The sequence below is a fragment of the Fictibacillus nanhaiensis genome (genome assembly GCF_036213205.1).
Taxonomy (GTDB): Bacteria; Bacillota; Bacilli; order Bacillales; family Fictibacillaceae; genus Fictibacillus; species Fictibacillus nanhaiensis_E.
The window spans coordinates 115,344-170,557 of sequence record NZ_JARMFC010000005.1; the positions used below are offsets into that span (position 1 = coordinate 115,344).

The following is a 55,214-nucleotide window of genomic DNA, read 5'->3' on the forward strand; positions in this document are numbered from 1 at the left end:
AGATCAAACATGGACTTGAGACAACTGTTGCAGAACTTAAAGGGCTCACTCCTGTTGAAAGACAAAAAGTCAGAGATCATTTTTGTACACTTTATGAGAATGCTCCTCTTTATCTCCATCTCGATCAAGGTAAGTTAGTCGTAGCTCATGCAGGAATTCGAGAAGACTATGTAGGTCAATTTCATAACAAAGTTAAAACTTTTGTTCTATATGGGGATATAACCGGTGAGTCAAACCCTGATGGAACCCCTGTACGAAGAGATTGGGCAAGAAAACACTCTGGAAAAATCACCATCGTCTATGGACATACCCCTGTTGCAGAAGTGCGTCATATTCAAAACACCTGGAATATTGATACAGGGTGCGTGTTCGGTGGTAAGTTGAGCGCGCTTCGATATCCTGAAATGGAGACGGTAAGTGTACTGTCAATCATGCCATATGTTCCTGAAAAGTTTCGGTCTTTCAACGATTAGAAAAGAGGAGTGCAAAGCCTATAGGCAACACTCCTCTTTTAATATTTTTCGTACGTAATTATCATGAATTCCAAAGATTTTTCATGTCTTGAGGTAAATTAGCTTTTAACATTATGTGCTTCTCTGTAAATGGATGGATGAATGAGGTTTTCTCACTATGTAAAGCTTGTCGTTGAATCATTTCTAATGAACCACCATATAAATCATCTCCGAGTAGTGGATGTCCAATAGAAGACATGTGTACTCTGATTTGGTGTGTTCTACCTGTTTCTAATTGTAATGAGACAACAGTAAAGTTTTTTTCTTCTACATAATCTATCTTTTCGTAATGAGTAATAGAGCGTTGCCCAACTTCACTCACCATTCTTTCTATGATACTCTCTGGATTTCTTGTGATCGGACGATCCACAGTTCCTCTTTCATTCTTCAACTCTCCATGAACAAATGCAATATACTCCCTCTTTATTACTTTATCTTTTTGTTGTTTAGACATTAACGAATGAGCGAATCGGTGTTTAGCAACTAAAACAATACCTGATGTATCTTTGTCTAACCGATTTACCGCATGAAACGTGCCTGGGATACCATGTTGCTGATAATAAAATAAAACGGCTGAAGCAAGGGATCCATTTTGCTGATAAAGTGATGGAATAGTTGGCATCCCAGCAGGTTTATGAACCGCAATAAAATGTTGATCTTCAAAAATAATTCTTAAGGGTATATCTTCCACTTCCATCGAAGAGCTCATTGTTTCTGGAGGAAAGCATACTGTGACTTCATCGCCTTCATTTAAAAAGGTTCTGACAGTTACTTCTTTTTTGTTCACAAAAAGAGCGCCGCCGTGAAACTTAATATCGGTCAGCGCTGCTTTAGAAATCTGTTTCGCTTTTAAATACTCCCTTAAAAGGATGGGAGCCTCCTCATTTTGTACATGCCATGTAATCGTAAAGTTATTCATATTAATCTCCGACAAATGATTCTTTTACTCTTTTCCAGAATGGAAATGGACGAAAACGTGCAAAACGAATTTTTTCTTCAGCTACTCTGTACTGTATCGATTTTACTTTTTTCTGAACTAAGAATCGATGGTCTATCGTAATATGAAAATCCACATCATTTACGGGTTTTAATATACAAGTATGATGTTGTGGAAGAACTAACGGTGAACCAATCGTCCGGAACACTCGATTGTTGATAGAAGCCATCTCTGACAATTGAATGGATGCAAGTGATGGATGGATAATCGCTCCACCGAGTGCTTTGTTGTAAGCTGTACTTCCTGAAGGTGTTGAAATACAAAGACCATCGCCTCTGAACGTTTCAAATTTCTCTCCCTTAATCTCAACATCCATGACGAGAGACCCTTCAACACTTTTGACGGTACATTCGTTAACAGCGAGATATCTTTTCTCATCTAAACCGTCAATATAACGCACTGTAACTTCGAGTAGAGGATATTCAACGATTTGAAAAGGTGTTTTCGCGATATGTATGACGAGCTTTTCCACCTCTTCAGGGAGCCAGTCTGCAAAAAAACCAAGATGTCCTGTATGAACACCAACAAAAGCTGTTTTATCAATCCGATGTACATAATGATGAAATGCATGAAGCAATGTTCCATCACCGCCGACTGTTATTACAATCTCTGGTTCTTTCTCTTCATACACCAATTCAAATTCTTCCAGATATGCACGGATTTTTTCGGTTAAGATATTGGATTTGTTATCTCCTTTTGATACGATGGCAAATTTCATTCTCTCTCCATCCTTTATGACCCTAAGTTGGTTTCATTGGATTTATCATTGCGTTCCAAAAACACAAGCTGAGCTTCTTGAATTTCCCCTTTGATCTGAGACATCTCTTCGTCCAGTCTGTTTGCAGCTTCTGCAGCTCTTTGCAATCTCTGACGGATGTCTTCAGGAATTTGTCCCTGATACTTATAGTTCATAGAGTGTTCGATTGTAGCCCAAAAATTCATAGCTAGTGTTCGGACTTGAACTTCTACAAGTATCTTTTTTTCCCCATCGAGTACTTGAACAGGATATTCAATAACGATATGATACGACCGATATCCACTTGGCTTCTTATGCGTGATATAGTCCCGTTCTTCGACAATAGTAAAATCGTTGCGCTGACGTAACAAGTTGATCACTGTAGTAATATCGTCGGTGAACTGACACATGATTCGAAGTCCCGCTAAATCTTGAATTTCCGTTTCTAGATGTTGATCAGGAATGTTCTTTTGATATGCTTTGTTCACGATTGACTTAATGGGTTTCACTCTTCCAGTAACAAATTCAATCGGACAATGCTGATTTGACTTTTCAAATTGCTCCCGCATTCCCCTGAATTTAATCTTAAGCTCATCAACTGCTTGCTTGTAAGGAATTAATAGTGCTTCCCAGTCCATACTCATTGGGCTTTTTCCTCAGTTCCAAAAATCTTGATCACTTCGTCTTCCATTTGTTGCCCATAGTTTGCATTTCCTTGTATGTTGTCAGTCAAAAATTCCATTTCTCTAGAGAAAGCAGTAAGTTCAAGCTCTTCTCTCTGCTCATTTTGAACAACGAAAATCGCATCTTCTTGGAGTGCACTTTTCACTTCGTTCCAATGATTATTATCAATCGAGATATAAATAAATCCTTCTTCATCCTCAAGAACGTAGATGAATGCTAACCCATCAGAATCTACTAGCATTCTTTCACTATCTTTCCAGTCAGATATTCCATTGTTTGTTTCATTTTGAATAAGCAGAATCAGCTTATTCTCTTTCCATGCAGTTGACTGCACATTCAATCGTCGTGGCATCATGTTAACAACCTCCTGTTTCTTCTTGTTTAGTGTAACACAAAATAGGAGTTTAATAAGAAATTGAGATGCAGTAATCGCTATGAGATAATAAGTATACTTAACTACAGCTACAGGGGGATAAACCAATTGTCTCAAGAAATTGAAATTGAATTTAAGAATTTGCTAACACAGCTTGAATTTTTAAGACTTATCGATGAATTTGATGTTCAGCAAGAAGATTTTCACAAACAGACCAACTATTATTTCGATACACAACAATTCGAACTTAAACACCAAAGAAGTGCTTTACGAGTTCGAACAAAAAATAACGAATATACGCTTACTCTAAAACAAAAATTAGATAAACATATTCTTGAAACACATCAAAATGTTTCTAAGGATATTTTTCGTGATTTATTAAAAGGGCAATCATTACCCTCAGGAGAAGTCACAGATCAGATTAGTAAAATGAATATTGATGTTAAGAAAATTACATATTTAGGAGAGCTCACAACTTTTCGTGCTGAGTTTCCTTACAAAGATGGCCTTCTCGTATTAGATGAAAATCATTATTTAGGTAAAATCGACTATGAAATAGAATACGAATCTGCCGATTATACTAGTGGACTAAATCATTTTAATGAATTGCTTACTATTAAACAGATCTCTATTAGAGATACCGAAAGCAAAATTGCTCGTTTCTTTAATGAAAGCCGCAGAAATAAGTAAACTGATCTTTTAAGTAATTCAGTTTAGGAGGATCTCTCTTGAATATTCAATCGTATAAAGCACTTATGGAAATTCAAGCACTTCAGCAGTTGAATGTAAATGCTCCATCTTCTTCTTATTCAAGTATGCAAAACACAGCTGCAAGTCCCTTTGCAGCCTTGTTACAAGAAGCTTATTCAAATGTTGGAGGCACAAGTGAAATGGAAGCTGGTGTTAACATCAACTTCGGACAAACGTTTCAACCTTTCACTGTAAATACAAGTCCACCTTATTCATTACCCTTAACACCTACTACTCCGACTTCAACTGAAAAGTTAAGCATTCCTTCTAAAAGCCTAGATGAGCTCATTGAAAACACAGCTAGGAAATTTGAAGTTGATCCTAACCTTATTCGTTCAGTCATTAAACACGAATCTAATTTTAAAACGACTGCAGAAAGCCACGCAGGTGCTCAAGGACTTATGCAACTAATGCCTGCAACGGCAAGATCGTTAGGAGTTACTAATTCTTTTGATCCTATACAAAACGTGGAAGCCGGAACAAAATATTTAAAGATGATGCTTGATAAATATGATGGCAATCAAAAGCTTGCTCTTGCCGCTTATAATGCTGGTCCGGGTAACGTCGCAAAATATAATGGTATTCCACCATTTAAGGAAACAATCTCATACGTGAATAAAATTATGAATACGTATCAATCACTCGTATAACCCTCCATTTTTGAGGGTTTTTTTATTGCATTATATACCTCATTTCATAGCTGATTTATTGGCAACTAAAAACGAATCAACATCCTTGTCTATTCATATTGTTTGCTTACCATTCATGAACCTTGCTACAATAAAATTACAAATTGACGCAAGGAGCTTTTGGACCATGTTTGACGAATCAAAAACACCATATGATCTGCTAGGAAAAAAGGAAGGTATTGAAAAACTTGTTACTACTTTTTACAAACTAGTCAGTCAAGATTCATTGCTCTCTCCACTTTTTCCTGATGACTTAACAGAGACTGCCTATAAACAAACGCAATTTTTAAGCCAGTTTTTTGGCGGGCCACCACTATATACTGAGGAACATGGACATCCTATGCTTAGAGCGCGTCACATGCCTTTTCCTATAACAAATGCGCACGCCAAAGCATGGATTGCCTGTATGGAAAAGGCGATGACGATTCAAAAAATAGAACCTGAAATGCAAAACATACTGTTAAGCCGATTAAAAATGACTGCTTTTCATATGGTTAATATAGAGGATTCAGAAAGGAGCGAGAATGCTGACACTGTATAATTCCAATTCCTTTTACGACGAACAAGAGAACAATAATAACCATGCCTGTCAAAAGCCATTGGAAATCTATTCTGTCATCGATCCGCTATGCCCAGAATGCTGGTCATTAGAGCCTGTTCTAAAAAAATTGCAAGTCCAGTACGGACACTATTTCACATTACGCCATTTTGTTAGTGGTAGTCTTGAATCACTCAATACGTACGTACCACGAAAAAAAGGGATTAACACGGCTGAACAAATTGCTGAGAAATGGGAAAAAACAGCTTCCCTTTCTGGTATGAGCTGTGATGGAGATGTATGGTTGGAAAACCCCATTTCTGCCCCACATAAAGCAACACTAGCTATTAAAGCTGCTGAGTTACAAGGAAAGCAGCAAGGAATGCGGTTTTTAAGAAAGCTCAGAGAGAACTTGTTCTTAAACAAACAAAACATTGGAAATGATGATGTATTATTAGAGATAGCTCGCTCTGTTAACTTAGACGAAGATGAATTTTTAAGTGATCTATCATCTGAAGCCACCATTAAAGCTCTACGTTGTGATCTGAAATTTTCACAGGAAATGGATGTAACACAAATCCCAACGCTTATTGTTTTCAATGATAAAACAGATGATGATGGCATTAAAATATCTGGCTGTTATTCTTATGATGTTTATGTAGAGATTCTAAAAGAAATGTCTGGGATCCCTTTAGAGCCTTCACCGCTACCTGAATTAGAAGATTTTCTTTCTTCTTACTCATTTGTAGCTACGAAAGAGGTTTCAGTGGTATATCAGATTAGTTGTGAAGAAGCAGAAAAGAGATTAAAACGGCTTGTTCTACAGCAAAAAGTTGAACGAGTACCGGTGAAGTACGGAACATTTTGGAGATATCTTCCCAACCGCTGATTTTTTTCAGCGGTTTTTTTATTATAAGGGACACGCTTTGCATATCCTTTCCCTACATGAATAAACATGTACAAAGGGAGGGAGAATTTTATGTATTTGATTATGATTTTGGTGAGTTTACTTTCACTTGCAGGGAGTTTTTATTTCTTTGTGCTCTCTCTGCTAAACATGGCACCAAAAATTTTAGCGGTACCTGGACTCTTTATCGCCGTGCTACTAACAACACTCTGCTATAACTATCGATCAAAACTAAGAAGAATAGGTTAGATCAAACATAACAAAATCCTGCCCAGGTATCTGGACAGGATTTTTTGTGTTTATTTCTCAAAAAGTAATTCTTCCATCTCATCAAGAATAGATTCAAAAACTTTAAGAGCATTTTCAATCGGTTCTGGTGTGGTCATGTCAACACCAGCTTTTTTCAATACTTCAATCGGATAATCAGAGCTTCCAGCTTTTAAGAAATCTAGATAACGATCAACTGCTGGTTTTCCTTCTTCTAAAATCTGTTTAGACAAGGAAGCTGCCGCACTGAATCCTGTTGCGTATTGATAAACATAGAAATTGTAATAGAAATGAGGAATTCTAGCCCACTCTAGACCAATCTCTTTATCAATCACTAAATCTTCACCGAAATATTTAACGTTCAGATCATAATAGATCTTCGTTAATAGTTCTGGAGTTAGCGGCTCACCATTTGCTGCACGAACATGAATCTCTTGTTCGAATTCTGCAAACATCGTTTGACGGAAAACAGTTCCTCTAAATCCTTCTAAATGGTGGTTCAACAAGTACAACTTTTCTTTTTTATCAGATGTCTTCTCTAACATATAATGATTTAATAAAGCTTCATTACAAGTCGATGCAACCTCTGCGACAAAGATCGAGTAATCCGCATAAGGGTAAGGTTGATTCTCACGAGTATAGTAGCTATGAACGGAATGTCCGATCTCATGTGTAAGTGTGAACAAGTTGTTTACGTTATCTTGCCAGTTCATAAGGATATATGGCATCGTTCCATATGCACCAGATGAATAAGCACCACTACGTTTCCCTGCGTTCTCATGCACATCGATCCAGCGCTTCTCATAGCCTTCTTTTACGATCTCTTTATACTCATCGCCCATCGGATCTAGACTGTCTAAGACGAGCTGCTGTGCTTCTTTAAAACTCACTTCCATCTTTGCATCTTTAACAAGTGGCGTATAGAGATCATACATATGAAGCTCATCAAGTCCAAGCGCTTTTTTGCGCAAACGAACATAACGATGCAATAATCCAAGATTATCATTTACTGTCTTGACTAAATTATCATAAACCGCTTCAGGGATGTTATTGTTGTTAAGTGCTGCCTCACGAGCTGAACTAAACTTTCTCGTTTTTGCAAAGAAATTATCTCGTTTTACCGTTCCGGCTAGTGTGCTTGCAAATGTATTTTTGTATGAATCATATGTGCCATAAACAGCTTTGAAAGCATCTTCTCTTACTCTACGATCTGAGCTTTCCAAAAAGCGGATATATCGTCCGTGTGTTACTTCGATTTCTTCCCCGTTCTCGTCCTTAATAACCGGGAATTTGAGGTCAGCGTTATTCAGCATACCAAACGTATTGCTAGAAGTGTTGGCTACTTCTCTAACATCTGCTAAGAGTGCTTCTTCTTCTTTCGAAAGTACATGAGGACGCTGACGATTAATCTCATCTAACGCTTGTTTATACAACTTTAATGGTTCATGACTTTGAAGAAATTGGACCAATGCATCCTCAGATAGAGATAGAATCTCTGGTACCGCAAAAGAGACTGTACTGCTTACTTGAGTTGCTAGGTTAGATGCACGGTCATTTAACCCTTGATACATGGAGTTCGTTGTATCTTGATCGTATCTCATATGAGCATATGTATAAAGTTTCCCGAGTTTTTTAGTTACTTCGTCTTGCTTTTGAAGATATGAATAAAGGGTTTCCGCAGATTCTCCTAGTTTTCCTTGAAACGATTTTAATTCAGGCAAGAGATCTTTAGTTTCATTGAATTCTTTTTCCCATACATCGTCCGACGCATATATTGCTTCTAAATCCCACGTGTCTGAAACAGGGACTTCATTACGTTTAGGCAATGATTTCGTTTTAGTTTGAGACATACATACACCTCCAGGTAAATTAAAGAGAATAGTAGGAATACTTTCTCCTTATGTATATCTACATATTACCAGAAAATGCTTATGCAAAGTCAAAAATTACGACTTTTCACTGAAAATTTCGTCTAGTTTAAACGCTTCCTCCAAAGTTTTTGGATAATGAACACGCTGCAGCTTTCTAAATGTTCCTTCTGACACTTTTTCTAGGAGCAGATTGTCGACTAAAAAATCTAGGTAGCCATGGATTGCATCTTTCCAAGATTCATTAAGATAAGGAAAATCTCTTTTTTGCAGAATTCGTTTATGCAGTAATCTTTGAAATTCCTTTTGAATAAAATTTACGGAGAATAATGATGTTGGGAGCTTTTCAATTAAGAACAACATATATGTCTGCCACAAGTAAGGTGAAGTTTCAATGTGATAGTAGTTTTTTGTAGGAGTACCTGCAATAGAGGGAAACAAAGTTAATGAACGGTGATTAAAATACAGAACTTTCTTCATATACATAACCGCTGGAGAGGTATTTTTAAAAGCAGTCATTCTCCACGTGTTTTTTTGCTTTCTCCATAAAGCGTTATGAATTGCGTTATTTTGTTCGGATTTAGTAAACGTTCTTGATAACCATTGGATATCTGAACACTTTTTTGTTGAAAAAGTATTTCCGTTTGCAATAGCTTTCTTTTGTGATAGAGGAATAATATTTCTGAGCAGCAGAAACTGTTCTGTTAGAGGACAATAGTAATTGAGATATAAGTTGCCATCGCTTTCCTTTTTTGCAGCTGATAGATCTGAACTTTGAATATAGTATAAATCTGGTCCTTTCTGCTTTAATCGTTTCATACTAAAAATCCAATCAGATTCCATGCTAAGAGACTGATATCCTTTAATTCTTTTTCTTAGCTCTTCTTGTGTGACTGTTGCACACTGAAACTCAATGGCGTGCTGATGATTTTGTAGAAACAAATCAGGACGCTGCCGAATATCTCTTATGTAATACTCAAGAATTGACTCTTCATTTACATGTCTTAGCCATTTATATAACCCTTTCTTTCCTAAGAGATGATAATCAGTCTCACCTTCATGATATCCATCACATTCTTCAAAAGATTGATGGGCAAAATGCCAAGTCTTTTTGGTTCCACATTTCGGTATCACTCTATTTTGACAGACCGGGCAGCGTAAATTTCCAGACTTATTTTTTTGATGCCATTCTTCCTTAGTTGTTTCTCCAACCATGTCCACAAACTGATTATTAAAAAGAGCGACTAACAATCTGTTTCACCTCCTCATTCATCATAATGAACGATGATCGCAGAAACTTCACTTCTTGCTTTTCTCAATATAGTTATTGAAACGATGGATTCTTAATAAAAACTCTAAGTTAAAAAAACAAAAACCGATTTCAAAATAGCTGAAATCGGTGATCTCTTATAATTTAAAATATTTTTGTACGTGGTCTAATGCCTCTTCTGCAACAATCGTCTTCCCATACTCTTGTATGCGGTAAACAGATAGATCAGAGTCGTTTCCGTATTCCAACAGCTGGGCTAATAAATCGTCTTGTTCTCGATCTGAAGTTTCGACATTAAATGTAACATACAAATAATATTTACCCTCGAAATGGAACAGAGAATTTTCAAAAGACGAAGAGTCAATCGTATGACTTAAGGAGATAACATCTTCAAAGTCTCCAAAAGAAATAAGGAAGGATAAATAGTCTTCTTCTGTTTCTTCTAATTCATCAAAGTCTTCTTCCACTTGAAATTGCTGATCCAATATCTGTTCAATATTTTGATCAACCGGTAAATCCAATTTATCATCGCCTATAGGAAGCTCAATTTTTTTACCGTCTTTGGACATTTGAGCACGAGTCACAATAATTTCAAGACCTTTATCCAGAGCCTGAACTTGAATCCACAGTGGACCTTCTAATGGAAACTGCTCTTGCTGATGTGCTTCGTCCATCATTTCCCAAAAGAGTTCTTCTCCTCTTTCGCGATCAGACCATATTTCTTCACGATCGAAACCGCGATCTTCAATATCTCTGTACGTAATGAAAAATTTAATGGTGAACTCATTCACTCTTTCAATTTCCATCCTGCTTCTCTCCCTTCTCTCCGGTTTGTTCGTGAAGGGATAAATACCCCTAGAAAAAAGCAAATCTTATTTCCAAATGTTCTCCGTTGAAAAATACATCAATCACAATTAAACCTCTTGTACCTTATTCTATGACAAAACGGAAAATATGGAAATAAAAAAGGCCTGTATAAACTGCCCTTTTTTAATCCTGCTCACGCGTTGAATCCCAAGCTCTCAACTTGACGGAGCAGGTCAAGCTGGACTATAATTCAAAGGTCTTTAAGGTTAACATATTGTACCATAACACAAGTGAAATTTCATTATTTACGGGGGGTTTACGTTTGGAAACAGAATTTCTGATATCATTGTTGCAGATTATCGCAATTGATATCCTTCTCGGCGGAGACAACGCTATAGTAATTGCCCTTGCCAGTAGAAACTTACCAGAAGCTCAAAGAAATAAAGCTATATTCTTAGGAACTGGACTTGCTATCGTTGTTCGTGTAGTACTAACCATTGTAGCTGTTTATTTATTAAATATTCCTTACTTATATCTAGCAGGGGGAATTTTACTTCTAATCATTGCTTATAAGTTAATTCTAGAAGAAGACGATGAGCTTGATGTCAAAGCCGGCAAGAACTTATCCGACGCTGTAAAAACCATCATATTTGCTGACATTGCTATGGGGCTTGATAATGTACTAGCTGTAGCTGGTGCTGCACATGGAAATATCGTTTTAGTTGTGATCGGTCTGTTAGTATCAGTTCCTATTATTATATGGGGAAGTAAAATAATATTGCACTTTATGGAAAGATTCCCTGTTTTAATTTATATTGGTGCTGGAGTACTTGCTTTCACATCAGCAGGAATGATCGTTGAAGAGCGCATGATTCATTCGGTATTTGAGGATAACGATGTTCTGAAGTACGGTTTATATGTATTTTTAGTTGTTGGAGTAATTCTTGCGGGTATCTTAACCAATACTTTTAAGAAGAAACGAACAAGTTAGTATAATAAAAAGTTCATGCAGTTATAAGCATGAACTTTTTTATAACTTTTATGACAAGATAATAAAAAAACTTCCGCTATCTACTAGCGGAAGTTTTTCTTTTATTCATTAACAAGACGCTGTGCTTCCATAAGCTGAAATGTACGTACACGTCTTGGTAAGAAACGACGAATTTCGTCTTCGTTATAACCAACTTGCAAACGTTTTTCATCTAAGATGATAGGTCTACGTAATAATCCAGGATGATCTGCAATTAGTTGGTATAAGTCTTGCAATGGCATGGATTCGAGATTAATGTTAAGTTCCTGGAACGTTTTAGAACGAGTTGAAATAATCTCGTCAGTACCGTCCTCTGTCATTCTCAAGATTTGTTTAACTTCTTCTATCGATAAAGGTTCTGAAAAGATATTTCTCTCTTGATAAGGAATGTCATTCTCTTTTAACCATGCTTTTGCTTTACGGCATGATGTACAGCTCGGCGAAGTAAATAGTGTGACCATAGTGGAACTCTCCTTCCCCTCTCTCTGATTTAGGCACTTTAAAAAAGTTATTAAATCATTCATAGTATACTACACATTTTACATTTTCGGTAGCGGTTATACAGACTTTTGTACATTTTTACGAATTTGACATACAAATGTAATACAACTACAAAATATTCTACACAACTTTTCCGGATCTACGTATATATAGACGTATTACCCAAGAATAAGTTTCATAAAACATAAAAAAGAATTTGTTTTTTCGATTTTTTTCAAAAACGAAAAATAAAAAAAGGCTGTTAAAAGAAAGAATCCTTCCTTCCAACAGCCCTAGCTTATGCGATTGTTTTCTTAACTTGTGATGCAGGGCCTTTTCTTGAAATGCTCGGGTTAAATTTCTTAAGGTTTTTCTTAAGCATTTCTTTCCATAGTTCTCGTTTTGTCTTTTTCTTTTTGTCCTTTTGTTTCATAACGCCTCATCCTCCTTCAAAAAGGAAAATCGTATTACTCGGAAGCAGGTTTTCCTGATGTATTTGTTGACTCATCATCAACAATCTCAGGTTTAGGTACTGAATTCTCTGTATCTAAAGTTAACACTTCACTTGCAGGCTGATAGGACTTACCGTACAATTCACTGTCCTTGTACGTGTGTATTTCATTATACGTCTTTTTCATGTTTTCATAAATAGTTTCTTCAGATTCTTCTGTTGGTGACCAATAGAGAATCTCCATCTCGTTTACTTCATTCGTAGCAAGTGAACGTCTTCTATATCCAATACTTGATGCATGTTCAAATCCTTCACGCGTGTAGAAACGTAATCTCTTTTCTGTATCAGTATCTTCATAATCGACTGGCTCGACTTCTAGAATGATTGGTTTTCCCTTTGACTTTAACTTTTCGATAAGCTTATGACCAAGTCCTTGACCTCTAGCGTCTTTGGACACAAACAAATAATCAATAAAAACAAAATCAGAAAGTTCTACATACATTAGTACGTGATACTGACCTTCATCTTTATGATAGATATCACTCTTTTCATCTAGTAATAATTCCATGTGTTCTTTAGATTTCATCTCTTCAATCGGAAAATATTGATTTAATTTCTCATACCAGTTCATTTTTTCCCCATCAGCTCCTTAAATTTTTGGTGATATTATATAGTTTTCCCTCTTTCTTCCTTTGTTATCATGAGATACAATAAAGAAAGAAGTACGTGGTGAACTCGTTGTGAGAAGGAGGAGTCCTCATTTGATTTCATTCTTTACCGATTTAACGTTGCTGGCTCTTTGTGTAGTTGGAATTACAGCATTGATGGGAAGCATCTCCCAATTTATTGCTGTAAAATTGTTCGGCGGTAAAAAAGTTTTTCATTTTGTGGATAAATCGAAGTCTTTTCAAGAAAACTGGAGTCCTGTTAAAAGAAGATAAAATGCGAACAACCCGTGAATTTTGGGTTGTTTTTTACATTTCAAGTCCGAACTACTTTATAATATAAGGGTAGCATACATAATAGAGGTGTTCAAATGCATAAAAACCTTAGAACTTTCATCAACCAGCTAAGATCTGAAAAAGAAATTGTAGAAATTCATACAGAAGTGGATCCTTATTTAGAAATTCCTGAAATTCATAGACGTGTGATCTCTGAAGAAGGACCAGCTCTTCTGTTTACAAATGTTAAAGGCAAGGATATTCCTGTTGTTACGAATCTATTCGGAACAATAAAGCGAGTAGACATGGCTTTTGGACCAAAACCAGAGCAACTAGTAAAAGAGCTCGTAGGATCGATCGATGAGTTAATGCCTCCCTCTCCTTCTGTATTATGGAAGAAAAAAGGCATGATCAAGGATGTATTATCACTTGGCACGAAAACAGTCAATAAAAATAAAGCTCCATTGTTAGAAACTTTTACAACAAATGTTAACATGCAAGACCTGCCTGCATTAACTGGCTGGCATTTAGACAGCAATCCGTTCGTAACTCTGCCACTCGTGTATACCGAACATCCAGATAAACATGAGCATAATCTTGGTATGTACAGAATCGAAATTAAAGAAAAGAACAAGACCGGTATTCACTGGCAGATTCATAAAGGCGGAGGTTTCCATCATTATGCCGCTGAACAAAAAAACGAAGCATTACCTGTGACACTGTTTCTAGGAGGACCACCGTCCCTAATGATTTCAGCCATAGCGCCTCTTCCAGAAGCAGTTCCTGAGCTTATGTTTTCCTCTATGTTAATGGGAAAAAAATTAAGTCTTACACATGTTGATGGTCATCCTCATCCTTTGATCGCAGAAGCAGAATTCGCGTTTGGAGGAATTGTTCCACCGCATGTTCGAGAACCCGAAGGACCTTTCGGAGATCATTATGGCTACTATTCATGGGCACATGACTTCCCAGTATTCAATGTTGATAAGATGTGGAAGCGAAAAGATGCCATCTATCCTGCAACGGTTGTCGGGAAACCAAAACAAGAAGATTATTTTATCGGAGAATATTTGCAAAGGTTAATGAGTCCACTATTCCCTGTTGTTATGAACGGTGTACGAGATCTTTGGACGTATGCAGAAACCGGCTTTCATGCATTAGCAGGAGCAGTTGTGCGCGAATCATACTATAAAGAAGGTTTGGCGCATGCTTTCCGTATAATGGGTGAAGGGCAGCTGACACTTACTAAATTCTTGATGGTAACGAATAAGCCTGTAAACCTTCAAAATTTTGCTGAACTTGCAGAAGGCGTACTTGAGCGGTTTCTTCCTGAACGAGATCTCTTAATTATCCATGATACTTCTATGGATACTCTAGATTACACAGGTCGTAAATTCAATACAGGTTCAAAGGCAATTATGACTGGATTAGGTGAACCTGTCCGGAAACTTAAACGCACTTATGATGGTGGTACCATTTCAGGCATCCATGACGTTGGCGTATTTTGTGGTGGCTGTTTAACGGTAAGTGGCCCATCATTTGAAGAAGCACCTGATTTTGCAGAAAAATTGCTTGTAAACGGTCACGATTCTTTCAAGGATTGGCCATTGGTTTTCCTTGTTGATGATGCATCGATCGCTGCAAAACAAGCTGAGTTCTTATGGACAACCTTTACACGATTTGATCCAGCATATGATGTATACGCAAAAAGCACAATAGACAGAAACCGGATTAAATATGAAGGAACGATCATTATTGATGCAAGAATGAAGCCATTCTATCCGGATGTGGTTGAAACTCGTGAAGATATTGATAAATTAGTTACGGATCGTTGGAATGAGTATTTCAAAAACTAAACGATATTGATTTAGGTTAAAAAAGAAGCGAATTTGATCGCTTCTTTTTTTAATTATTTTGTTGATATATTGTCCAATTGGTGTTAATGTATATAACAATATACATTTTTATAGAAAGGAGAAATCATATGCGAAATATTAGCTTACTTGATTTATATAACCATCCGCATGTACAGAAATATGTAAAGCGATCAGGAATGGTTCATGCCATCTCAACAGCTTATCATGCATACCGTTTGTCTCAAAAATTTGGTGTTGATCCAGATTTAGCTACGAAGGCTGCCTTTCTTCATGATATCGGTCATTATACTTGGTATAAAAATGGTCATTGGGACTATGACATGTATAAAGAGAATGATATTCATGCGATTAAAGGTGCAGAACGTGCGCATCGAATTTTAGTGTCTCTCGGTGAAGATCGTAAAAATGCAAAAGAAATTGCTCTTGCCATTTTACTACACACCGATTCTTATCTCCCTGCTGGCTCGCTTAACCTTAATCCGTTGCAAAAAGTTGTTGCATTAGCTGACGAAGCCGATGAAGAACCAGGCGGAAGCCACCACTATCGTACGATTAGTGATATGAAAGCTATAACCATGATAAAAAAATTAGATGAAATGGTAGATGAATATCATGAAGAAGAAAAAGTAAAACACTCTGTTTCCTAAGAAAAGGAAAAGAGTGTTTTTAACATTCTTACATATTTTTTAATAAGCTACAAATCCAATAGCTTTTTCGCTTGAATACGTTCCAATCGTACTACCAAATCGAGTATAGATCACTTTTGGGAAACTGGATAATGAAAATAGTTCTTCGAATTCTTTTTTTACTTCATCAGTAGAAGGAAAACTATGAATGAGATAAAGTGTTTTCTCAGGATTTTCTTCTTTCCATTCAGAAATATATTCTTTCATCTTAGAAAGACCCTTCTTACTTCCTCTAAACTTTCCAATCGTTTCAACAACACCATCAATGATAGAAATCATCGGTTTAATATTTAACATTCCAGCGATAGCACCTTGAACAGCAGATATTCTTCCGCCTTTTTTCAAGTTTTCTAATGTTTCTAGTAGTACGTAAGCTTTAATGCCTGACTTCGTCTTCTCTAAGTTACTCACGATTTCACTTAGTGCTTTACCTTCACGCGCTAATTCAATCGCTTCATTTAATAAAATTTGTACACCGCCTGAAGCGATTCCTGAATCAACAATGATTACTTTTTCTTGTTCTTCATCATTTAACATACTCTTTCCAATCGTGGCACTTTGAACCGTTCCACTTAAGTTAGATGAGATGCCGATATATAGTACATCATTGCCTTTATCCACTTCTTTTTGAAAAGCTTCATAAAAAGATTGTGGAGATGGCTGACTTGTTTTAGGTAGTTCTGGTTCCATACTCATACGTTTATAAAATTCATCTTCGGAAATGTTCACACCATCTAAATAATGGTCTTCTCCAAATTGTACATTCAATGGTACAACTGTTAACGAGTAATCCAGTTTCTCAAGATCTATTTTAAGGTCACTTGCGCTATCAACTATAAAACTAAGGTTCATATTGTTCTACCCCATTTCTGCTTCTCGATCAATTATTAGGGATGTATAAAGAATTGTATACGCTTTACACACTTCTATTAGTTTAACATAAAAACGACCTCCTGTATTATAGGAGATCGTTTTAAATGTGTTAATTCTGTTGCTTTACAGCTTCTTCATCATAAAGGTGACATGCTACCCAATGACCTTCTCTAGCTTCTTGCCATTTAGGTTTAACTGCTGCACACACATCCATTGCATGTGGGCAACGAGTACGGAAACGGCAGCCACTTGGAGGATTGATCGGACTCGGAACATCTCCCTCTAAGATGATACGTTCACGGCTTCTTTCTAGTTCAGGATCCGGAACTGGAATCGCTGATAATAACGCTTGTGTATAAGGGTGAAGCGGCTCTTCATACAGCTCATCACTTGTTGTAAGCTCTACAATGTTACCTAGGTACATTACACCTACACGATCAGAAATATGTTTAACCATAGATAGATCATGGGCAATAAATAGGTAAGTAAGTCCGCGTTCTTTTTGCAGTTCCATCATCAAGTTAACAACTTGCGCTTGAATGGAAACGTCTAGAGCTGAGATCGGCTCATCGGCAATGATAAAGTCTGGATCTACTGCTAGGGCACGAGCAATCCCGATACGTTGACGCTGTCCACCTGAGAATTCATGCGGGTAACGGTTTGCGTGTTCTTTATTTAATCCTACTGTTTCAAGTAGTTCATAAACTCGATTTTCACGGTCTTTCTTTGTTTTCGCTAATCCATGGATATCAATACCTTCAGCAATAATATCCTTAACCGTCATACGCGGATTAAGAGAAGCGTATGGATCTTGGAAGATCATTTGCATTTTGCGGTTAAATTTCTTTAACTCAGAACGAGACTTTTTATCATGAACGTCATCGCCTTCATAAAGAACTTCACCTTCAGTAGCATCATAGAGACGAATAATTGTACGTCCAGTAGTAGATTTACCACACCCTGACTCACCTACAAGTCCAAGTGTTTCTCCTTTATAAATATCAAAGGAAACATCATCTACAGCTTTTAGTACACCCTTTTTTCCAGCTGGGAAATACTTTTTAAGATTTTTTACTTCTAATAATTTTTCTCTCTCTACTACTGCCATTATCGAGCACCCCCAACTAATGCCTCTTGCGGCGGTTCAACTTTTGGCGCTCGCTCATCTAATAACCAGCAAGCTGCTTTGTGAGAAGAAGATACATCTGTAGCTTCAGGCATATTCTCCAAACAAACTTCCATCGCATATGGACAACGCGCTGCAAACGGACATCCTTTTGGAGGATTCATAAGATCAGGCGGTGTTCCTGGAATCGCTAAAAGTTCTTTTGATTCTGCGTTTAACTTAGGCATTGAAGCCAATAGTCCCCAAGTGTATGGGTGCTTCGGCTTATAAAAAATTTCATCGACTGTACCAGTCTCAACAATCATACCACCGTACATTACAGCTACACGTTGAGCCAAGTTAGCTACAACTCCAAGGTCATGTGTGATCAAGATAATCGCTGTACCTGTTTTATCTTGAAGATCGCGCATCAAGTCAAGAATCTGTGCTTGAATGGTAACGTCAAGCGCTGTTGTCGGTTCATCCGCGATTAGTACTTTTGGATTACATGATAGTGCAATCGCGATAACTACACGTTGTCGCATTCCACCTGAAAATTGGTGAGGATATTCATCCACACGAAGCTCTGGATTCGGAATACCTACAAGTTTTAGTAAGTTTACAGCGCGTTCTTTAGCTTCACTTTTGCTCATGTTTTGGTGCTTACGAAGACCTTCCATGATCTGTTTTCCGATTGTCATCGTTGGATTAAGTGATGTCATCGGATCTTGGAAAATCATTGATATTTCAGCACCACGAATCTTTTCCATCTCGCGTTCTGAAGCTTTTGCAAGATCTTTACCTTGAAACTTAATCGATCCTTGCTTGATCGAACCAATTTTATTTGGTAAAAGTCTCATGATTGATTTAGATGTTACTGATTTACCAGAACCAGACTCACCAACGATGGCAAGTGATTCACCTTTATCTAATGTAAAGCTAACGCCACGAACGGCCTTAACTTCTCCCCCATACGTCTGGAAGGAGACATGTATGTTATCTAACTCTAATAGTTTTTCCATTTATATAATCCCCTTCCTATCTTCTCATTTTAGGATCAAGCGCGTCGCGAAGACCATCACCAAGAAGGTTAAAGCTGATCATTAGAACACACAACACTGAAGCAGGATAAATTGCTAAGTGAGGATAGATTCTTATGGACCTAAAGCCATCGGCAATCAACGATCCTAGCGATGCAACCGGAGGCTGTATTCCTAAACCGATAAAGCTCAAGAAAGATTCAAAGAATATTGCCCCAGGAATAGTGAACGTACTTGTTACGATGATTGCACCTAGTGTATTAGGTAAAAGGTGCTTAGAAATTAATCTGCCGTTAGTTGACCCGAGAGTTCTGGATGCTAAAACGAACTCGCGATTCTTCAATGAAATGATCTGTGCACGTACGATACGTGACATACCTATCCAACCTGTAATTACTAGTGCGAGTGTAATAGAGAGTATCCCTGGATCAAGTATGATGATAAACAAGATAATTACCACCAAGTTAGGAATACCATATAAGATTTCTACGATACGCTGCATCACATCGTCTGTTCTACCACCGTAGAATGCTGAGATTCCACCATAAGCAACACCAATAACCAATTCGATAGCTGAAGCTAGAAAAGCGATATATAAAGAAATTTGAGTACCTTTCCAAACACGAGTCCACTGATCACGTCCAAGGTTGTCGGTTCCAAACCAGAAATATTGATCTTTAGGCACATTCTTCATTTCATATTGATTAACTCCACGAATATCTACACCGTTAACTCCTAGAAATTCCACTTTTTCAAGTCCAGGAACTTTAGGTGGTAAATTTGATCTCATTAGTTCTTGATCATCAATTCCGTAATTAGTAAATGTAGGTGCAATTAAAGAAAATACAATGATAAACGCGATAGCGAACAGTCCGAGCATTGCACCTTTGTTTTGTTTAAGACGTCTAAAGGCATCTTGCCAAAAGCTTAAGCTTGGTTTAGAAATTTCTTCAGCTCTGTTAGAATCAAGATTCGCTGGGCGGAATAAATCAGGTGTTAGTTTACGTTCTGACATGCTCATTATGATTTACCTCCTGCTACACGAATACGTGGATCGATAATTCCGTATAGAATATCTACGATTAAGATAATCGCTACGATTAAGAAACTATAGAAAATTGTTGTACCCATTATTACAGGGTAGTCATTTACCTGTATCGCTTTTACAAATTGCTCACCAATTCCAGGAATCGCGAAAATATTTTCTATAACTAAAGAACCAGTAATCAGTCCAATAGCCATTGGTCCAAGGATAGTAACAATCGGTATTAAGCTATTTCTTACAGAGTGCTTAAATATTACAGATGATTTGCTAACCCCTTTTGATCGTGCCATAAGGATATAATCTGTTCCTAATATTTCAAGCATTTCAGTACGCATAAAACGAGCTACTGTAGCAATAACTCCTACGGATAAAGAGAATGCTGGTAGAATGTGATATTCTGGTCCGTTCCAAAATGCTACTGGAAGCCATTGTAGCTTCACACCTACGTAGTATTGCAAAAGTCCTGCAAATACGAAGGAAGGAATCGCGATACCAAATACAGCGATGACCATAGCACCATAATCCAGAAACGTATTATGCTTTAACGCAGCCATAATACCCAGCAACAAGCCAACTATTGTACCAAAAAGTAAAGCTTCAAAACCAACAGTAGCTGATGGTCCCATACCATTGACAATCAATGAATTGACGGTACGTCCATCAAACTGAAACGTATATCCTAAATCACCCTGTGCCAATTTTGTAATATAGTTAATGTACTGAACAGGCACCGGGTCATTTAACCCGTATTTTTCATTTAATGCGTACCTTTGAGTTTCCGTTAACTTATCTTGGTTGTTAAAAGGAGAACCCGGTAGCAATTTCATTAAAAAGAATGTAATCGTTGCAATGATCAGCAAAGTTAAAAGCATGTATAAAATTCGCTGTGTAATATAACGCAACATTACAAACACCTCCCCCAAATGTTTCAAGCCTTAATATTTTGAAATCTTTCTGTAATATCTATCTTAAGGTACAAAATATTTTATATCAATAGAAAATATTCTTTTTTCGACATTTTCTGATATCTTTTTTATTTCATAAAATATCCAATTGTCCTTTTCATGGCAAAAAAGAGAGTACATGTCAGGAACACATGTACTCTCCTGAGAAAAACTATTTACTATTGTTCAATAGTACAATTATTACTGTTTACCTTCGATATAGATCCACTTGTAAGAAACATCAGCTCCAAATAAGTGGTTTACTACACCTTTAACGTAAGGCTTACGAAGTCCAGTAACACCTGATTGGAATAATGGAGAGATAGCTTGATCTTCAAAAAGAATTTTCTCAGCTTCAAGCATCATTTCCCAACGCTTGTTAACGTCAGTTTCTTTCTTTGCTCCATTTACTAACTCATCATACTTAGGATTAGAGTATCCCATTTGGTTATGAGCTCCATCTGTTACGAACATGTCGATGAATGTCATAGGATCTTGATAGTCAGGACCCCAACCTGCATAAGAGAAGTCATACTCTCCGTTAGACTCTAACTCTAGCTTTTGCTTAAATGGTTGTGCTTTAATTGAAACTTTCAAACCTGGAAGGTTCTTTTCTAATTGGTTCTTAATGTATTCACCAGTCTTTTTCGCATTATCTGAATCGTAGTTTAGAAGCTCTAAAGTAAGCTCTTTTTTACCGATTTCTTCAAGTCCTTTTGCCCAAAGCTTTTTCGCTTCTTCAGCATCGAACTTACCAAAGTCTCCGTTTGTTTTGCGGAAATCTTCGTTGCCTTCAGGGCTGAACGTGAACTCACCAGGTACTAAGTAGTAAGCTGGTTTTGAACCATTGTTAAGTAATACATCAACTAATGCTTTTTTATCGTAAGCCATATCAATAGCTTTACGGATATTTACGTTTTTAAGTTCTTCTTTCTTTTGGTTGATACGAAGGAAGAATACAGTTGCTTCACCACGAGTATAAAGATCTTCGTTACCTTGGAACTGATCAACAAACTCTGAGTTTAATCCAACAGTATCTACTTGACCTGTTTCATAAAGGTTTACACCTGTAGCTACGTCTTTAACGATTTTCACGTTAACTTCGTCAAGCTTTACAGTGTCTTTGTCCCAATATTGATCGTTTTTCTTGAACTGCCATCCTTCGTTATGCTTCCACTCAGAAAGAACGAAAGGACCGTTGTAAATCATTGTGTTAGCTTCAAGTGCGAACTTATCAGCTTGCTTCTTAACAAACTCTTCTTTTTGTGGGTAGAACGTTGCGAATCCAGTTAGTCCTAAGAAATAAGGAGCTGGAGCTTCTAAAGTAACTTCTAGAGTTGTGTCATCAACTGCTTTAACACCTAATTGATCTACTTTACCGTATAATGGGTCACCATCAGTTTGGATCGCGTTAGCGTTTTTAACTGGGCCCATGATGTAAGCATACTCAGAAAGAGTGTCTGGGTGTAATGCTTTTTGCCAAGCGTAAACGAAATCTTTCGCTACTACCTGAGAACCATCACTCCATTTAGCGTCTGGGTTTAGTTTAAACGTGTAAACTGTACCATCATCACTTAATTTGTGACTTTCAGCAACACCTTCAGTTGGTTGGTTGTCTTTATCAAGACGATACAAACCTTCGAAAACGTTGTTCATTACTTCAAATGAAACTGAGTCTGTTGCTTGTGAAGAATCCATTGAAGGAATTTCAGATGAATCTACAAGATTAAGTACTTGTGGTTCACTTGGTGCTGCAGTGCCTGGCTCATCTTTATCTTTGTCCTTACCTTCGCCAGCTTTGTCATCTCCGCCACTACAAGCAGCTAAGAACATGCTCAAAACTAAAACTAGTGTAAGAAGCAAAGACCATTTTGACTTCTTCATGAGTCGACCTCCCCTTTTTATCCTGTTAAAATGTTAGCAGATAAAAGCATCAAGAATTATCAGACATTTTCATCTACAAGTTCGATTATACAAGTTTTCAAACAATTGTGCATTTATTTTTTTTAAGAGTTTTACAAAAAGCCCATTATATTTACTTTTCTTTAACAAAAAATAGGTATTTGTACCTATTACTAAACAGGGTTTATTTTCTGATAATTCTACAAATTTTACCAAAATTATGTGTAAACTAGCATGAATATTACATTCTCGATTTTTTGTGAGGATAGGATATGCTTCACTTTGTAAGATAATTCGTCAATTTTATATTTCATTTGTTACAATGGGAGTAAAGTCTGACGGTATAATTCAAAAAATATGGTACATTTCTTTATGCTTATGGTGTAATTCTTACTAGATGGAGGCTTCTATAGATGAACTTAATTTTCAAGAGAATCCTGATCATATCAGCGTTCCCTGTTGTTATAGCATTTGGAGTTAGTTTAATATCTTCCGGACCTTTTACCCTTGAAAAATACGTAAATGTTTTATTTTATTTTTCATTGTCGATTGCTCTTATTGGCATTGCTTTATATGTAGCAAAAGGTGGATTCTTTGACTTTATTACGTATAGCTTTAAGAAAGTCGCTCGATCTTTATCAAGACATCCAGAGATCGATGATGTGGTTTCATTTAAGACAAACTTTAAAGTATCAGAGCGAATAAATGTTTCATATATGAAGTCGTTTTTATTCAGCGGCCTTCTTTTAACTTTCATTACGATTGCCGTTGCATATCTTTTATAATTTGTGTATACTACAAAAAATAAATGTTATATGCGATGAGAAAGAAGAGTACATGATGTGAAACTCTAAGAGAGCCTGTGGTTGGTGAGAACAGGTAGTGAATCATGATGGAATGGGCTTTTGAGCATTCTGACCGAACCTTTATAGTAGGCTCAGGCGTGTAGATGTCCGCACGATACAATGGACAGCGTATAGGTTCTTTACCTGTACGTGTCAAAGTGATTTTCGGTATGTATGAAAATTATAAGGGTGGCACCGCGGTCCATTCGTCCCTTGCATGAGGCGACGAGTGGGCCTTTTTATATTGATTTTTATAAACAAAGGAGAGATGAATCATGTCTGTAATCTTCTCAGGCATTCAGCCGAGCGGAAATTTAACGATCGGTAACTACATTGGAGCGATGAGGCATTTTGTTGAACTTCAAAATGAACACGAATGTTATTTCTGCGTTGTTAATCAGCACGCCATTACGGTGGCACAAGATCCTGTTGAATTGAAAAAAAACAGCAGAAATTTAGCTGCTTTGTATTTAGCAGCAGGAATCGATCCTGAAAAATCGACAATTTTCATACAATCTGAAGTTCCAGCTCATACGAAGATGGGATGGATGATGCAATGTGTTACCTATATTGGTGAATTAGAGCGCATGACACAGTTCAAAGATAAGTCTACAGGAAAAGAAGCTGTATCTGCTGGGTTATTAACTTATCCACCTCTTATGGCAGCAGATATCCTTCTTTATAACACGAGTATCGTTCCTGTTGGTGATGATCAGAAACAGCATCTTGAATTAACTCGAGATATTGCTGAACGCTTTAATAAGAAGTATCGTGAAGTCTTTGTGATTCCAGAACCTCGTATTGCTTCAGAAGGAGCAAGAATCATGTCACTTGTTGATCCTGAGAAAAAAATGAGTAAATCGGATCCTAATCAAAATTCATTTATCTCTATGCTTGATGATGAATCTGTAATCTTAAAGAAAATTAAGCGTGCTACGACTGATTCAGAAGGCGTTGTTGCTTACGATAAAGAAAATAAGCCAGGCATCTCAAACCTTCTAACGATTTACTCACAGTTATCAGGAGAAAGCATCAAGTCTCTTGTTGAGAAATATGAAGGAAAAGGTTATGGCGACTTTAAACAAGGTGTGGCAGAAGCTGTTATTAATGCTCTTAAACCTATTCAAGAACGTTATAAAGAGTATTTAGCATCAACTGAATTAGATGACATTCTTGATCGTGGTGCCGAAAAAGCAAATCGTGTGGCGAACAAAACATTGAACAAAGCTGAGCGAGCAATGGGATTAGCTCGTAAGCGTGTTTAATAATACGTAGCAGAAAAAACAAAAAACCAGCAGAAGTGGTCATTCGATCACCTGCTGGTTTTACTTTTTTTCTAGAACTATTTGATTTCATCCTTAGTTCACTTGTGTACCGTTCTCAAGCTCCCAGATCTTTTCAAAATAAGGCTGTCCTTTTACTAACCGCTCACACATATCCATATGCTGTTTAGACCAACCGCTCTTTAATTCACAGTATAACGCATCCCACGCTTCGTCAAATTCCATCCTCTGAATTCTTCCGTATTGCTCTGGCATCCACTCTGTACACCAGTATCTCATTTCAGCAACATTTTTTGTAGAATGAAGCTGATCTAAAGCCATAAACAAAAGCTGCTTCAGCTGTCTCTCTTTACGTGTTAACCCTCTCATGCTGTCTGGATTTGGAGATAGGATGTGATATTCTTTGCTTAACTGCTTTTCACTGAACGTATAGACATTTGTTTCCGTCTGCTCTGCCATCTCAAATACAAGCTGTTCCTGTCTTGGTATAAGTCTGCTCTTACGGATTGGTATTCTATAACCCATCGTATCTATGATGAGGGATTTCTTTTCATCCGTAATGATAAAGCAGTGCTCAAGTTGTACTCGTTGATTATTCTTTCTAACGTAAGCTTTCTGGTGCACCTCTTCAAGTAGGGAATCCGGCAGATCATTCAAATCATTTTCAATGTAATGAAAGAGTGTGGATTCTATTTTAATAATTGGAACCTGATCCAATAGTTCAATATAATCGTCTTTTCTCCATTCATGAAACTCACAAACGTTATAGCCGTTCTCTTCTCCTTCGAACCAGTTGACCCAAACATCACGTAAATATAACATCTGTACCCCTCACTTCTTAGCCGATTTGTATTTAAAATCAGTATAGTCAGAGGTTGTCCTTTTTATTCTAAATTAAGGTAATTAACTCGAAGTATGCAAAACCCCGCTTTCAAAAGAAAACGGGGTTTGACAATGAATTATTCTTCAATTTTTTTGAAAACTAATGATGCATTATGCCCACCGAATCCTAGTGAATTACTAAGAACAGCATTCACTTCTGCTTTTCTTGCTGTATTCGGAACATAGTCAAGATCGCACTCTTCATCAGGTGTTTCATAGTTGATGGTTGGAGGAAGAATACTTTCTTGAATCGCTTTTACAGAGAAGATTGCTTCAATTCCACCTGCAGCACCTAATAAATGTCCTGTCATTGATTTTGTTGAGCTAACTGGAATTTTATAAGCATGCTCGTTAAACACAGCTTTAATAGCAGCTGTCTCAAACTTATCATTGTAATCCGTACTCGTTCCATGCGCATTAATATATGAAATCTCTTCCGGCGCTAGTCCACTATCAAGAACCGCTTGTCTCATTGCACGTGCTCCGCCTTCTCCACCAGGAGCAGGCTGGGTAATGTGATAAGCATCACCAGTTGCACCATAGCCAACGATTTCTGCGTAAATCTTAGCACCGCGTTTTTTCGCAAATTCGTATTCTTCTAAAACTAGTATTCCAGCTCCTTCACCAATAATAAAGCCTGTTCGGTCCTTATCAAAAGGACGGCTAGCTGTGTTTGGATCTGGATTAGTTGATAGTGCTCCTGCTTGGCAGAATCCTGCTAGTGCCATGTCTGTGATCGGTGCTTCCGTTCCACCTGTAACCATTACATCTGCATCTCCGCGCTGAATCACTTTAAATGCATCTCCGATTGAGTTTGCACCCGATGCACAAGCCGTTACAGTACATGAATTCATACCTTTAGCGCCAATTGTAATTGAGACCTGGCCAGATGCCATATCCGGTATCATCATTGGAACGAAGAATGGACTAACGCGTCTTACACCTTTTGCTTCAAAGATACGAAATTGTTCTTCATGAGTATCCATCCCACCAATTCCAGAACCAATCCATACCCCTACTCGAGGTGCAATTTCTTCTGTGATATCTAAGTTAGCATCTTTAACAGCCATAATGGATGCTGCAACTGCAAATTGCGTGAAACGATCCATACGACGTGCTTCTCTTTTATCCATAAAATCTTCCGGGTTAAATTCTGTCGCTTCTGCAGCTACTTTAACCGGAAATTTTTCTTTATCTCTTCTTGTAAGTGGACCTACACCACTTTGACCTTCAACAATCTTTTTCCATGTTTCTTCTACACTGTTTCCAAGAGGAGTTACGGCTCCTAGACCAGTTACGACTACTCTTTTTTTCATTGTAAAACCAACTCTCCTTTGTACACATTTTCGGCCTTTGGTGATTATCTTCCCCAACGAAGTGCAACAGCACCCCAGGTTAATCCTCCACCAAAACCAACAAGTACGATTGTATGATCTTCTTTTATTCTACCATCTTTTAGTGCTTCTTTTAATGCCATCGGTATGGAAGCTGATGATGTATTACCAAACTTATCAATTGTCATAACCATTTTTTCTTTTGGAAGCTCTAAACGTTCTCGAGAAGCTTCCATGATTCTTATATTCGCTTGATGCGGAATTAAGAAATCAACGTCTTCTTTTGTCAAACCTGCTTTATGAACGACGTTTAATGAAGTTTCACCCATTTGACGCACGGCAAACTTAAAAACTTCTCTGCCGTTCATGTGGATAAATTCATTTTGATACAGATGTTTTGCTCCTGTTCCGTCTGAACCAAGCTCAAACGAGAGGATACCTCTACCTTCACTAACATTTGAAAGGATAGCCGCTCCAGCTCCGTCTCCAAAAAGCACAGCTGTATTTCGATCTTTCCAATCTGTTATTTTAGATAGTTTTTCAGCGCCAACAACCAGAACATTTTTATACGTTCCTGTTTCGATGAACTGCTTTCCAACAACCAAACCATAAATGAACCCTGCACACGCAGCACTTACGTCCATACCTACGGCGTTCTTCGCACCTAAGGATTCTTGTAATTGGCAAGCTACTGATGGAAATGGATTGTCTGGTGTAACAGTTGCAACAACGATAAGATCAATTTCTTCTGCAGAGATGCCTGCATCTTTTATCGCTTCTTCCGCAGCATATTTAGCCATATGAGACGTTGTTACCGATTCTTCTGCAATTCTGCGTTCTACGATTCCTGTTCGAGTTCGAATCCACTCGTCATTAGTATCAACCATTTTTTCCAGGTCGGAGTTCGCTAGAATTTTTTCAGGGATATAGCTTCCCATCCCTATGATTCCTGCATTCATAACATTACCCCTTTGGCTTTTAATTTGTTTTTATCGAGCATTTCTTGCGCCTCTACTATGTTGATCGGCTGCATTTCTTTTTATAATCAAATATTATGACCTGGTACTAATTTTATGATATCTCTTATATTTTGTCTAGTTAAAGTTCTTTTCTTTCACCAATATAAGCCGTAGGGCATATCCTGTATGGAAGAAAAATGTAAGTTTAGTGAAATTGATATTAGGAGTGGTTCAACATGCATAATCCTCAAGCTAGACAGCAACCGATGTATCCTCCGCAGTTTCCTGGACGTTTTCCAATGGGCCAAAATCAACAGCATATGCAGCAAGGGTTTCCACCACCACACCATTTTGGCGGCCCTGGATTCCGAGGTATGCCGGCACCGCCGTTTCATCAACCAATACCTCGACCATTTCTACATTCTTTTCGAACGCAGGAAGGTTCTTTAGATTACAATAAAATTTTTTCTGTTATCGACCAATCCGTAAAAGTCGCACAACAGATCTCACCTATCTTTTCTGCGTTTAAGAAGAAGTAAAAAAAGCCAACCCGAGCTGGTTGGCTTTTCTTTGTTTACTTATTTTCTTCTTTTCCGAGTTCATATGCATCATTCATCACGTTCATTAAAAGCTGAAGCATCGGCTGAACATCTTCCATACCAAGTTCAATTCCTTTTTTCTCTAAAAATGCTTGTGCTTCTGGCAGGTGTGACATAGCGATCTGCATAAATTTCATATTGCGTTCTGTTTCCATTTTTCAAGTTCCTCCCTCACATTATGTACACGGTTTTTAACCCGTTATTAATTATAAAGAAAAATGTGTGGCGTATAAACGTTTTGTGATTAATTTTCAAACCAAATATGTTAAATAATCATTGTTTTCAGTAACATGATTATTTTTTTATCATCGTTGCTATCGATAGTTAATGAACACGATTCGTTAGTGAGCTTTCTGCCGCTTTTTTTCAATAGTCGTCTTCACTTGGAAGCTCGTCCTGAAAATTCTGTTTATACCGAATGGGGTATTCATACAATTAATTCAAGAAATTCTTGGAATAATCCTAGAAATTTCGAACATATTCCTGCGAGTTTTTGAATTAATTCAGCGAGTTTTCCTCATTTACCAGCGAATCGACATACCTCGCCAAGGAAAAATACCAGAATACCCCATCCCCACTACAATTAATTCACTCAGTACACATACTAGACAATTAAAAAGGTGCTCCCGAAAACCCTCAGGATCACCTTTACTTGTTAAATCTCTTTAGAATTGGGCTTTGATTTTTTATTTCGATTTCTAAAATGCATAATCTGTTTCATGATGCCTTCTTTTATTTTCGTTTTGGCCCGAAACCCCAGTTCATTCTCTGCTTTTTCACCCTTAATCCGCATCTTTCTTTTTTCTTTAAACGTAATTTGATCTGCTTTTAATTCTGTTAATCCTTCAAGCCATTGGTTCTGGTTACCGCTAGATATGTTGTAGATCTCATTTTTCGCTTTTGATTTAGCTGCCAAGAATAATGCCTCAGCTGCGTCATCAACGAACAGAACATCTTCAGTAACGGAATCTTTGGAGATTGAATCGTTCCTATTCTGATCTTGTTCCTCTATTGAAATCACTTGTTGGTACGTATGATGTTCAGGCTGACCGGGTCCATAGACAGTCGGCAGTCTCATGATTACGAATGGAAAATCATGTTGTTCAGCAAGTTGTTTAACGATATTTTCTTCTGTTAGCTTTATTAGACCAAAAAGTGACTCAGGGTTTTTCGGTGAGTTTTCCAAAACATCTCCATGTCTTTTACCATATACATCGTATGAAGACACATAGATCAATTTTGTTTCACTGTTAGCTAATGATGCGACTTTTTTGAGAACGGAGACGTTTCTTTGCACTTCATCTTCAATGTTAGCCCATGGTGCTGTTGGTTTGACTGAGCAAGCAAGGTGGAAGATAACATCGCATCCGTTTGTATGTGGTTCGAGATCTGTTTCATTAATATCATATGGAAGGTATTGAAATCCGGCATGACGAGCAATGAAATCAATCCGGTCTGGAGATTCTGCCATATCTATGCCGACGACGTCCACTTCTTCATCCAACAAACGGCTGCACAAATGGTAACCGATAAACCCTGCCGCTCCTGTTACAAATGCCTTTTTCATGTAAGAGCCTCCAGTCCATTTTTCTCCTCTTACTATCCTATGGTGTTACAAGAAAGAATACGATACTTTTTTTGCACACAAAAACCTCATCACGTTATTCCCGTAATGAGGTTTCTACAACACTTTTTCATGGTTTTTAAAATATTCTTGAAAGGCCCTAGCTGGATTGAACGTAGCTTCAGGAACATGTATAGAAAGTGAAATAGGTGATGCCAATTCTTGTCTTCTCTTCTCATATGGTCGGCTATGATCTTTAAAATTAAATGCAACACCACGTGCTGCATGCCATATTTGAACAGGTGTTTTTGCTGTTAGTTTTTCTGCTTGAGGTAGTTTTTCGACAAGTGACTCAATATCTTCTTCCGAGTTGTAAGCAGATATAATTTCTCTTTTCAGTCGTTTAAAGAATAGCCGATTCTGTCTTTCATGGTTAAAATGGTGCTGCAAGTTGATACAAGGATTGATAAATAGGGCTGAGCGAATATTTTTTTCCATATCCTCCATAAGCTGTAGTGCAACAAGTGATCCCATGCCCTCTGCGATCAAATGAATATTTGGGTTTAAAATCTCATGCTTCATAACATAGTGGTATAGTCGCTTTGCAAGAATGACTGCTCTTGGACTGCCCCAATGTCTTCCGTATAGATTAGAATAAAAGATAGTATATCCTTGATTTTTGAGGGACTGAATGAGGTTTGCACGTTCAGTGTTTTGTTTCCAAAGGCTCGTATGCTCATCAACATAATGACTGCAATCGCCGATGATCATCACAGCAAAACCGTTCGGCTGCTTTGGTAGATGTATGATATTCCATTGATTGTCTATCTGGAAAGTGCGTTTGTCGATACTCACATTTCTCCCCTCGAATTCGCTTTTCTTAACCAATGTATGCAGGGGAACCAAATTAGCTAAAGTTATCTGCCTAAGTATTAAGTTCTTTTTTCAATTGTTCTAACGTTTGTTTACCTTCCAATGTCAAATTGTTTTCCTCTTGTTCCTCCAGCGCTTTTAATTCTTCCAACTTGTCTTCCATTGTGCCATCCCTCCAAATTTAACAACTCCTTGTATGTAGCTTCTTCGTATTTATTCCTTATCCTGTTAAGCTTGAACAATTTATGAAAATTTTTAACATTTATAGATTATTGATCGATTATTTACACAAAGAATCTTTCCCTTTATCTCAACTTTTGTTACTATACAGAAGGGTAAAGAATTCGTTTACATAAAGAGGTGAATGTGACATGCGTTATATTTGGACGTTAATATGGTCTTTATTATTAAGTAATATGATTTTTTATGTGCTCGTTTCAATGCAAGGCGGAACATTCGATTTCGTAACTGCTTGTATTTTTGGAGTAGTATTTACAGTCATTATTTCTGTTCTTGGTGAGTTACTGCCAGCAAAAAGCGAAGAAATATAAAATAAAAACCCGGTTTATGTACCGGGTTTTTATTTTTGCTATGGCTTTCTTTTATATGTCCAAACTCTGTTATGGTTCGTTGTCTCTGGAAATCGATCACCTGTAGATAAATGGATCTGCTGCGGATCATTTACCATACTTCCGGTTTCACCGATTTCTACATACATCCCGTTATTTGGTGCTTTTTGCCCGTGTTTAAAATGTTTATTCTGCCCCATACGTTGATGTAACCTCCTTTCTATTATAGGTTACCCGCGGTTACACTGATAACTCTTGCTAAAAAAAGAAGGATTACATCAAAATTTCCCTTAAAACGCTCCGTTTACTCCTACAACAGCATGAAGCGGAAACATACATCGATAGATCTGATATCCTCTTACATCATATTGCGCTTCAGAGTTGCGGTTCTCTTGAGTTTCTTCAACATAAGGTATGGCAAGATAAACGTTTTGCTGATCCACATGTTCTATAAAACCTGTATATGTTACACCATCCATCAACATTATTTGCACATGTTGATTTCTGTTTTTCAAGCACGTTTTATACATTTTTTTAAATGAAGACCGACTCATTCCCGCCGATTGTCCACCAAAATTTTGTGATGGTCCATATGGATATGGTTGCGGATACATATTACCCCCTCCTTCTACCACATCCTATTCAAAGAAAAAGAAGATGGTACATTTATCAATATACAGTTTTTTTAGACGAAGGGATTGTGAAAAACCTTGGAGAAAGGTACATGTGAGCTCTGTAGAAGAGAACCAGTAGATTTAACAGTTCATCACTTAATTCCAAAAGAAGAAGGCGGCAGATTTTCTGAAACAGCAAACCTTTGTATTCCATGTCATAAACAGATTCATTTTTTGTTTACAAATCCCGAACTAGCTTCACTTTATAACACGATAGAAAAATTAAAAGATTCTCCTGAACTAAAAAAATTCCTAAAATGGCTCCGTAAACAGCCAGCATCAGCACTTCCTCGAATGAAAAAATCAAATCGTTTAAAGCGAAGGAGATGAAAGAATGAAGGAACTTGTAGGAACCTGTGCAATTTGTGGTGTGCAATTATATTGTATGGACGGTTTTTTTCAAGGGCATATCGTTAATAATCAGAATTTCTGTCTTACTTGTTTTGAAAAGAACAAAAAGAAGGAACCTGCAGAGTGACAGTTCTTGCAGGTTCCTTCAATCTTCTATTGCACCACGTTCAGTGAGCTAGGTTGAGTTGTTGAAAATTTAAGTTATTAACCCCCGCTAACTGGTGGAATGAATGCAACCGTGTCCCCATCTTTCACTTGATCCGTTAACTCTACATACTCCTCATTTACAGCAACGAGTGCATTTTCGATTCCAGAAAGATCTCCAACTTGATTTTGTAGGAAGTTTCTAACTTCTTCCACACTAAGAGGAGAATGAACTTCAATTGAAACTCTTTCTGTTTTGGCTTGTTGCGCCAGATTTGCAAACAATAAGATGTTGATCATCTTTTCACTACTCCCTCTGGATGTCCAGCTGGAAAGGATTTTGTCCCTTGTTGATTACCTACCCACTCTTCCCCGTCCGTATAATGCTCTTTCTTCCAGATGGGCACTATTTCCTTGATGCGCTCAATCGCATATCGACTTGCTTCAAAAGCATCTTGCCGATGTGGAGTAGATACAGCGATTGTAACTGCGATATCAGATATTTGCAGTGTTCCGATTCGATGTGTAATCGCCGTGATCGCACTTGGCCATTTTTCTTGAATCTCAATTCCGATTTTTTCAAGTTGCTTTTCTGCCATGGGTACATAAGCTTCATAATGAAGATACTTCGTTTGTTTTACTCCTGTCATTTCTCTAACCGTTCCAATGAATACAGAAATGGCTCCTGCATTATGGTGGACGACAGAATCAATAACGTCTTGATTATTAATTGGTTCAGATGTTATCTTAAACATTTTCATAATCCACTCTCCTTTTGATGGTCACGAGTGATATAGGTAATTAAATAGTCCATCCACTCTTTTTCATCATCTCTTATGAAGTGGGGACTATCTGTTTCCTGCAACATCCCTGCCATAGTTTTTTCCATTTGGATGGTTGCAATCACCTCAAGAGAATTCAGCAAAAGATCCATATCTTCTATCTTATTTCGTAAAAGTACGACTCGTGGAAACTGAATATTTTTATATCCTTCTATTAAAATGCATTCCATTTCCAGCATTTCGTAAAGTTCAATCGCTTTATTCAATGGTAATTCTGAATCCATGGTTAATATGGAGTTCTTAGATGATGTAACACAGCTAATGGAAGCTCCTGCACTTCGATGTTGCTCTGTATCTTTTCCAGAATCATTAAAATCTATCCGATCTCCGTGACCATGATGTTTAATGACCCCTGTTTGTATGTGATGTTTTCTTAACTCTTTTAAGACTTTACTTATTAGAGTTGTTTTTCCACTGTTCTGATAGCCGACGACTTGGAGAATAACGGGTGATCCCACGGCCATTCACTCCCTTCGCCAAGCCATGTGATTACACCCACTTCGCTACCCTTTTCCCAACCTCTTGTACCTCCTGGCAAAACGATCAGACAGTTCGCTTCGGCTAAAGAGGAAACAGAGCTTGATTTATCAAGACCAGCAGGAGTTACGATGTTTGCACCGTTTACTTCTGTTATTACAGCTCTAACAAATCGAGTAAACGGATTAGGCTTAGTAAAATCACTTGAAAGTGTGGCTTTAGTAACTTTGCAATGTGGCTTTAACATGTTCATTCCTTTTAAAATGACTGGCCGCACAAAAAGTTCAGCACCTACAAAGCAAGCCGATGGGTTTCCAGAAAGCCCAAAAAGCCATTTATCTTCAAAAACCGCAACGGTCGTAACACTGCCTGGACGCATAGCAATTTTATTAAAAAGAACATCTGCTCCAAGCTTTTTATAAACCTCTGGAAGGAAATCATAATCTCCAACAGATACACCGCCTGTAGTGATCAATACATCAATTTCATTCAGTGCTGCTTTGATACTTTTATACAAAGAGTCAAAGTTATCTTCACGATGTTGATAGAGTTTAACTTCCGCTCCCATCGCTTTAACTTGTGCTGCACACATATAAGCATTGCTGTTTCTTATTTTTCCTGGTTGCAATTCTTCATTTACTTCAAGAAGTTCAGTGCCTGTTGAGAGAATTCCAACAACAGGTCTTTTGTAAACGGAAACAGTATGGTACCCAAAAGTGGCAAGAATGGCAACAATGCCCGGGGTAATTTTAGTTCCTGCTTTTACTAAAACTGTGCCCTCACGTGTGTCTTCACCACGAAAAGAAATGTTTTCATCTTTTTGTACAGATCTTTTTATTTGAATTTGTTTTTTGTTATTAGCAACAAGCTCTTTTACTAGTTCTAACATGATAACTGCATCTGCACCATCTGGTATTTTTGCACCTGTCATAATTCTAACTGCCATCCCGCTCTTTACTTCACATACAGCAACTTGACCTGCTCCAATTGTCTCTACAACGTTCAATGTAATGGGATGATCCATTGATGCATGTTTCGTATCATCTGAACGAATGGCGAAACCATCATAAGGTGACCGATTGAAAGGAGGAACGTCATGGGTAGCTGTAAGATCTTCTGCCAATATTCGATGATCACACTCAGTGATTGAAACTTTTTCAATTCCCCAATGTCGGGTATGATTCATGATTTTTTTTACGGCTCGAGCAACAGGTAATGGTGTTCGTTTAGTAACTGGCAAAGTTTCACCTCTTTAATTTTCAGAATATAAACACTTTTCAGTTTACTTTTATGTTTATCTTTGTTATTATTTTTTTAAATTATGGAAAGGATGTTGATCGAATGAAGGTTTCTTATGAATATTACCACCGTTCCGGCTATAAAGTAACCATTACCGACATCCCAGAAGAATTTAACGAACAGGGAGTTTGGTCCCTTCGCATCATGCATTCTCTGCAAAAGCAGATTGACGAAATTGATCATATGTATCAGCCTAAACGAACATATCGGCTTAAACTGGAAGAAACGGGGTAAATCATTACACCGTTTCTTTTTTTGCATGTAATTGTTGTGCAATCCACTCCACAGCGTTTAAATAAGCAGCACGTGAAACTTTATGACCAGAAGTTTTGTCGTTCATGTACACTGATGAGCTATTTTTCTCTGTTAAGCTTTTTACGTATGGTTTTGCAAACTCATATGGTATTACAGCATCCACTTCACTATGCCAAATGAATAATGGACGGTTGTTAAGCTTATCAAGGTTACGTGTAAGATCGTAATTCTTCAAGGAAGAAATTGAATTCTCAAGCTCTTCCACTGTGAGTGGAATATCGTAACCTGCATTCTGAATTCTTTCGATCTGCCATCTTGCAAATTTTTCATGAGCTGGAGTACCCATGAGTGCACATCCAGCACTAATTTTCGGATTGTTGACGAGTGATCCGTATGTGATGATAGCTCCCATAGAAGTCCCACCAACTGCCACTTGATCTTTTAGAACAAACTCATTTTCTTTAGCCCAATCCATAATACGATTCACATCTTGAATGCCTTGCTGAACGATATTCCAAAAGTCATATTCCATCGACTTGGGTGGATTCGCAACGATTCGCTCTCCATGATGTAAGGCATCTGGTAAGATCACTCGAAAATCTCTTTCTGCTAATGAATATGCGAAATGTAAATTATGTTCTTTTGCACTCGTGTATCCGTGTATGAAAATGAAAAGCGGCAACGGTTTACCTGCATTTTCTGGTTTTTCCGCAAGTAAGAAAGGAATATCGCCGATCGTTCCTTTTTGTATTGAAACCATGTGTGTATCTCCTCTTTCTCTTTTTTTCCATCTTATCATGAGACATGTTTCTTTTTCATGAAAGACGCCCTGTATGAATAGACTTTTTGTAAGTAAAATAATACACTTTAGATAAGCATCCTAAAAAAGGCAGGTACTTTCGTGACACAACCTTACTTAATTGCATTAGATCTAGACGGAACCTTATTAAATGACGAGAAAAAAATTCCAAGAAAAACAAAAGAACTACTTTTCCAATTGATCGATCTTGGTCATCATGTTTGTATTTCTACTGGTCGACCTTTTCGTTCATCAAACATGTATTATGAGGAGTTAGAACTCAACACTCCGATTGTAAATTTTAATGGCGCCTTTGTGCATCATCCACATGATTCAAAATTCGGTATTCACCATTCCCCGCTTGAACTTGACGTTGCAAAACGTATCATTTCAGCCTGTGAGTCGTTTAAAGTTAAGAATATCATGGTTGAGGTTCTTGATGATGTTTATTTAAAAAAACCTGATGAAGTGATTGTTAATACGTTCATCATGAATGAAAATCCGCTTCAAATTGGTGATCTTCATAAAACCTTAAAAGATGATCCTACGGCTATTCTGGTTCATCCAGAAGATCATCATATTTCAGAATTAAGAGCGATGCTACAAAAGGAACATGCTGAAGTTGTTGATCAAAGAGTATGGGCTGCTCCCTGGAACATTATTGAAGTTATTCGCTCAGGTATCAGCAAAGCCTCAGGTCTTAAAAAGATTGCTGAATACTACAATATCCCACAAGAACGTATTGTAGCTTTTGGAGATGAAGACAACGATTTTGAGATGATTGATTATGCAGGTCATGGGGTAGCAATGGGAAATGCCATTGATGAACTTAAAGCACGTGCTAATTATGTAACCCTCACAAATGAAGAAGAAGGCATTGCACATTATTTAAAAAATATCTTAAAACTTGTTTAATCACGTTAAGGATCTTCAGCTGAATTTTAGCTGGAGATCTTTTTTTCCATTTCTTTTTAAAACGTTTGAAGTTTCTTGCTACATATTGTACTTCTTAAGGTAAAAACTAAACGTACGGGAGAAAAGGAGGAATTGCAATGAGTAAAAAAAGTCGTTCCAAACGTACGATTAAGCAAGGTGCCGATATGGTAAGTCAGGAAACAACAATGGCTTTTAGTAAAGATGAGCAACAAGATCGAAAACGTGAAAAAGAAGAAAGAAATTCATTAGGAGGCATTTAACGATGGCTAACAGATTATTTCAATTTGCAAGAAATGCTGTTCAACAAGCTGTAGGAAAGGTACAACATTCAACACATGATTTAAATAACCAAATTTCTAACAGCGTACATGCCAATCATGCTGAACTTTCAGGTCATGACAAAGAAGTAGCACAGAATGCTCTTTCTTCTGCAATGGCTAATTCTTCTGATGCAGAGCGCGCTCAGCTCGCTGAATTCCAAAAAGAATTGGATAATCATTCTAGTGTCTCGTCGCAAGCAAATTCCACAACTGGACACGCTGAAAACCACCAATCGGGATCAAGTCAGCCCCAATCTTTTACTCAAGCCACAGGCTTAAGTTTAGAGGACGCCGAGAGCTTATTGGAAGAAAACCCTGATCGCCTAAACTAAGTACAAGAAACAGCTTTCTCTTATCATGGAGAAAGCTGTTTTTTTGGGAATGTAATAGCTGTCAATGTTTTAATTTTTCTTATCACAAGTTCACTTAGTTCTTCATATCCGAACTTATTAAAATGAAGACCATCTTCTATTACATATTTTTCAATGTTCTTTTCAACCAATGTTTCGAACAATGGTATATAAGATGTACCCTCGTATTTAGCCACTTTTTTAACGGTTTGTGCATATCTTTTCATTCTATCGTTTGTCCGGGCTTTTTGTTGGTCTTCAAACACAGGAGCTGGGCTGATTAAGATTACTTTATCTGCTCCGATTTTATTTACCATGTAAGTCAGGTTTTTTTCGTACTCTTTTAATGGAATAAGTCTATGATCACTTGAATCATTTGCACCAAAAAGAATAGTAACAAAATCAGGATGATGCCTTAAAACGTCATCTTGTAGCCTAACAAGAGCAGCTCTCGTTGTTTCTGCAGGTATTCCAGCATTCATAACTACCCATTCGGTTAGTTCTTGTCTTAAACGGGAAGTTAGTCTAAGTGAGCCATCTTTACTCTTTTCTTTTGAAGTGATGCTGTCTCCAAAACAAACAAGAGTCTTCATTTCTTACTCATCTCCTCTTTTCAATCTCTCTATTTTAAACTATTCGAAAGAAATTACCATTTATCAAACGTCATACCACTATTATTTTTGTTATAATGTGTTATGTGAGCGAGATCTCTTATGTTTTTAGAGTAATTTTGGGGGCATTATATGAAAATATATCGTGTAACGAATGAAGCTGAATCTCATATTATCGAAGAAATTGCGCATTTATTCTTACAGCAGCGCACGATGGACGGTGAGCCAGAAGAGAAATCCAGAACGTTTGCTGGTATTAAGATGGCGCTTGAAAACCCAGATAAAAGCGGAATTATCATTGCAGAAGAAGAAAATTCTGTCATTGGAGTTGCTTTTTTTAACTTGGGAGTCAGTCTTCGGATCGGCGGACCTTACCTTTGGCTAAATGAACTTTATGTACATGAGAAGCATCGTAACAGAGGAATTGCCCGAAAACTTTTACTACATTTAATCTATTGGGCTGAGAGAGATGGCATTAAATCCATTGAACTGGAAACAGGCATCAACAACTCCGTAACGAAGCATCTGTACAATTCATTGGATTTTCATGATATTATCTCTAAAAGATATGCATTTCATTTTTAATACTATAATTTGAAGGAGTGTTTGTAATGGCAGTAGAATTCTCAATTCAACCAACACCGAATCCAAACGCAATTAAATTTGATGGATCAGAGAAATTTTTAGAAGGAAGACTTTCTGCACGCGTAGGTGATGATACAGACTCACCTCTAGCAAAAGCATTGTTATCTATTGATGGAGTAGAATCGATTTTTGGTTTTGAAAACTTTATTACGGTAAATAAAACGAACGACAGTGACTGGAACGAATTAATGCCAGAAATTCAAAAAGCGTTAGAAGAGAATGCTTAAGTTGTTTACACCAGCCTTTACGATAGGGCTGGTTTTTTGTTGTGATTTTTTGTGAAAATTGTTTTATTTAAAGGCTGTTTTCGTAAACATTGTTGCTTTTGGAAGTGTTGATTTCCGTTCCAGGCTGCTCGCTTTCCACGGGGCAGACGCTGAGCCACATTCGTACGTTTCACTCTTAAGTGTCTCAGCTGCCCGCCTTAAGAAGTTCCTTGCTCCTGCGTCTACAAGTGATGCTTCGTAGTAAGCTTCCTCGTCGCATGCCTTGCAAGTAGTATCTCATGTGGTAGGCACGCACCTTCCACTCCAATCAGTTGTCAATGCTGACAAGGATTTAAAAGCAACAATCTTTTTAATAAAGAACTTATTTAAAAGACTGAAGCGGCACTGCTAGTGTATCTGTTTTTTCCCCGTTCTTCGGACTGTAGTAAAAAAGTTCGAGCATGAGGGTACCGTTTATAGGCAGTTCATCCTCTGGAATATTAACTTCGAACGAAAATGGAGCCCAATCTGGTCCACCTTCCCCGATTTGTTCTTTCTTTTCGATAAAAACATGATGACCATCAGAAACAGAATAGGCAAATGAGCCCTCAAACACTCTTGCCTCTCCAGATACTTTATAAGTACCGTCTTTTCCTGAAAAGTGTATATTTTGAAAAGCATTATTTTTCTTTTCTTCAGATCTCCCTTGAAGAGTAAGCGTTTCTTCTACTGATAGACCCTCAGTCCTCAACGACCCTGGTGAAATTTCGTTAGGAATAAAGGTTGCTTTAACTGTATATATGCCTGCTTTATTATTCTCTGCAGAAATTTTCCACTTTGATCTCCAAATGTGACTTGCCCCTGCTTTAATATGTACGTCCTCTTGTTTCTTCTCGTAGTTCTTTCCATTGGAATGTCTGAAAACTTCTTTTTTCGAAGAATCAAAGATCGCCAAATCAAACATCTTGGAACTATTAAAAGATAAAGTTACCGTATGATTGCTATGATTCTCAAGAACTGCGAGCACATCAATCCCATCGTTTCTTTGTTGGATGGATAGAACGGGACTGAGCTGAGAAGTAACTTCACCGTGTTTAACTTTAGGCTTATCCTCTTCTTTGTTGTTACAAGCTGACATTATGAATATAATCGTACAAGCAATTAGTAAGACTATAACAGACGTTTTAAATGGCTTCATGTTATCTTTCACCTCACTTTCATTTTTACCTTTATATGGTGATTTTATTGAAAAAATTCACAAAAAAACACACGGTATGGACCATGTCCATACCGTGTGTACAAATTCAAGGTTTTGTAATTGTGTGGGGTCTGACCCCCTCAGTCCTAAATGAGTTGTTTTTCGAATCTGCCACCCTAGATTGCATGTTAAGTTCTCTGTTAAAGCCAAATACTCTGATTTAATTGATTTCCGTGTGACATGACTTTACAGCGGTTAAATACCGCTTTAACTTTACATATTCCCGCTTTTGTGTCCTCTAGTAAAAGCTTCGACGTTGTTTTCCATATATGAATATTTAACGGAAAAAATCTCACGTGTTTTGCTTCCAATCTAATGCTACCTAAAAAATTGCAACTAATAGTATACATGCCCTTCCCTTACTCGTTTGAATGAATATATTGTATTGTAGATTATAACCAAGGAGGTTTTATTGAGCCATTTAATTGTTTTTACGGGACAAGATAGATGATTATTTTGGGAGTAGTTCAGATGCTTAGTAAAAGCGATTTAAATAAATTATTCATTTAAAGTGAAGGTTCACAATAAAGATAGAATGCGAATATGTCTTCGCATTCTAAAATAAGTAAAAAAGAAAGGAAATCATAATGGACAAGAAATCAAAAAAAGAGTTAGAAAAGAAGCTTGAAAAAGACTTAAAAAATAAGCTCAGGAAGAAACTCAAGAAAAAATTAAAAAAAGAAATAAGCGAGTATCCTGTAAAAGTAAATCTAAATCTTTACCTTAATGTAGAACAAAATCCTGAGCAGATTGCAGTTGGAGATGTTGATAACGCAGCTATCGCAATTAAAGACAGTAATGCCATCGATCGTGCTACTAATAGTGCAGTAGCTCAAGAAAAGAGCAGCGCAAGTGATAATCCTCATAAGAGTGCTGTTGCTCAAGAAAGGAGTAATGCTTCTGATAATCCAACTTACAGTTCGGTCGCTTTTGAAAAAAGCAAAGCCGAACTAGGAACACCACTTGAATTGTTAGAAGAGACACCTGTAGGAGCACCTTTATTAATAGAAAAAGTTTCAGATTCCACACTTAAGAAAGAGGGTACTCTGCTCCATAGCGATTTTAAAGACGCCCTCTCAGCTCAAAACCCACCTGCATTTGAACAGCAAGACGACATGAAGTTTACTTCAATGAAGCTACCTATTGCACCTCTTTCTATCCGTGAAATTACGAAAAGACCCGTGGGATTTAAACTAAACCGTATTTGGTAAATTTAACACTGGTAATACCCTGGTACCTTATTTAATCCTAAACAGGGTATTCCTCTCTAAAAGAGTCTACTTAAAAAATGTACTAATTAACTAGTAAACAAGCCCTGACAAAACAAGCTTAAAAGAATATATTGTAATACATCAAGGAGGTGTAATTTAATATGGGTAAGAAAGAAAAGGAGTGCTCCTGGTATTCAGAACATGAGCAGAACCCCGTTCAAATAGCTATTGGTTATATAAATAACGGTGCTATTGCTATTAAAAAGAGTAACGCTTCTGATAATCCTGATGCAAGTGCTGTTGCACAAGGTCACAGTAACGCTTCTGATAATCCTGAAAACAGCGCAGTTGCACAGGGTAAGAGTAATGCTTCTGATAATCCTGAAAATAGTGCTGTTGCGCTTGGCAAGAAAAATAACGCTGACAACGAAACGTAAACAGAGTTCAGAAAATATTAATGCATGATGCACCAGTGCCAATCACGCTTTCATAAAAAGTACACCTCATAATGCATATGTAAAAACAGACAAGCACTTTACAATTAACAAAAGAGAGGAGGATTCCTATGGGCTATAACAAAGATTGTTGTAAAAATGACAATGAAAAAAAGGGTTATCCAGTTCAAATTGCTATCGGCTACATCGATAATGGGGCGATTGCAATAAATAAAAGTAACGCGTCAGACAACCCTCAAGATAGCGCAGTTGCTCAAGGTTACAGTAATGCTTCTGATAATCCAGAAGGGAGCGCAGTTGCACAGGGTAAAAGTAACGCTTCTGATAATCCGGATAATAGTGCAGTTGCTCTTGGCAAGAAAAACGACGCTGACAACGAGCAAGACTAATTGTTAAATCGTCAAATGTAACATGGCACGGACAAAGTCCGTGCCATGTGTACATTTGACGTATTTTGTATTTTTATGGGGTCAGACCCCTACTCATTTCTGAAGAAGCCGTAGATGCCAGTTGTGTGTACGATATTTGTGAAGGCATTAGGATCTACCTCTTTAAGAACTTGCTCTAGATCATACAGTTCATAACGTGTGATAACGATGATGAGCATCTCTTTATCTTGCTTAGAGAATGCGCCTTTTGCTGGTACGATCGTGATACCACGAACCATTTTTCCATGGATCGCTTCTTGAATTTCTTTGCCCTTCTTCGTAACGATCATCGCTGTAAGTTTTTCGTGACGCGTATGTACGGCGTCAATAACACGTGATGATACATAGAGAGCTACTAGCGTATACAACGCCTTCTCCCATCCAAATAAGAAACCTGCAGCGAGAATGATCAAGCCGTTTAAGATAAAGAAATAACCACCGATCGGTTTGTTCTTCATTCTCGATAAGATCATAGCGATGATATCAAGGCCACCTGTTGAAGCTCCATACTTTAAGGTAACCCCCACACCCAAAGCTGCTAAAACTCCGCCGAAAACAGCATTCAGCAATATATCTGAAGAAACAACTGTAATGGGTATGATCTCTAGAAATGCGGTAATCATGATTACGCTCAAAAAGCTATATACCGTAAATGACTTTCCTACTTTCAACCACCCTAAAATCGTAACAGGAATATTAAACAATAAGTACAAGATACCAGTGCTGATTGGAAAAGGTGTGTTTACCAGCAATGATGAAAGCAACTGGGAAACCCCAGTAAATCCGCTAGCATAAACTTTTGCCGGTATTAAGAACATGTTGAGAGATACGGCATTAAGCAGGGCTCCAACAATGATAAAAAAGATCTTTTTTAGTTCAGTAATACCTAGATCGCTTAAGCGAAAACGTTCTGTCATAAGTGAGAGTCCCTCCTTTTTTTCATTAATCCAAGATTCATTTTTAACAGATAATGATCCCCCGCGTCAATAGTCATAAGAGCTATTTTTTAAACATGATCATTGCCTTTTCATTCCATCACAAGTTAAAATATAGAAAAAGCTAAGCAGGTGAACAATAATGACTACGATAATAACCGATACAGGATCTGATCTTCCTAAACAACTATTGGATGAATACGAGATTATTATGCTTCCATTGATCGTTCAAGTAAATGATGAAGAATATTTAGACCGTTCCAATATCGAACCAAAACAGTTATATACATATATGAAAGAAGGCGCTGTTCCTAAAACGGCACAAGTCCCTCCATCAATTATTAAAGAAACATTAACTTCATTTGCTAGAAATGGACAACCTGCCATATATATTACTTTGTCTTCAGGAATAAGCGGGACCTATCAGACAGCAGTTCTTATGAAAAATGAAGTACTTGAAGAATTTCCAAACGCTCAGATTGAAGTCTTTGATAGTCAATCCGCATCATTAGGGTATGGCTTAATGGTGCATGAAGCTGCTAAAGAAGCAAAAGAAGGGAAGTCTTTTGATGAGATCCTTCATACGCTTCAACATTACCAGGACCACCTTGAACATATTTTTACCGTAGATGATCTTGAATATTTATTACGCGGCGGCAGAGTGAGTAAAACGGCAGCTGTCATGGGGACACTTTTGAAAATTAAACCTGTTCTTCATATGGAGGAAGGAAAACTGTTTCCACTTGAAAAACTGCGCGGAAAGAAAAAAGTTCTAGGACGAATGGTAGAAATCATGAAAGAAAGAGCTTCTTCTCTTGATGACATAACGATCGGCATCAGTCATGCGGATGATATTGAAACTGCGAAAGCTTTAAAAGATTTAATAATAGAAGAAACTGGAAATAAAAATATTTTAGTAACGATGATCGGCTGTGCAATAGGGGCTCATGCTGGACCTGGAACAATTGCGTTATTCTTTTTAAATACACCTAAAAATGTATCTTAAAACATGTTGAATAATGAAACCCCTTCTGACAAATGTTAGAGTCAGGAGGGATATTCATGACACATCGTAATACAAAAGACAATAATAAACGACCAGAAGATAATCAGGCAATGAATCAATTGAAAAATGAAGCAGAACTCCAAAGTAAACAAAACGGAAAACAGCCATATTCCAAAAAACCTGATCATCTATAAAGATAGAAAAGCCCCCTTATGAAAGGGAGCTTTTTTCTTGTTCATTCTTCAAAAAATTTTCCACACCGTTTAGACGACAGGAAATTTAATCGTAAAACAGGTGTCCTCTTTGGTTGAACAGACTTCAATCGTACCGTTATGTTTTTCAACGATTTGTTTGCACACTGAAAGTCCTAGCCCTGTCCCAAGTGACTTTGTCGTAACAAAAGGTTCAAACACGTTCTCGAGTAAATATTCAGGAATGGGGTTTCCATTATTGCAGATTGATAATTCTGCCGTATTTTCTTCGTTTTTCCTTAATGAAACCTTAATCTTTCTCTCACCGTTCCAACCGCTCAATTCTTCGACTGCATTCACTAGAATATTTAATAACACTTGTTTGATTTGTGAACTGTCGCCTTCGGTATACACATCATTTTCGACCTTAGAAATGGTTACGATATTCGCTTCGGTAAAACGCGGATACATAAAGTTTAGCATTTCCTTCAAAAGTGTTGATAATGATACTTTCTCCAGCTTATCTTCTAAGCCTCTCATCTTTGATAAATAAAGAAATTGCGTAATCTTTTCTTCAAGACTCTGCATTTCATTTTGAATGATTTCAAAGTAATACTCTGATTGATCTGTTTTATCTAATTCTTTTTGTAAAAGATAGATAAAGCCTTTAACTGAAGTAAGCGGATTTCGAAATTCATGGGCAAAACTAGCCGCAATCTGTCCAAGCATGGTTAATCGATCGTGATGCATCTCTTGAATGAACTGATTCTTCCGGTCAATAATCGAATCCTTAAGTGCTGTATATTCTTTTACACTCAAAAAGACGAGCTGATCAAAATACCGCTGCATCTTTAATACCCCATCACCTTTTAATTGATCATTTAAAAGTGAACACATTAAAAGTTCATAAACGATGCTTCGGCCAACGTTAATGTTGTGAACAAAATCCCCTACGTTCGCTTTAGCCTCGATTCGTTCTTTGGCAATCTTGCTAGTTAAAGCTTTTAGCCTTTCCAGTGACCCTGTTTCTAAGTAGTTTATTAATTCTATGATTGTTTGATGGCCGTTCTTTTTCACTTCTTCAAAGAAAGGGTCATTTTGAGGCAACAGTACGTTTTCCAGCCATTTTTCAACAATGCTTGTCTTTTGCATCTTCAAGAATTGAGCAAGTTCTGTATTTGTTTGTATGTTTGTACTGCTATCCAATGTTATCACCCTTTTATTGAAAGAGGCTGTTTTCGTTTTCATTGTTGATCTCCGATAGTAGTTGAATTCCCCTATTAGGTTGCTCGATTTCGATGGGGCATGCGGTGATCCAGCTTATTGCTTTGTACCATTAGCAGTCTCCCACCTTACGCTTCAATCAACGTGCATAGGAAAAATAGTTAAAAAGCAACAATCATTAGAAAAGAGCCTATAAAAAATTCTATTCTTATTATGAATGATATCGCATGTTTCTACAATGCATTGTCGAAATCTGTATAAATTATGGAAAAATATACATGATGTTGATTCGTATGGAGAAACTATTCGTAAAAGAGTTAGAAAGGATGGTCTTCATGCACACGATGTGGAAGGGGGCAATTAGCTTTGGTCTTGTAAATATTCCAATTAAGCTGTTTGCCGCAACTGAAAATAAAGATATTAAAATGAGATATTTACATGAAAAGTGCCATAGTCCGGTTCAGTATGAAAAAATTTGCTCTGTATGTGAAGAGACTGTAGATTCAAAAGAAATTGTTAAAGGCTATGAGTATGAACCGGGTAAATTCGTAGTTATTGAAAAAGAAGAACTTGATGAATTAGCAGGTGTATCTGATAAATCGATTGAAATCATTGATTTTATAAAATTAGAAGAGATCGATCCCATCTTTTACAATCGTTCTTATTTTGTTGGACCTGGCGAGAACGGCACAAAATCTTTTGCTCTTTTGAAAAAAGCTATGGAAGATACCGGAAAGATCGGACTTGCTAAATTTACCCTACGTTCAAAAGAACATCTTGCAGCTGTTCGAGTATACAAGAACGGCTTAGTTTTAGAAACAATCTTTTATCCAGATGAAGTAAGAAATGTTGACCATGTTCCTGGTCTTACAGATGAAGTGTCACTAAATGAAAAAGAAGTTGAGATGGCTAAACAGCTTATCGAACAATTAACTGCACCGTTCGAGCCTGAAAAGTATGAAGACGAATATCGTGAAGCAGTTCTCGAACTGATCAACAGAAAAATTTCTGGTGATGAAGTTAAAGTTGCTAAAGAGAAACCTAAAACAAATGTGGTGGATCTTATGGAAGCACTTCAAGCTTCTATAAATGAGAGTAAAGGAAAAGAATCGACTGATAAAAATAAGAAAACGAAGGAAACTGCGTCTAATAAAAATAAAAATACGGATGAAGCAAAACCCAAAAAGAAAAAATCATCTACAAAAAAGAAAGCTAGTTCATGATACAACACTTTTTAAAGCCTATGCTCCCTTCACTTGCAAACGAATTGCCAGAAGAGGATCATTGGGTATATGAAGTGAAATATGACGGTTTTAGATGTTTACTTTTTTGGGATCACGGAAATGTTATCCTGACATCTAGAAATGGTCATCCTTTGCATACTATTTTCCCTGAAATTGTAGCTCACCTAAAAACGATCGAGAATAAAGTTAAGGACTTGTTTCCCATTCTTTTAGATGGAGAACTATGTATACTAGAGAACGAAAATAAAGCAAATTTTGAACTCATTCAAAAAAGAGGCAGATTAAAGCAGCCCGATAAAATTGAAAAAGCTTCAGAACAATATCCATCTTCATATTGTGCCTTTGATCTCCTAGCAATAAAGGATGAGTATATTTATCGGCAATCTTTTTTGGATCGAAAAGAAAAGTTGCGGAATTTGATTCAGATTTCAGGTGTTCAAAACAATAAAATTTTAACCGAAAGCCGTCTAAATTTTATAAATTTCACTTCTAAAAAACCTGATCTTATGGAGGATGTAGAGAAAAGTAATAGCGAAGGAATAGTTGCGAAGAAGCTTTATAGTAAATGGGCTCCTGGCATCCGAACAAAAGAATGGATCAAAGTAAAAAATCTTAAATTCCATCCTTTTATTTTATTAGGTTACGATACAGATAACGGTTTTTTTCATGTTGGCGTTAAAAAAGATCGTTCTGTTCAATTCGTGGGATTATTCTCTCATGGCATTTCCCCTGAAGAAAAGGAAGCATTGATTCAAATTGTTAAGAACAATATTGCAAGTAGGAATGGGTCTCTTCTTCTAATAGAACCGTCTATCTGCGTAGAACTTTCTTATTTAGAACTATATAAAGATCAATTGAGACAGCCAAGGTTTGTTACATTCCGTTTTGATACAAATTGGGAGGATTGTACATGGGAAAGTCTTCAAAAGAACAAGTAGATCTTCATGTTAACGGCGAGATCGTAACTTTAACAAGCGCTAACAAACCATTATGGCCGAATCACGATATTGTTAAAGTTGAATATATCAATTATTTGACCCAAATTTCGCCTTATATGCTGCCTTTTTTGAAGAATCGGTCATTAACGGTCATTAGATATCCTCATGGAGTGAGTGAGGAAAAGTTCTATCAAAAGAATTGTCCAGATTATGCTCCACATTATGTACATACAGATATGAAAGAAGATATTAATTATATCGTTTGTAATAACTTACCAACATTACTCTGGTTAGGAAATCAACTTGCATTCGAGTTTCACATTCCTTACCAAACAGTTGATAACTTTCATCCATCAGAGATCGTAATGGACTTAGATCCTCCATCTCGTAATGAATTTCATCTTTCGGTAAAAGCCGCGCTCATGATAAAAGAAGTTTGCGATAAGTTTCATCTCACCACATTCATTAAAACAAGCGGTAATAAAGGTATGCAAATTTACATTCCTTTACCTGAACAAGCAGTTACTTACGAAGATTCACGTCTATTCACAGAGTTTCTTGCACGCTATATAATTGAACGAGAGCCGAAATGGTTTACGATCGAACGATTAAAAAAGAACCGCGGCAATCGATGCTATATTGATTACATTCAGCACGCAGAGGGCAAAACCATTATTTCTCCCTATTCTGTAAGAGGAAACGATGATGCTTTAGTGGCTACTCCCCTCTACTGGAATGAAGTAGATGCTGCATTAAAGCCTGAGCAATTTCCACTTACGTCAATCATGGATCGGATAAAAGATATAGATGACCCGTTTAAAGATTTTTTTTCTTGTAAAAGTAATCAGCCGATCCTTCCCATAATTAACGCTCTTAAGGAAAAAAGCCTCTAAGAAGATTTGAAATTATCTTCTTGAGGCTTTTATGATTTGTTGATTTCCACTCCAGGTTGCCGGTCTTTCCATGGGGCATGCAGTGAACAAGCAGACCCTTACTTCTCGATAACTTTACTGCACGTCTGTCTTTCAATCAATTGAAAAGGTACGACTACTCGTTTTGATTCTTTTTCAGGACATTGAATGCATTCTAGAAGTCCCTTTGCAGCTTCATAGCCGAGTTTAAAGATATTGATGTCAACGGATGTTAGTGAAGGAGACGAGAGTTCAGATAACATAACATTATTGAAACTTAATAATGAGATATCATCTGGCACGCTCACTCCTAGCTCGTTTAATGTGCTCAGCACACCGAAGGACATAACGTCATCAATAACAAGTAGTGCTGAGGGTGGTTCTTTTAGAGCGAGAAGCTCTTTAACGGCTTCCTGCCCACCTTCTTTCAAAAATTCCTCGTGAACGATGTACTCGTCTTTATAAGGCAGACCCGCATTTCGTATCGCTTTTTCATAGCCTAATAACCGGTCGATGGTTACGACTAGATTCAAATTACCTCCTACAAAACCGATTCGTTCGTGACCTAGTGATATGAGATATTCTGTCATTTCTTGAGCAGCTTTGAAGTTATCATTATCTATATGTGTGATACTTTCAGCGTTTTTAAACGGCTTACCAATCACCGTGAAAGGGAATTTCTGTTCTTGCAGGTAGCACATGATCCGATCATCTACACGTGAATACAACATAACGATGCCATCCACTCGACGACCTTGTACCATTCGCACAACCCCTTCGAAGATTTCATCTTCTGTATTACCTGTCGACATGTATAGGGCGTATTCTTGTTCATGTGCAATCGTACTGATTCCTCTGATTACTTCTGGAAAAAACGGATTTTGAAAAGCTTTGTCAGCAGAACTAGGCATGACAAGTCCGATCGCCTGAGTGCTTCGGTTTGCCAAGCTTCTCGCATTAAAGTTTGGATGATAGCCAAGATAATCCATTGCTTCTTTTACTTTTCGCTTTGTTTTTTCTGATATTCGAGGATTATTCGCGATTACCCTTGAAACGGTCGAAGGTGCAACATCTGCTAATTTTGCTACGTCTTTTATTGTAACTGACATGATATAGTCCTCCTTTCAGACTATTTGACTTAGTGTATACGCTTACTTAATTCCATCAATAATTGTATAGAATTAGTAGAAAAAAAGAAATAATAATTCCTTTCCACTTTTAATGTTTTCGACTATTTTTATAAATTGAACGGTTTCTTTTAGACTAAAAGGCCTAAATCTTTTTTCCGCTACTAGCTTGCTATTATGAGCGTTGTTTTCTTCTACTGATTAAATAGAAAGAGCTCAATATTACTACAACAATTACTACAGCAACAATTGAATATAGCTTCCATTGTGAATCTGCTTTTTGAACAGCATAAATCTCCGCCGTTTCCCCATCCATTTTCAAATCGACAGAAGCATCTTTCACCTTAATCTCTTCGTCAGATAGCAGACTTACAAGTTTTTTATTATGAAGGCTTTTATCTGAAAAAGAAATACCCGATTTCTTCTTATCATTGTTAAACACGATATATAGTGTTTCATCTTGATATTTTCGCTGAAAGACTGCTGTCCCATCACTATCAACAATCATTGAAAAATCGCCGCGCCTAAGTGCATGATGTTTTTGTCTAAGCTTTCCTAATTTTGAAGTGAACTTTTCGAACTCCTTATTTTTAGAAAAATCCATCATGCGTCGGTTGTCCGGATCTTTGGCTCCATCCATCATATGCTCTGTTCCTTGATAGAGGATAGGAATGCCAGGTGCGGAGTAAAGGTAAGTAAGAGCTAACTTCAGCCTCTTTTCCGGATCTTCTTGCTTCAGCAGCACTTCACGTACAAAACGAATGTTATCATGATTATCTATGAAGTTTCCTAATGTATATGGATCTTTATAATAGAACTTGTTTCGCTCCCATACAGCGTTCAGCTCTGAAAGCGATTGCCCACTTTGTCTAAATATACGAACCAACTCATTGAAAAGTGGATAATCTACAAACGATTGAATTCCTGCTTTATTATATTCAGCAATATATCTTGGATCGTTGTGCCAAACTTCACCTATTAAATAAAAGCCAGGCTTTGCTTTTTTCACTCGTTCAGAAAAATCTATCCAGAATTCTTTTGGAACATGTTTAACTGTATCTAAACGGTAGCCGTCTATATCTGTTTCTTTAATCCAATATTCTGCCATGTCAAGTAAATAGTTACGCGTTTCATTGTTCTCTGTGTTCAGATCGGGCAATCCAGCGAGCCAACCGTTTTCAACTTCTTGTTGGTTATCCCAGTTGCCGATCTCCATCTCTGGGTGGAACCAATCCTTTTTTGACTCCTCATCTAACCAAGGATGTTTATAGCCTGTATGATTGATGACAAGATCTAATATGACTTTTATTTCACGATCATGCGCTTTTCTAACAAGCTGTTTCAACTCATCCTTCGAACCAAAATGTTCTTCCGTTTCATAGAAATTCTCCGTCCAATAACCATGATAGCCTCCTGGTTCGTTCTTAACGACAGGTGTTAGCCAGATCGCTGTAACTCCAAGTTCATCAAGATAATCTAGCTTATCCATGATCCCTTTGAAGTCTCCTCCATGGTAAGCTGCAGGATCATTCAGATTTACATCAAAATCATTGTTTTTGTCTCCATTGTTAAACCGGTCCACCATGATAAAATAGATCGTTTCATCTTTCCATGATCGTTCTTCCTTTTTTTCTGCAAGCGCTTTATTTTGAACAGATAAAAAAAGAAGAAACGCGAAGCTTAAGAATACAATTCTTTTGCCCATCGTCGTTCCTCCTAATAGTGAGGTGCTGTAATTAACCTTTTGTACCACCAGCAGTTAAGCCAGAGATAAAGTAACGTTGCAATGATAAGAATAATAGACCGATTGGAATCGCTACTAATACAGAACCAGCTGCAAATAATGTGAAACTGTTTCCGAATTCATTCTTAATCATGTTAAACAGACCAACTGCAAGTGTCATTTTTTCATCTGAACTGATCAGAATGGACGCTAAGATAAAATCAGCGAACGGTGAGATGAAACTGAAAAGTGCGATTACCGCTAAGATTGGTTTTGAGAGCGGTAAGATGATCTGCCAAAAGATACGAAAGTGACCAGCGCCGTCAATTCGCGCAGACTCGTCTAGCTCTTTTGGAATCGTATCGTAATAGTTTTTTGCTAAATATGTGTTCATCGGAATCAATCCACCGACATAAACAAGGATTAAGGCAAAGTGTGTATCAAGCAATCCTACTTGATAAGCTAAGATGTAGATTGCAAGAATCGCTACGAATTGTGGAATCATCTGCAAAATTAAGAAAAGAAGCAAACCGTTCTTACGTCCAACAAACTTATATCTTGAAAATGCATAAGCTGTTAAGCCGATAAAGATTACAGAAAGTACCATTGTAATAAAACAAATTTTTAATGTGTTCCAGTACCAGATCAGATAATCCGTTTCTGCAAATAGCTCTTTGTAGTGTGCAAGAGTTGCATTCTCAGGGATAATCGTTGAACTTGATAAAGTATTTCCTGGATTGAATGAAGATCCAATTACCCAAAGAATTGGGTAAACCACGATCGCAATCGCTGACAATAAAACTAGATAGGACAGAGTTAATCTTATTCTTCTTGCTGTTTTTATACTCATATTAAATCATTCCTTCGTCCTTAAATGATTTCGTTTTTCTAAACTGCCACAATGCGAGTGACACTATGATCAAAGATAACATTACAGTTACAGCTGCTGCCTTGCTATATTGAGCTGATGTCATCGTCAAGTTATAGATCCAAGAGATTAAGATGTCTGTCCCGCCTGCATTTTGATCCGCCACTGCAGGTCCACCGTTATTAAATAGATAGATAACGTTAAAGTTATTAAAGTTAAACGTGTATTGCGTAATCAAGATTGGCGCAGTTGTAAACAAGATCATAGGAAGTGTAATCTTGCGGAACTTATCCCAATTTGATGCACCATCAACTGTTGCTGCTTCATAAAGTTCACCAGGAATAGATTGAAGTACCCCTGTTGTCATCGCCATGATGAACGGGAAACCGAGCCAAGATTGAATGAAGATCAAAGCAATCTTAGTATAAAAAGGATCTGTCATCCACGGTATGGAATCGATTCCAAGAGGTGCTAAAATCGATTGGTTAATTGCTCCAAATGTATCATTGAACAAACCTGAGAAAATTAAGATGGAAACGAATGCTGGAACTGCCCAAGGTAAGATTAACAGTGTTCTGATAACACCTTTAAACTTAATTTCCTTTTGATTTAAGACAACCGCCAAGAAGATTCCAATTGCAACTTGAAGGGTTGTTGCTGTGAAAGTCCAAATAATCGTCCAAGCAAAAACAGATATAAATGTTTCACGCCAAATATCTAGAGAAAAAATTTCAATAAAGTTCTTAAATCCTACCCAATCAACGAGCTTTGCTGGTGGTGAGTTGTATAAGTTGTAGTTTGTAAATGCTAACAACAACATAAAGATGATTGGGAAAATTACTACGAAGATTAATAGTAAAAATCCAGGACCAACCATTAAGTATGGGAATCCTTTATCGACTACATTATGGTATTGTTCTTTTAAGCTGCTAAGCTTTAAGCCGTTATCACGCTTTTTCCCATTTTGGAAAGCATCATAAAGGTTAAAAGAGTAAAATCCTAACCCGATCCCTACTACTAGTATTGAAATAACCCCGTTAACTAACAAGAATATGGAGTGATCTCGAGGCACTTCAGTACCAAGTGTTACAATACCCCAAAGTCCGATATTAAGAAAATCAAGAAATGCAATAAAGTAACAAATTGCTAAAAACAAGAATGCGAAACCTTTAACAAATTGCTTGTTATAAAATTGCCCCATTCCTGGAATGATGGACAGCAAAGCTGCGGTCTTACGGTGTGTCATTACAGGTTTCCCCCTTCTATTCCCCACTTTTGTGTATTGTTCGAAAGATTTTAGGACCCATATATAAGCGAAATCTTTCCAACACACACAATAGTTAGAGAAAGCAGTACCCGCGACGTCTGGGTACCGCTTTCCACTTTATTGCTTATTATTTTTTACCGTGGTTCGCTTCAATGTTTTGTCCAATAGTCTTAACTGCACTGTCTAGAGCAGCTTTTGGCTCAGACTTACCAGTTGCAGATAATTGAAGTGCGTTTGCAGCTGGAGCCCAAACTTCTGCCATTTCTGGAATGTTAGGCATTGGAACTCCACGTTCTGATTGAACAGCTACAGCTTTAGCTGCTTCGTTGTCTGCAATGATTGGGTCCTCCATTAGAGATACAACTGGAGGGATTTCTGCTGTTTTCTCGAAACGAGTTTTAGCACTCTCTTCATTTGTAATGAACTCAACAAGTTTTGCAGCCCATTCTTGGTTAGGAGAGAATTGACTTACGTTGTAACCTTTAACTCCGATGAATGTTTTAACATACTCACCGTTTGGAAGCTTAGGCATTGGTGCAACACCGATATCGATGCCAGCATCTTTATAGCCTTGGAAAGACCAAGGTCCATTCATTACAGAAGCAACTTTACCTTCTTGGAAAAGTCCATCGATTGTTTGCCCTGCTTTTTCACCGATGATCCCTTTAGGGAATAATCCATCTTTGTACCAGCTAGTGATATAATCAAGTCCTTCAACTGCACCTTCGTTAGAAAGGCCAAGGTCTTTAGGATCTAATGTTCCGTTGTCATCTTTAAATACATAGCTTCCATATCCAGAAAGCACTCCATTTGCAAAGTAGAAATCAGTCCAGTTTGCT

67 protein-coding genes and 1 other annotated feature (2 of these 68 cut by a window edge) are annotated in these 55,214 nt (G+C 37.3%); of the genes, 29 read left to right on the top strand and 38 right to left on the bottom strand.

Annotated features, from left to right (window positions below; translation table 11 throughout):
• Window positions 1–473, top strand: partial view of a bis(5'-nucleosyl)-tetraphosphatase PrpE gene (prpE, locus tag P4V41_RS05070; protein ID WP_328083701.1) — the 3' portion only. 268 nt of this gene lie to the left of the window's left edge; 473 of the gene's 741 nt are visible here — the last part of the coding sequence; its start codon lies beyond the left edge, outside the window; its stop codon occupies window positions 471–473.
• 61 nt (window positions 474–534) lie between these two features.
• Here prpE and P4V41_RS05075 read toward each other — a convergent pair whose 3' ends face one another.
• The 4 genes from P4V41_RS05075 to P4V41_RS05090 are packed head-to-tail and all read right to left on the bottom strand — an operon-like array spanning window position 535 to window position 3,284.
• Complete coding sequence (locus P4V41_RS05075; protein ID WP_328083702.1) at window positions 535–1,431, bottom strand: RluA family pseudouridine synthase; 897 nt, start codon at window positions 1,429–1,431, stop codon at window positions 535–537.
• A gap of 1 nt (window position 1,432) precedes the next feature.
• Window positions 1,433–2,227, bottom strand: coding sequence for an NAD kinase (locus P4V41_RS05080; RefSeq protein ID WP_191754855.1), 795 nt, complete (start codon window positions 2,225–2,227; stop codon window positions 1,433–1,435).
• A gap of 14 nt (window positions 2,228–2,241) precedes the next feature.
• Entirely contained in the window at window positions 2,242–2,883 is a 642-nt protein-coding gene (locus tag P4V41_RS05085; protein WP_197128202.1) for a GTP pyrophosphokinase, read from the bottom strand.
• A gap of 2 nt (window positions 2,884–2,885) precedes the next feature.
• On the bottom strand, window positions 2,886–3,284 hold the full coding sequence (locus tag P4V41_RS05090; protein ID WP_328083703.1) for a hypothetical protein: 399 nt from the start codon (window positions 3,282–3,284) through the stop codon (window positions 2,886–2,888).
• 126 nt (window positions 3,285–3,410) lie between these two features.
• Here P4V41_RS05090 and P4V41_RS05095 point away from each other — a divergent pair, with 126 nt between their 5' ends.
• The 5 genes from P4V41_RS05095 to P4V41_RS05115 all read left to right on the top strand — a co-directional run bounded on the left by P4V41_RS05095 (window position 3,411) and on the right by P4V41_RS05115 (window position 6,435).
• Window positions 3,411–3,992, top strand: coding sequence for a CYTH domain-containing protein (locus P4V41_RS05095; RefSeq protein WP_328083704.1), 582 nt, complete (start codon window positions 3,411–3,413; stop codon window positions 3,990–3,992).
• A gap of 38 nt (window positions 3,993–4,030) precedes the next feature.
• Window positions 4,031–4,702: a lytic transglycosylase domain-containing protein gene (locus P4V41_RS05100; protein ID WP_328083705.1), complete on the top strand. Its 672-nt coding sequence runs from the start codon at window positions 4,031–4,033 to the stop codon at window positions 4,700–4,702.
• A gap of 166 nt (window positions 4,703–4,868) precedes the next feature.
• Entirely contained in the window at window positions 4,869–5,282 is a 414-nt protein-coding gene (locus P4V41_RS05105) for a globin (protein ID WP_328084031.1), read from the top strand.
• On the top strand, window positions 5,266–6,168 hold the full coding sequence (locus P4V41_RS05110; protein WP_328083706.1) for a ClpXP adapter SpxH family protein: 903 nt from the start codon (window positions 5,266–5,268) through the stop codon (window positions 6,166–6,168). Before P4V41_RS05105 ends, P4V41_RS05110 begins: the two co-directional genes overlap by 17 nt.
• 90 nt (window positions 6,169–6,258) lie before the next feature.
• On the top strand, window positions 6,259–6,435 hold the full coding sequence (locus P4V41_RS05115) for a hypothetical protein (RefSeq protein ID WP_328083707.1): 177 nt from the start codon (window positions 6,259–6,261) through the stop codon (window positions 6,433–6,435).
• A gap of 50 nt (window positions 6,436–6,485) precedes the next feature.
• Here P4V41_RS05115 and pepF read toward each other — a convergent pair whose 3' ends face one another.
• The 3 genes from pepF to mecA all read right to left on the bottom strand — a co-directional run bounded on the left by pepF (window position 6,486) and on the right by mecA (window position 10,397).
• Window positions 6,486–8,303, bottom strand: a complete 1,818-nt coding sequence (gene pepF / locus P4V41_RS05120) for an oligoendopeptidase F (RefSeq protein WP_328083708.1) — start codon at window positions 8,301–8,303, stop codon at window positions 6,486–6,488.
• Window positions 8,304–8,399: 96 nt separating this feature from the next.
• A complete protein-coding gene (locus P4V41_RS05125) occupies window positions 8,400–9,572 on the bottom strand; it encodes a competence protein CoiA (protein WP_328083709.1) in 1,173 nt (390 codons plus the stop codon).
• A gap of 156 nt (window positions 9,573–9,728) precedes the next feature.
• Window positions 9,729–10,397 carry an adaptor protein MecA gene (gene mecA, locus P4V41_RS05130; RefSeq protein WP_328083710.1) on the bottom strand — a complete coding sequence of 223 codons (669 nt, stop codon included), beginning with the start codon at window positions 10,395–10,397 and terminating at the stop codon, window positions 9,729–9,731.
• A gap of 323 nt (window positions 10,398–10,720) precedes the next feature.
• Here mecA and P4V41_RS05135 point away from each other — a divergent pair, with 323 nt between their 5' ends.
• Window positions 10,721–11,389, top strand: coding sequence for a TerC family protein (locus P4V41_RS05135; protein WP_328083711.1), 669 nt, complete (start codon window positions 10,721–10,723; stop codon window positions 11,387–11,389).
• Window positions 11,390–11,490: 101 nt separating this feature from the next.
• Here P4V41_RS05135 and spxA read toward each other — a convergent pair whose 3' ends face one another.
• From spxA to P4V41_RS05150, 3 genes are all read right to left on the bottom strand, one after another.
• Window positions 11,491–11,889: a transcriptional regulator SpxA gene (gene spxA, locus P4V41_RS05140; RefSeq protein WP_066245987.1), complete on the bottom strand. Its 399-nt coding sequence runs from the start codon at window positions 11,887–11,889 to the stop codon at window positions 11,491–11,493.
• A 317-nt stretch (window positions 11,890–12,206) separates the two neighbouring features.
• Entirely contained in the window at window positions 12,207–12,341 is a 135-nt protein-coding gene (locus tag P4V41_RS05145) for a hypothetical protein (protein WP_255548976.1), read from the bottom strand.
• 34 nt (window positions 12,342–12,375) lie between these two features.
• A complete protein-coding gene (locus P4V41_RS05150; protein WP_328083713.1) occupies window positions 12,376–12,990 on the bottom strand; it encodes a GNAT family N-acetyltransferase in 615 nt (204 codons plus the stop codon).
• A 130-nt stretch (window positions 12,991–13,120) separates the two neighbouring features.
• Here P4V41_RS05150 and P4V41_RS05155 point away from each other — a divergent pair, with 130 nt between their 5' ends.
• From P4V41_RS05155 to P4V41_RS05165, 3 genes are all read left to right on the top strand, one after another.
• Entirely contained in the window at window positions 13,121–13,300 is a 180-nt protein-coding gene (locus tag P4V41_RS05155) for a hypothetical protein (RefSeq protein WP_066393124.1), read from the top strand.
• Between the two features lie 95 nt (window positions 13,301–13,395).
• Complete coding sequence (locus tag P4V41_RS05160) at window positions 13,396–15,156, top strand: UbiD family decarboxylase (RefSeq protein WP_328083714.1); 1,761 nt, start codon at window positions 13,396–13,398, stop codon at window positions 15,154–15,156.
• A 128-nt stretch (window positions 15,157–15,284) separates the two neighbouring features.
• Window positions 15,285–15,824, top strand: coding sequence for an HD domain-containing protein (locus tag P4V41_RS05165; protein WP_137789859.1), 540 nt, complete (start codon window positions 15,285–15,287; stop codon window positions 15,822–15,824).
• Window positions 15,825–15,863: 39 nt separating this feature from the next.
• On the opposite strand, the gene P4V41_RS05170 is transcribed toward P4V41_RS05165, so the two are convergent.
• From P4V41_RS05170 to P4V41_RS05195, 6 genes are all read right to left on the bottom strand, one after another.
• A complete protein-coding gene (locus P4V41_RS05170) occupies window positions 15,864–16,715 on the bottom strand; it encodes a DegV family protein (protein ID WP_328083716.1) in 852 nt (283 codons plus the stop codon).
• Between the two features lie 130 nt (window positions 16,716–16,845).
• Window positions 16,846–17,844 carry an ABC transporter ATP-binding protein gene (locus P4V41_RS05175; protein WP_144701136.1) on the bottom strand — a complete coding sequence of 333 codons (999 nt, stop codon included), beginning with the start codon at window positions 17,842–17,844 and terminating at the stop codon, window positions 16,846–16,848.
• Window positions 17,844–18,863 (bottom strand): ABC transporter ATP-binding protein, encoded by a 1,020-nt coding sequence (locus P4V41_RS05180; RefSeq protein ID WP_328083717.1) that lies wholly within the window; start codon window positions 18,861–18,863, stop codon window positions 17,844–17,846. The genes P4V41_RS05175 and P4V41_RS05180 overlap by 1 nt, the downstream gene beginning before the upstream one ends.
• Before the next feature lie 16 nt (window positions 18,864–18,879).
• A complete protein-coding gene (gene opp3C, locus P4V41_RS05185; RefSeq protein ID WP_328083718.1) occupies window positions 18,880–19,902 on the bottom strand; it encodes an oligopeptide ABC transporter permease in 1,023 nt (340 codons plus the stop codon).
• Window positions 19,902–20,831 (bottom strand): oligopeptide ABC transporter permease, encoded by a 930-nt coding sequence (gene opp3b, locus P4V41_RS05190; RefSeq protein WP_328083719.1) that lies wholly within the window; start codon window positions 20,829–20,831, stop codon window positions 19,902–19,904. Before opp3b ends, opp3C begins: the two co-directional genes overlap by 1 nt.
• A gap of 240 nt (window positions 20,832–21,071) precedes the next feature.
• On the bottom strand, window positions 21,072–22,754 hold the full coding sequence (locus P4V41_RS05195) for a peptide ABC transporter substrate-binding protein (protein ID WP_328083720.1): 1,683 nt from the start codon (window positions 22,752–22,754) through the stop codon (window positions 21,072–21,074).
• 431 nt (window positions 22,755–23,185) lie between these two features.
• Here P4V41_RS05195 and P4V41_RS05200 point away from each other — a divergent pair, with 431 nt between their 5' ends.
• Both P4V41_RS05200 and trpS read left to right on the top strand, forming a co-directional pair.
• Window positions 23,186–23,557, top strand: a complete 372-nt coding sequence (locus tag P4V41_RS05200; protein WP_328083721.1) for a DUF3899 domain-containing protein — start codon at window positions 23,186–23,188, stop codon at window positions 23,555–23,557.
• Window positions 23,558–23,583: 26 nt separating this feature from the next.
• Window positions 23,584–23,834: a binding site (T-box leader), on the top strand.
• A 58-nt stretch (window positions 23,835–23,892) separates the two neighbouring features.
• Window positions 23,893–24,882 carry a tryptophan--tRNA ligase gene (gene trpS, locus P4V41_RS05205; protein WP_328083722.1) on the top strand — a complete coding sequence of 330 codons (990 nt, stop codon included), beginning with the start codon at window positions 23,893–23,895 and terminating at the stop codon, window positions 24,880–24,882.
• A gap of 93 nt (window positions 24,883–24,975) precedes the next feature.
• Here trpS and P4V41_RS05210 read toward each other — a convergent pair whose 3' ends face one another.
• The 3 genes from P4V41_RS05210 to P4V41_RS05220 all read right to left on the bottom strand — a co-directional run bounded on the left by P4V41_RS05210 (window position 24,976) and on the right by P4V41_RS05220 (window position 28,075).
• A complete protein-coding gene (locus tag P4V41_RS05210; protein ID WP_328083723.1) occupies window positions 24,976–25,722 on the bottom strand; it encodes a YjbA family protein in 747 nt (248 codons plus the stop codon).
• 137 nt (window positions 25,723–25,859) lie between these two features.
• On the bottom strand, window positions 25,860–27,098 hold the full coding sequence (fabF, locus tag P4V41_RS05215) for a beta-ketoacyl-ACP synthase II (protein ID WP_328083724.1): 1,239 nt from the start codon (window positions 27,096–27,098) through the stop codon (window positions 25,860–25,862).
• Between the two features lie 44 nt (window positions 27,099–27,142).
• Window positions 27,143–28,075 carry a beta-ketoacyl-ACP synthase III gene (locus tag P4V41_RS05220; RefSeq protein WP_328083725.1) on the bottom strand — a complete coding sequence of 311 codons (933 nt, stop codon included), beginning with the start codon at window positions 28,073–28,075 and terminating at the stop codon, window positions 27,143–27,145.
• Between the two features lie 236 nt (window positions 28,076–28,311).
• Here P4V41_RS05220 and P4V41_RS05225 point away from each other — a divergent pair, with 236 nt between their 5' ends.
• The gene (locus P4V41_RS05225) at window positions 28,312–28,614 is read left to right on the top strand and encodes a YppG family protein (RefSeq protein ID WP_328083726.1); all 303 of its coding nucleotides are present in this window, start codon (window positions 28,312–28,314) and stop codon (window positions 28,612–28,614) included.
• 35 nt (window positions 28,615–28,649) lie between these two features.
• On the opposite strand, the gene P4V41_RS05230 is transcribed toward P4V41_RS05225, so the two are convergent.
• The 3 genes from P4V41_RS05230 to P4V41_RS05240 all read right to left on the bottom strand — a co-directional run bounded on the left by P4V41_RS05230 (window position 28,650) and on the right by P4V41_RS05240 (window position 31,093).
• Window positions 28,650–28,829, bottom strand: coding sequence for a ComZ family protein (locus P4V41_RS05230; RefSeq protein ID WP_328083727.1), 180 nt, complete (start codon window positions 28,827–28,829; stop codon window positions 28,650–28,652).
• 500 nt (window positions 28,830–29,329) lie between these two features.
• Window positions 29,330–30,241 (bottom strand): NAD-dependent epimerase/dehydratase family protein, encoded by a 912-nt coding sequence (locus tag P4V41_RS05235; protein ID WP_328083728.1) that lies wholly within the window; start codon window positions 30,239–30,241, stop codon window positions 29,330–29,332.
• A 114-nt stretch (window positions 30,242–30,355) separates the two neighbouring features.
• Entirely contained in the window at window positions 30,356–31,093 is a 738-nt protein-coding gene (locus P4V41_RS05240) for an alpha/beta hydrolase (RefSeq protein ID WP_328083730.1), read from the bottom strand.
• A gap of 389 nt (window positions 31,094–31,482) precedes the next feature.
• On the opposite strand from P4V41_RS05240, the gene P4V41_RS05245 reads away from it, so the two are divergent.
• Entirely contained in the window at window positions 31,483–31,662 is a 180-nt protein-coding gene (locus tag P4V41_RS05245) for a YjzD family protein (RefSeq protein ID WP_328083731.1), read from the top strand.
• 38 nt (window positions 31,663–31,700) lie between these two features.
• Here P4V41_RS05245 and P4V41_RS05250 read toward each other — a convergent pair whose 3' ends face one another.
• Together P4V41_RS05250 and P4V41_RS05255 are read right to left on the bottom strand one after the other, a co-directional pair.
• Entirely contained in the window at window positions 31,701–31,880 is a 180-nt protein-coding gene (locus P4V41_RS05250; protein ID WP_328083732.1) for a YjzC family protein, read from the bottom strand.
• A gap of 90 nt (window positions 31,881–31,970) precedes the next feature.
• Entirely contained in the window at window positions 31,971–32,294 is a 324-nt protein-coding gene (locus P4V41_RS05255; RefSeq protein WP_328083733.1) for a hypothetical protein, read from the bottom strand.
• A gap of 96 nt (window positions 32,295–32,390) precedes the next feature.
• On the opposite strand from P4V41_RS05255, the gene P4V41_RS05260 reads away from it, so the two are divergent.
• The gene (locus P4V41_RS05260) at window positions 32,391–32,684 is read left to right on the top strand and encodes an HNH endonuclease (protein ID WP_328083734.1); all 294 of its coding nucleotides are present in this window, start codon (window positions 32,391–32,393) and stop codon (window positions 32,682–32,684) included.
• A 225-nt stretch (window positions 32,685–32,909) separates the two neighbouring features.
• Here the strand turns inward: P4V41_RS05260 and moaD are convergent, their stop codons facing one another.
• From moaD to P4V41_RS05280, 4 genes are read right to left on the bottom strand one after another with little or no spacing between them, the layout of a single operon-like run.
• A complete protein-coding gene (gene moaD / locus P4V41_RS05265) occupies window positions 32,910–33,149 on the bottom strand; it encodes a molybdopterin converting factor subunit 1 (protein WP_328083735.1) in 240 nt (79 codons plus the stop codon).
• A complete protein-coding gene (locus P4V41_RS05270; RefSeq protein WP_419181290.1) occupies window positions 33,146–33,604 on the bottom strand; it encodes a molybdenum cofactor biosynthesis protein MoaE in 459 nt (152 codons plus the stop codon). Before P4V41_RS05270 ends, moaD begins: the two co-directional genes overlap by 4 nt.
• 2 nt (window positions 33,605–33,606) lie before the next feature.
• Window positions 33,607–34,149 (bottom strand): molybdopterin-guanine dinucleotide biosynthesis protein B, encoded by a 543-nt coding sequence (mobB, locus tag P4V41_RS05275; protein ID WP_328083737.1) that lies wholly within the window; start codon window positions 34,147–34,149, stop codon window positions 33,607–33,609.
• On the bottom strand, window positions 34,089–35,408 hold the full coding sequence (locus tag P4V41_RS05280; protein ID WP_328083738.1) for a molybdenum cofactor synthesis domain-containing protein: 1,320 nt from the start codon (window positions 35,406–35,408) through the stop codon (window positions 34,089–34,091). The genes mobB and P4V41_RS05280 overlap by 61 nt, the downstream gene beginning before the upstream one ends.
• Before the next feature lie 101 nt (window positions 35,409–35,509).
• On the opposite strand from P4V41_RS05280, the gene P4V41_RS05285 reads away from it, so the two are divergent.
• Window positions 35,510–35,701 carry a hypothetical protein gene (locus P4V41_RS05285; RefSeq protein ID WP_153238689.1) on the top strand — a complete coding sequence of 64 codons (192 nt, stop codon included), beginning with the start codon at window positions 35,510–35,512 and terminating at the stop codon, window positions 35,699–35,701.
• A gap of 4 nt (window positions 35,702–35,705) precedes the next feature.
• Here P4V41_RS05285 and P4V41_RS05290 read toward each other — a convergent pair whose 3' ends face one another.
• A complete protein-coding gene (locus P4V41_RS05290; RefSeq protein ID WP_328083739.1) occupies window positions 35,706–36,482 on the bottom strand; it encodes an alpha/beta fold hydrolase in 777 nt (258 codons plus the stop codon).
• Window positions 36,483–36,623: 141 nt separating this feature from the next.
• Here P4V41_RS05290 and P4V41_RS05295 point away from each other — a divergent pair, with 141 nt between their 5' ends.
• The 3 genes from P4V41_RS05295 to P4V41_RS21630 all read left to right on the top strand — a co-directional run bounded on the left by P4V41_RS05295 (window position 36,624) and on the right by P4V41_RS21630 (window position 38,109).
• Entirely contained in the window at window positions 36,624–37,436 is an 813-nt protein-coding gene (locus P4V41_RS05295) for a Cof-type HAD-IIB family hydrolase (protein WP_328083740.1), read from the top strand.
• A 137-nt stretch (window positions 37,437–37,573) separates the two neighbouring features.
• On the top strand, window positions 37,574–37,717 hold the full coding sequence (locus P4V41_RS05300; protein ID WP_328083742.1) for a hypothetical protein: 144 nt from the start codon (window positions 37,574–37,576) through the stop codon (window positions 37,715–37,717).
• 2 nt (window positions 37,718–37,719) lie between these two features.
• Complete coding sequence (locus P4V41_RS21630; RefSeq protein WP_419181284.1) at window positions 37,720–38,109, top strand: DUF3813 domain-containing protein; 390 nt, start codon at window positions 37,720–37,722, stop codon at window positions 38,107–38,109.
• A gap of 23 nt (window positions 38,110–38,132) precedes the next feature.
• On the opposite strand, the gene P4V41_RS05310 is transcribed toward P4V41_RS21630, so the two are convergent.
• Window positions 38,133–38,720, bottom strand: a complete 588-nt coding sequence (locus P4V41_RS05310; RefSeq protein ID WP_328083743.1) for a GDSL-type esterase/lipase family protein — start codon at window positions 38,718–38,720, stop codon at window positions 38,133–38,135.
• A gap of 150 nt (window positions 38,721–38,870) precedes the next feature.
• On the opposite strand from P4V41_RS05310, the gene P4V41_RS05315 reads away from it, so the two are divergent.
• Window positions 38,871–39,323, top strand: coding sequence for a GNAT family N-acetyltransferase (locus tag P4V41_RS05315; protein ID WP_328083744.1), 453 nt, complete (start codon window positions 38,871–38,873; stop codon window positions 39,321–39,323).
• 26 nt (window positions 39,324–39,349) lie between these two features.
• A complete protein-coding gene (locus P4V41_RS05320; RefSeq protein WP_328083745.1) occupies window positions 39,350–39,610 on the top strand; it encodes a NifU N-terminal domain-containing protein in 261 nt (86 codons plus the stop codon).
• 361 nt (window positions 39,611–39,971) lie between these two features.
• Here the strand turns inward: P4V41_RS05320 and P4V41_RS05325 are convergent, their stop codons facing one another.
• Window positions 39,972–40,787, bottom strand: coding sequence for a BsuPI-related putative proteinase inhibitor (locus P4V41_RS05325; protein WP_328083746.1), 816 nt, complete (start codon window positions 40,785–40,787; stop codon window positions 39,972–39,974).
• A 647-nt stretch (window positions 40,788–41,434) separates the two neighbouring features.
• Between P4V41_RS05325 and P4V41_RS05330 the strand changes: the two genes are divergently transcribed.
• From P4V41_RS05330 to P4V41_RS05340, 3 genes are all read left to right on the top strand, one after another.
• Complete coding sequence (locus tag P4V41_RS05330; protein WP_328083747.1) at window positions 41,435–42,058, top strand: hypothetical protein; 624 nt, start codon at window positions 41,435–41,437, stop codon at window positions 42,056–42,058.
• Between the two features lie 161 nt (window positions 42,059–42,219).
• Complete coding sequence (locus tag P4V41_RS05335) at window positions 42,220–42,495, top strand: hypothetical protein (protein WP_328083748.1); 276 nt, start codon at window positions 42,220–42,222, stop codon at window positions 42,493–42,495.
• 128 nt (window positions 42,496–42,623) lie between these two features.
• Window positions 42,624–42,902, top strand: a complete 279-nt coding sequence (locus tag P4V41_RS05340) for a hypothetical protein (RefSeq protein WP_328083749.1) — start codon at window positions 42,624–42,626, stop codon at window positions 42,900–42,902.
• Between the two features lie 89 nt (window positions 42,903–42,991).
• Here P4V41_RS05340 and P4V41_RS05345 read toward each other — a convergent pair whose 3' ends face one another.
• Complete coding sequence (locus P4V41_RS05345) at window positions 42,992–43,858, bottom strand: YitT family protein (RefSeq protein WP_328083750.1); 867 nt, start codon at window positions 43,856–43,858, stop codon at window positions 42,992–42,994.
• Between the two features lie 160 nt (window positions 43,859–44,018).
• Here P4V41_RS05345 and P4V41_RS05350 point away from each other — a divergent pair, with 160 nt between their 5' ends.
• Both P4V41_RS05350 and P4V41_RS05355 read left to right on the top strand, forming a co-directional pair.
• Window positions 44,019–44,882 carry a DegV family protein gene (locus P4V41_RS05350; protein WP_328083751.1) on the top strand — a complete coding sequence of 288 codons (864 nt, stop codon included), beginning with the start codon at window positions 44,019–44,021 and terminating at the stop codon, window positions 44,880–44,882.
• A gap of 56 nt (window positions 44,883–44,938) precedes the next feature.
• Entirely contained in the window at window positions 44,939–45,076 is a 138-nt protein-coding gene (locus tag P4V41_RS05355; RefSeq protein ID WP_328083752.1) for a hypothetical protein, read from the top strand.
• Window positions 45,077–45,145: 69 nt separating this feature from the next.
• Here P4V41_RS05355 and P4V41_RS05360 read toward each other — a convergent pair whose 3' ends face one another.
• Window positions 45,146–46,321, bottom strand: coding sequence for a histidine kinase N-terminal domain-containing protein (locus P4V41_RS05360; RefSeq protein WP_328083753.1), 1,176 nt, complete (start codon window positions 46,319–46,321; stop codon window positions 45,146–45,148).
• A gap of 311 nt (window positions 46,322–46,632) precedes the next feature.
• Here P4V41_RS05360 and P4V41_RS05365 point away from each other — a divergent pair, with 311 nt between their 5' ends.
• From P4V41_RS05365 to ligD (P4V41_RS05375), 3 genes are read left to right on the top strand one after another with little or no spacing between them, the layout of a single operon-like run.
• Window positions 46,633–47,520, top strand: coding sequence for a Ku protein (locus tag P4V41_RS05365; RefSeq protein ID WP_328084032.1), 888 nt, complete (start codon window positions 46,633–46,635; stop codon window positions 47,518–47,520).
• The gene (ligD, locus tag P4V41_RS05370) at window positions 47,517–48,479 is read left to right on the top strand and encodes a non-homologous end-joining DNA ligase (RefSeq protein WP_328083754.1); all 963 of its coding nucleotides are present in this window, start codon (window positions 47,517–47,519) and stop codon (window positions 48,477–48,479) included. Before P4V41_RS05365 ends, ligD (P4V41_RS05370) begins: the two co-directional genes overlap by 4 nt.
• Entirely contained in the window at window positions 48,452–49,372 is a 921-nt protein-coding gene (gene ligD / locus P4V41_RS05375; protein WP_328083755.1) for a non-homologous end-joining DNA ligase, read from the top strand. Before ligD (P4V41_RS05370) ends, ligD (P4V41_RS05375) begins: the two co-directional genes overlap by 28 nt.
• Window positions 49,373–49,470: 98 nt before the next feature.
• On the opposite strand, the gene P4V41_RS05380 is transcribed toward ligD (P4V41_RS05375), so the two are convergent.
• The 5 genes from P4V41_RS05380 to P4V41_RS05400 all read right to left on the bottom strand — a co-directional run.
• Window positions 49,471–50,499 carry a LacI family DNA-binding transcriptional regulator gene (locus tag P4V41_RS05380; protein WP_328083756.1) on the bottom strand — a complete coding sequence of 343 codons (1,029 nt, stop codon included), beginning with the start codon at window positions 50,497–50,499 and terminating at the stop codon, window positions 49,471–49,473.
• Between the two features lie 193 nt (window positions 50,500–50,692).
• Complete coding sequence (locus P4V41_RS05385) at window positions 50,693–52,222, bottom strand: alpha-amylase family glycosyl hydrolase (protein ID WP_328083757.1); 1,530 nt, start codon at window positions 52,220–52,222, stop codon at window positions 50,693–50,695.
• A 31-nt stretch (window positions 52,223–52,253) separates the two neighbouring features.
• Window positions 52,254–53,090, bottom strand: a complete 837-nt coding sequence (locus P4V41_RS05390) for a sugar ABC transporter permease (protein ID WP_197127498.1) — start codon at window positions 53,088–53,090, stop codon at window positions 52,254–52,256.
• A gap of 1 nt (window position 53,091) precedes the next feature.
• On the bottom strand, window positions 53,092–54,354 hold the full coding sequence (locus P4V41_RS05395; protein ID WP_328083759.1) for a sugar ABC transporter permease: 1,263 nt from the start codon (window positions 54,352–54,354) through the stop codon (window positions 53,092–53,094).
• A gap of 148 nt (window positions 54,355–54,502) precedes the next feature.
• Window positions 54,503–55,214, bottom strand: the 3' portion of a protein-coding gene (locus P4V41_RS05400; protein ID WP_328083761.1) for an extracellular solute-binding protein. Its footprint extends 557 nt past the window's final position; 712 of the gene's 1,269 nt are visible here — the last part of the coding sequence; the start codon falls outside the window, past its right edge — the gene reads right to left on this strand; it ends in the stop codon at window positions 54,503–54,505.

What these genes read in the sequence shown, in the direction of transcription:
- P4V41_RS05075 (WP_328083702.1), bottom strand. Translation starts at nt 1,431, where the DNA reads ATGAATAACTTTACGATTACATGGCATGTACAAAATGAGGAGGCTCCC.
- P4V41_RS05080 (WP_191754855.1), bottom strand. Translation starts at nt 2,227, where the DNA reads ATGAAATTTGCCATCGTATCAAAAGGAGATAACAAATCCAATATCTTA.
- P4V41_RS05085 (WP_197128202.1), bottom strand. Translation starts at nt 2,883, where the DNA reads ATGGACTGGGAAGCACTATTAATTCCTTACAAGCAAGCAGTTGATGAG.
- P4V41_RS05090 (WP_328083703.1), bottom strand. Translation starts at nt 3,284, where the DNA reads ATGATGCCACGACGATTGAATGTGCAGTCAACTGCATGGAAAGAGAAT.
- P4V41_RS05105 (WP_328084031.1), top strand. Translation starts at nt 4,869, where the DNA reads ATGTTTGACGAATCAAAAACACCATATGATCTGCTAGGAAAAAAGGAA.
- P4V41_RS05110 (WP_328083706.1), top strand. Translation starts at nt 5,266, where the DNA reads ATGCTGACACTGTATAATTCCAATTCCTTTTACGACGAACAAGAGAAC.
- P4V41_RS05115 (WP_328083707.1), top strand. Translation starts at nt 6,259, where the DNA reads ATGTATTTGATTATGATTTTGGTGAGTTTACTTTCACTTGCAGGGAGT.
- pepF (WP_328083708.1), bottom strand. Translation starts at nt 8,303, where the DNA reads ATGTCTCAAACTAAAACGAAATCATTGCCTAAACGTAATGAAGTCCCT.
- mecA (WP_328083710.1), bottom strand. Translation starts at nt 10,397, where the DNA reads ATGGAAATTGAAAGAGTGAATGAGTTCACCATTAAATTTTTCATTACG.
- spxA (WP_066245987.1), bottom strand. Translation starts at nt 11,889, where the DNA reads ATGGTCACACTATTTACTTCGCCGAGCTGTACATCATGCCGTAAAGCA.
- P4V41_RS05145 (WP_255548976.1), bottom strand. Translation starts at nt 12,341, where the DNA reads ATGAAACAAAAGGACAAAAAGAAAAAGACAAAACGAGAACTATGGAAA.
- P4V41_RS05150 (WP_328083713.1), bottom strand. Translation starts at nt 12,990, where the DNA reads ATGAACTGGTATGAGAAATTAAATCAATATTTTCCGATTGAAGAGATG.
- P4V41_RS05160 (WP_328083714.1), top strand. Translation starts at nt 13,396, where the DNA reads ATGCATAAAAACCTTAGAACTTTCATCAACCAGCTAAGATCTGAAAAA.
- P4V41_RS05165 (WP_137789859.1), top strand. Translation starts at nt 15,285, where the DNA reads ATGCGAAATATTAGCTTACTTGATTTATATAACCATCCGCATGTACAG.
- P4V41_RS05170 (WP_328083716.1), bottom strand. Translation starts at nt 16,715, where the DNA reads ATGAACCTTAGTTTTATAGTTGATAGCGCAAGTGACCTTAAAATAGAT.
- P4V41_RS05175 (WP_144701136.1), bottom strand. Translation starts at nt 17,844, where the DNA reads ATGGCAGTAGTAGAGAGAGAAAAATTATTAGAAGTAAAAAATCTTAAA.
- P4V41_RS05180 (WP_328083717.1), bottom strand. Translation starts at nt 18,863, where the DNA reads ATGGAAAAACTATTAGAGTTAGATAACATACATGTCTCCTTCCAGACG.
- opp3C (WP_328083718.1), bottom strand. Translation starts at nt 19,902, where the DNA reads ATGAGCATGTCAGAACGTAAACTAACACCTGATTTATTCCGCCCAGCG.
- opp3b (WP_328083719.1), bottom strand. Translation starts at nt 20,831, where the DNA reads ATGTTGCGTTATATTACACAGCGAATTTTATACATGCTTTTAACTTTG.
- P4V41_RS05195 (WP_328083720.1), bottom strand. Translation starts at nt 22,754, where the DNA reads ATGAAGAAGTCAAAATGGTCTTTGCTTCTTACACTAGTTTTAGTTTTG.
- P4V41_RS05200 (WP_328083721.1), top strand. Translation starts at nt 23,186, where the DNA reads ATGAACTTAATTTTCAAGAGAATCCTGATCATATCAGCGTTCCCTGTT.
- trpS (WP_328083722.1), top strand. Translation starts at nt 23,893, where the DNA reads ATGTCTGTAATCTTCTCAGGCATTCAGCCGAGCGGAAATTTAACGATC.
- P4V41_RS05210 (WP_328083723.1), bottom strand. Translation starts at nt 25,722, where the DNA reads ATGTTATATTTACGTGATGTTTGGGTCAACTGGTTCGAAGGAGAAGAG.
- fabF (WP_328083724.1), bottom strand. Translation starts at nt 27,098, where the DNA reads ATGAAAAAAAGAGTAGTCGTAACTGGTCTAGGAGCCGTAACTCCTCTT.
- P4V41_RS05220 (WP_328083725.1), bottom strand. Translation starts at nt 28,075, where the DNA reads ATGAATGCAGGAATCATAGGGATGGGAAGCTATATCCCTGAAAAAATT.
- P4V41_RS05225 (WP_328083726.1), top strand. Translation starts at nt 28,312, where the DNA reads ATGCATAATCCTCAAGCTAGACAGCAACCGATGTATCCTCCGCAGTTT.
- P4V41_RS05230 (WP_328083727.1), bottom strand. Translation starts at nt 28,829, where the DNA reads ATGGAAACAGAACGCAATATGAAATTTATGCAGATCGCTATGTCACAC.
- P4V41_RS05235 (WP_328083728.1), bottom strand. Translation starts at nt 30,241, where the DNA reads ATGAAAAAGGCATTTGTAACAGGAGCGGCAGGGTTTATCGGTTACCAT.
- P4V41_RS05245 (WP_328083731.1), top strand. Translation starts at nt 31,483, where the DNA reads ATGCGTTATATTTGGACGTTAATATGGTCTTTATTATTAAGTAATATG.
- P4V41_RS05250 (WP_328083732.1), bottom strand. Translation starts at nt 31,880, where the DNA reads ATGGGGCAGAATAAACATTTTAAACACGGGCAAAAAGCACCAAATAAC.
- P4V41_RS05255 (WP_328083733.1), bottom strand. Translation starts at nt 32,294, where the DNA reads ATGTATCCGCAACCATATCCATATGGACCATCACAAAATTTTGGTGGA.
- moaD (WP_328083735.1), bottom strand. Translation starts at nt 33,149, where the DNA reads ATGATCAACATCTTATTGTTTGCAAATCTGGCGCAACAAGCCAAAACA.
- P4V41_RS05270 (WP_419181290.1), bottom strand. Translation starts at nt 33,604, where the DNA reads ATGTTTAAGATAACATCTGAACCAATTAATAATCAAGACGTTATTGAT.
- P4V41_RS05285 (WP_153238689.1), top strand. Translation starts at nt 35,510, where the DNA reads ATGAAGGTTTCTTATGAATATTACCACCGTTCCGGCTATAAAGTAACC.
- P4V41_RS05290 (WP_328083739.1), bottom strand. Translation starts at nt 36,482, where the DNA reads ATGGTTTCAATACAAAAAGGAACGATCGGCGATATTCCTTTCTTACTT.
- P4V41_RS05300 (WP_328083742.1), top strand. Translation starts at nt 37,574, where the DNA reads ATGAGTAAAAAAAGTCGTTCCAAACGTACGATTAAGCAAGGTGCCGAT.
- P4V41_RS21630 (WP_419181284.1), top strand. Translation starts at nt 37,720, where the DNA reads ATGGCTAACAGATTATTTCAATTTGCAAGAAATGCTGTTCAACAAGCT.
- P4V41_RS05310 (WP_328083743.1), bottom strand. Translation starts at nt 38,720, where the DNA reads ATGAAGACTCTTGTTTGTTTTGGAGACAGCATCACTTCAAAAGAAAAG.
- P4V41_RS05315 (WP_328083744.1), top strand. Translation starts at nt 38,871, where the DNA reads ATGAAAATATATCGTGTAACGAATGAAGCTGAATCTCATATTATCGAA.
- P4V41_RS05320 (WP_328083745.1), top strand. Translation starts at nt 39,350, where the DNA reads ATGGCAGTAGAATTCTCAATTCAACCAACACCGAATCCAAACGCAATT.
- P4V41_RS05325 (WP_328083746.1), bottom strand. Translation starts at nt 40,787, where the DNA reads ATGAAGCCATTTAAAACGTCTGTTATAGTCTTACTAATTGCTTGTACG.
- P4V41_RS05330 (WP_328083747.1), top strand. Translation starts at nt 41,435, where the DNA reads ATGGACAAGAAATCAAAAAAAGAGTTAGAAAAGAAGCTTGAAAAAGAC.
- P4V41_RS05335 (WP_328083748.1), top strand. Translation starts at nt 42,220, where the DNA reads ATGGGTAAGAAAGAAAAGGAGTGCTCCTGGTATTCAGAACATGAGCAG.
- P4V41_RS05340 (WP_328083749.1), top strand. Translation starts at nt 42,624, where the DNA reads ATGGGCTATAACAAAGATTGTTGTAAAAATGACAATGAAAAAAAGGGT.
- P4V41_RS05345 (WP_328083750.1), bottom strand. Translation starts at nt 43,858, where the DNA reads ATGACAGAACGTTTTCGCTTAAGCGATCTAGGTATTACTGAACTAAAA.
- P4V41_RS05350 (WP_328083751.1), top strand. Translation starts at nt 44,019, where the DNA reads ATGACTACGATAATAACCGATACAGGATCTGATCTTCCTAAACAACTA.
- P4V41_RS05355 (WP_328083752.1), top strand. Translation starts at nt 44,939, where the DNA reads ATGACACATCGTAATACAAAAGACAATAATAAACGACCAGAAGATAAT.
- P4V41_RS05360 (WP_328083753.1), bottom strand. Translation starts at nt 46,321, where the DNA reads ATGAAAACGAAAACAGCCTCTTTCAATAAAAGGGTGATAACATTGGAT.
- P4V41_RS05365 (WP_328084032.1), top strand. Translation starts at nt 46,633, where the DNA reads ATGCACACGATGTGGAAGGGGGCAATTAGCTTTGGTCTTGTAAATATT.
- ligD (WP_328083754.1), top strand. Translation starts at nt 47,517, where the DNA reads ATGATACAACACTTTTTAAAGCCTATGCTCCCTTCACTTGCAAACGAA.
- ligD (WP_328083755.1), top strand. Translation starts at nt 48,452, where the DNA reads ATGGGAAAGTCTTCAAAAGAACAAGTAGATCTTCATGTTAACGGCGAG.
- P4V41_RS05380 (WP_328083756.1), bottom strand. Translation starts at nt 50,499, where the DNA reads ATGTCAGTTACAATAAAAGACGTAGCAAAATTAGCAGATGTTGCACCT.
- P4V41_RS05385 (WP_328083757.1), bottom strand. Translation starts at nt 52,222, where the DNA reads ATGGGCAAAAGAATTGTATTCTTAAGCTTCGCGTTTCTTCTTTTTTTA.
- P4V41_RS05390 (WP_197127498.1), bottom strand. Translation starts at nt 53,090, where the DNA reads ATGAGTATAAAAACAGCAAGAAGAATAAGATTAACTCTGTCCTATCTA.
- P4V41_RS05395 (WP_328083759.1), bottom strand. Translation starts at nt 54,354, where the DNA reads ATGACACACCGTAAGACCGCAGCTTTGCTGTCCATCATTCCAGGAATG.